The 53154-nt window shown below is 60.0% G+C and carries 69 protein-coding genes, 1 tRNA gene and 1 other RNA gene (2 of these 71 running past the window's edge); 14 read left to right on the top strand and 57 right to left on the bottom strand.

Features of this window, described 5'->3' with window-relative positions:
• The 4 genes in view from OK352_RS08130 to OK352_RS08115 are tightly spaced (at most 42 nt apart) and all read right to left on the bottom strand, a layout consistent with a single transcriptional unit that may run on beyond the window.
• A protein-coding gene (locus tag OK352_RS08130; protein WP_265140967.1) for an acetolactate synthase large subunit crosses the window boundary here: on the bottom strand, positions 1-753 show its start. Its footprint begins 1065 nt before the window's first position; the window shows 753 of its 1818 coding nt (coding positions 1-753); it begins with the start codon at positions 751-753; the stop codon falls past the left edge of the window.
• Between the two features lie 42 nt (positions 754-795).
• Entirely contained in the window at positions 796-2490 is a 1695-nt protein-coding gene (ilvD, locus tag OK352_RS08125; protein WP_265140966.1) for a dihydroxy-acid dehydratase, read from the bottom strand.
• Positions 2491-2524: 34 nt separating this feature from the next.
• Complete coding sequence (gene otsB, locus OK352_RS08120) at positions 2525-3334, bottom strand: trehalose-phosphatase (RefSeq protein WP_265140965.1); 810 nt, start codon at positions 3332-3334, stop codon at positions 2525-2527.
• Complete coding sequence (locus tag OK352_RS08115; RefSeq protein WP_372338088.1) at positions 3331-4872, bottom strand: alpha,alpha-trehalose-phosphate synthase (UDP-forming); 1542 nt, start codon at positions 4870-4872, stop codon at positions 3331-3333. Before OK352_RS08115 ends, otsB begins: the two co-directional genes overlap by 4 nt.
• Before the next feature lie 144 nt (positions 4873-5016).
• On the opposite strand from OK352_RS08115, the gene OK352_RS08110 reads away from it, so the two are divergent.
• Both OK352_RS08110 and OK352_RS08105 read left to right on the top strand, forming a co-directional pair.
• Positions 5017-5301 carry a hypothetical protein gene (locus tag OK352_RS08110; RefSeq protein WP_265140963.1) on the top strand — a complete coding sequence of 95 codons (285 nt, stop codon included), beginning with the start codon at positions 5017-5019 and terminating at the stop codon, positions 5299-5301.
• Between the two features lie 130 nt (positions 5302-5431).
• The gene (locus OK352_RS08105; RefSeq protein ID WP_265140962.1) at positions 5432-5971 is read left to right on the top strand and encodes a hypothetical protein; all 540 of its coding nucleotides are present in this window, start codon (positions 5432-5434) and stop codon (positions 5969-5971) included.
• A 4-nt stretch (positions 5972-5975) separates the two neighbouring features.
• Here OK352_RS08105 and OK352_RS08100 read toward each other — a convergent pair whose 3' ends face one another.
• The gene (locus OK352_RS08100) at positions 5976-7346 is read right to left on the bottom strand and encodes a glucose-6-phosphate dehydrogenase (protein ID WP_265140961.1); all 1371 of its coding nucleotides are present in this window, start codon (positions 7344-7346) and stop codon (positions 5976-5978) included.
• Between the two features lie 54 nt (positions 7347-7400).
• Positions 7401-8891 carry an XRE family transcriptional regulator gene (locus tag OK352_RS08095; RefSeq protein WP_265140960.1) on the bottom strand — a complete coding sequence of 497 codons (1491 nt, stop codon included), beginning with the start codon at positions 8889-8891 and terminating at the stop codon, positions 7401-7403.
• A gap of 136 nt (positions 8892-9027) precedes the next feature.
• Here OK352_RS08095 and aceA point away from each other — a divergent pair, with 136 nt between their 5' ends.
• The 4 genes from aceA to OK352_RS08075 all read left to right on the top strand — a co-directional run bounded on the left by aceA (position 9028) and on the right by OK352_RS08075 (position 14068).
• Positions 9028-10344, top strand: coding sequence for an isocitrate lyase (gene aceA, locus OK352_RS08090; protein WP_265140959.1), 1317 nt, complete (start codon positions 9028-9030; stop codon positions 10342-10344).
• A gap of 20 nt (positions 10345-10364) precedes the next feature.
• Positions 10365-11996, top strand: a complete 1632-nt coding sequence (aceB, locus tag OK352_RS08085) for a malate synthase A (RefSeq protein WP_265140958.1) — start codon at positions 10365-10367, stop codon at positions 11994-11996.
• A gap of 298 nt (positions 11997-12294) precedes the next feature.
• Entirely contained in the window at positions 12295-12822 is a 528-nt protein-coding gene (locus tag OK352_RS08080; protein ID WP_265140957.1) for a hypothetical protein, read from the top strand.
• A gap of 805 nt (positions 12823-13627) precedes the next feature.
• A complete protein-coding gene (locus OK352_RS08075) occupies positions 13628-14068 on the top strand; it encodes a hypothetical protein (protein WP_265140956.1) in 441 nt (146 codons plus the stop codon).
• Positions 14069-14306: 238 nt separating this feature from the next.
• Here OK352_RS08075 and OK352_RS08070 read toward each other — a convergent pair whose 3' ends face one another.
• Positions 14307-14816: a hypothetical protein gene (locus OK352_RS08070; protein ID WP_265140955.1), complete on the bottom strand. Its 510-nt coding sequence runs from the start codon at positions 14814-14816 to the stop codon at positions 14307-14309.
• A complete protein-coding gene (locus OK352_RS08065) occupies positions 14816-15253 on the bottom strand; it encodes a Panacea domain-containing protein (RefSeq protein WP_265140954.1) in 438 nt (145 codons plus the stop codon). Before OK352_RS08065 ends, OK352_RS08070 begins: the two co-directional genes overlap by 1 nt.
• A 216-nt stretch (positions 15254-15469) precedes the next feature.
• Here OK352_RS08065 and OK352_RS08060 point away from each other — a divergent pair, with 216 nt between their 5' ends.
• Together OK352_RS08060 and OK352_RS08055 are read left to right on the top strand one after the other, a co-directional pair.
• Positions 15470-15775 (top strand): hypothetical protein, encoded by a 306-nt coding sequence (locus OK352_RS08060; protein ID WP_265140953.1) that lies wholly within the window; start codon positions 15470-15472, stop codon positions 15773-15775.
• Between the two features lie 217 nt (positions 15776-15992).
• Positions 15993-16199, top strand: coding sequence for a hypothetical protein (locus tag OK352_RS08055; RefSeq protein ID WP_265140952.1), 207 nt, complete (start codon positions 15993-15995; stop codon positions 16197-16199).
• 81 nt (positions 16200-16280) lie between these two features.
• On the opposite strand, the gene OK352_RS08050 is transcribed toward OK352_RS08055, so the two are convergent.
• Positions 16281-16448 (bottom strand): hypothetical protein, encoded by a 168-nt coding sequence (locus OK352_RS08050; RefSeq protein WP_265140951.1) that lies wholly within the window; start codon positions 16446-16448, stop codon positions 16281-16283.
• A 130-nt stretch (positions 16449-16578) separates the two neighbouring features.
• Here OK352_RS08050 and OK352_RS08045 point away from each other — a divergent pair, with 130 nt between their 5' ends.
• Together OK352_RS08045 and OK352_RS08040 are read left to right on the top strand one after the other, a co-directional pair.
• Positions 16579-16719 (top strand): hypothetical protein, encoded by a 141-nt coding sequence (locus OK352_RS08045; RefSeq protein ID WP_265140950.1) that lies wholly within the window; start codon positions 16579-16581, stop codon positions 16717-16719.
• Between the two features lie 28 nt (positions 16720-16747).
• Positions 16748-18250, top strand: a complete 1503-nt coding sequence (locus OK352_RS08040) for a polysaccharide pyruvyl transferase family protein (RefSeq protein ID WP_265140949.1) — start codon at positions 16748-16750, stop codon at positions 18248-18250.
• Between the two features lie 61 nt (positions 18251-18311).
• Here the strand turns inward: OK352_RS08040 and OK352_RS08035 are convergent, their stop codons facing one another.
• The 10 genes from OK352_RS08035 to OK352_RS07990 all read right to left on the bottom strand — a co-directional run bounded on the left by OK352_RS08035 (position 18312) and on the right by OK352_RS07990 (position 26917).
• A complete protein-coding gene (locus tag OK352_RS08035) occupies positions 18312-18494 on the bottom strand; it encodes a DUF7439 family protein (protein ID WP_265140948.1) in 183 nt (60 codons plus the stop codon).
• Between the two features lie 3 nt (positions 18495-18497).
• A complete protein-coding gene (locus OK352_RS08030) occupies positions 18498-18767 on the bottom strand; it encodes a hypothetical protein (RefSeq protein ID WP_265140947.1) in 270 nt (89 codons plus the stop codon).
• Between the two features lie 3 nt (positions 18768-18770).
• Positions 18771-19193 carry a hypothetical protein gene (locus OK352_RS08025; RefSeq protein ID WP_265140946.1) on the bottom strand — a complete coding sequence of 141 codons (423 nt, stop codon included), beginning with the start codon at positions 19191-19193 and terminating at the stop codon, positions 18771-18773.
• A gap of 6 nt (positions 19194-19199) precedes the next feature.
• Positions 19200-19889, bottom strand: a complete 690-nt coding sequence (locus tag OK352_RS08020; RefSeq protein WP_265140945.1) for a D-alanyl-D-alanine carboxypeptidase family protein — start codon at positions 19887-19889, stop codon at positions 19200-19202.
• 66 nt (positions 19890-19955) lie between these two features.
• Positions 19956-20936: a hypothetical protein gene (locus OK352_RS08015; protein WP_265140944.1), complete on the bottom strand. Its 981-nt coding sequence runs from the start codon at positions 20934-20936 to the stop codon at positions 19956-19958.
• Positions 20937-20945: 9 nt separating this feature from the next.
• A complete protein-coding gene (locus OK352_RS08010) occupies positions 20946-21485 on the bottom strand; it encodes a hypothetical protein (RefSeq protein WP_265140943.1) in 540 nt (179 codons plus the stop codon).
• A gap of 27 nt (positions 21486-21512) precedes the next feature.
• Positions 21513-22100, bottom strand: a complete 588-nt coding sequence (locus OK352_RS08005) for a hypothetical protein (RefSeq protein ID WP_265140942.1) — start codon at positions 22098-22100, stop codon at positions 21513-21515.
• A 1-nt stretch (position 22101) separates the two neighbouring features.
• Complete coding sequence (locus OK352_RS08000; RefSeq protein ID WP_265140941.1) at positions 22102-23934, bottom strand: hypothetical protein; 1833 nt, start codon at positions 23932-23934, stop codon at positions 22102-22104.
• Positions 23931-24770 carry a hypothetical protein gene (locus tag OK352_RS07995; RefSeq protein WP_265140940.1) on the bottom strand — a complete coding sequence of 280 codons (840 nt, stop codon included), beginning with the start codon at positions 24768-24770 and terminating at the stop codon, positions 23931-23933. The genes OK352_RS08000 and OK352_RS07995 overlap by 4 nt, the downstream gene beginning before the upstream one ends.
• A complete protein-coding gene (locus tag OK352_RS07990; RefSeq protein WP_265140939.1) occupies positions 24767-26917 on the bottom strand; it encodes a phage tail protein in 2151 nt (716 codons plus the stop codon). The genes OK352_RS07995 and OK352_RS07990 overlap by 4 nt, the downstream gene beginning before the upstream one ends.
• Positions 26918-26983: 66 nt before the next feature.
• Between OK352_RS07990 and OK352_RS07985 the strand changes: the two genes are divergently transcribed.
• Positions 26984-27232: a hypothetical protein gene (locus OK352_RS07985; RefSeq protein ID WP_265140938.1), complete on the top strand. Its 249-nt coding sequence runs from the start codon at positions 26984-26986 to the stop codon at positions 27230-27232.
• A 337-nt stretch (positions 27233-27569) separates the two neighbouring features.
• On the opposite strand, the gene OK352_RS07980 is transcribed toward OK352_RS07985, so the two are convergent.
• The 34 genes from OK352_RS07980 to OK352_RS07815 all read right to left on the bottom strand — a co-directional run bounded on the left by OK352_RS07980 (position 27570) and on the right by OK352_RS07815 (position 49025).
• Entirely contained in the window at positions 27570-27887 is a 318-nt protein-coding gene (locus OK352_RS07980; protein WP_265140937.1) for a hypothetical protein, read from the bottom strand.
• 85 nt (positions 27888-27972) lie between these two features.
• Entirely contained in the window at positions 27973-28542 is a 570-nt protein-coding gene (locus OK352_RS07975) for a phage tail tube protein (protein ID WP_265140936.1), read from the bottom strand.
• 74 nt (positions 28543-28616) lie between these two features.
• Complete coding sequence (locus OK352_RS07970; RefSeq protein WP_265140935.1) at positions 28617-29015, bottom strand: hypothetical protein; 399 nt, start codon at positions 29013-29015, stop codon at positions 28617-28619.
• Positions 29016-29653: 638 nt separating this feature from the next.
• Positions 29654-30082 (bottom strand): phage Gp19/Gp15/Gp42 family protein, encoded by a 429-nt coding sequence (locus OK352_RS07965; protein ID WP_265140934.1) that lies wholly within the window; start codon positions 30080-30082, stop codon positions 29654-29656.
• A 9-nt stretch (positions 30083-30091) separates the two neighbouring features.
• Complete coding sequence (locus tag OK352_RS07960) at positions 30092-30259, bottom strand: DUF7302 family protein (RefSeq protein WP_265140933.1); 168 nt, start codon at positions 30257-30259, stop codon at positions 30092-30094.
• The gene (locus OK352_RS07955) at positions 30259-30543 is read right to left on the bottom strand and encodes a hypothetical protein (protein ID WP_265140932.1); all 285 of its coding nucleotides are present in this window, start codon (positions 30541-30543) and stop codon (positions 30259-30261) included. The genes OK352_RS07960 and OK352_RS07955 overlap by 1 nt, the downstream gene beginning before the upstream one ends.
• Positions 30543-31445, bottom strand: a complete 903-nt coding sequence (locus tag OK352_RS07950) for a hypothetical protein (protein ID WP_265140931.1) — start codon at positions 31443-31445, stop codon at positions 30543-30545. Before OK352_RS07950 ends, OK352_RS07955 begins: the two co-directional genes overlap by 1 nt.
• Before the next feature lie 18 nt (positions 31446-31463).
• Entirely contained in the window at positions 31464-31952 is a 489-nt protein-coding gene (locus OK352_RS07945; protein ID WP_265140930.1) for a hypothetical protein, read from the bottom strand.
• Positions 31953-32071: 119 nt separating this feature from the next.
• Positions 32072-32779: a VG15 protein gene (locus OK352_RS07940; protein WP_265140929.1), complete on the bottom strand. Its 708-nt coding sequence runs from the start codon at positions 32777-32779 to the stop codon at positions 32072-32074.
• Positions 32780-32798: 19 nt separating this feature from the next.
• Positions 32799-34064, bottom strand: coding sequence for a phage portal protein (locus tag OK352_RS07935; protein ID WP_265140977.1), 1266 nt, complete (start codon positions 34062-34064; stop codon positions 32799-32801).
• A 161-nt stretch (positions 34065-34225) separates the two neighbouring features.
• Complete coding sequence (locus OK352_RS07930; protein ID WP_265140928.1) at positions 34226-35725, bottom strand: terminase large subunit domain-containing protein; 1500 nt, start codon at positions 35723-35725, stop codon at positions 34226-34228.
• Entirely contained in the window at positions 35676-35975 is a 300-nt protein-coding gene (locus OK352_RS07925; protein WP_265140927.1) for a hypothetical protein, read from the bottom strand. The genes OK352_RS07930 and OK352_RS07925 overlap by 50 nt, the downstream gene beginning before the upstream one ends.
• A gap of 810 nt (positions 35976-36785) precedes the next feature.
• Entirely contained in the window at positions 36786-36986 is a 201-nt protein-coding gene (locus OK352_RS07920; RefSeq protein WP_265140926.1) for a hypothetical protein, read from the bottom strand.
• Positions 36987-37150: 164 nt separating this feature from the next.
• Positions 37151-37543, bottom strand: coding sequence for a DUF3307 domain-containing protein (locus OK352_RS07915; RefSeq protein WP_265140925.1), 393 nt, complete (start codon positions 37541-37543; stop codon positions 37151-37153).
• A 471-nt stretch (positions 37544-38014) separates the two neighbouring features.
• The gene (locus OK352_RS07910) at positions 38015-38665 is read right to left on the bottom strand and encodes a hypothetical protein (protein WP_265140924.1); all 651 of its coding nucleotides are present in this window, start codon (positions 38663-38665) and stop codon (positions 38015-38017) included.
• Positions 38666-39090: 425 nt separating this feature from the next.
• The gene (locus OK352_RS07905) at positions 39091-39240 is read right to left on the bottom strand and encodes a hypothetical protein (protein WP_265140922.1); all 150 of its coding nucleotides are present in this window, start codon (positions 39238-39240) and stop codon (positions 39091-39093) included.
• Positions 39237-39704, bottom strand: coding sequence for an XF1762 family protein (locus OK352_RS07900; protein ID WP_265140921.1), 468 nt, complete (start codon positions 39702-39704; stop codon positions 39237-39239). The genes OK352_RS07905 and OK352_RS07900 overlap by 4 nt, the downstream gene beginning before the upstream one ends.
• On the bottom strand, positions 39701-39952 hold the full coding sequence (locus tag OK352_RS07895; RefSeq protein ID WP_265140920.1) for a hypothetical protein: 252 nt from the start codon (positions 39950-39952) through the stop codon (positions 39701-39703). Before OK352_RS07895 ends, OK352_RS07900 begins: the two co-directional genes overlap by 4 nt.
• Positions 39942-40508, bottom strand: a complete 567-nt coding sequence (locus tag OK352_RS07890; protein ID WP_265140919.1) for a hypothetical protein — start codon at positions 40506-40508, stop codon at positions 39942-39944. The genes OK352_RS07895 and OK352_RS07890 overlap by 11 nt, the downstream gene beginning before the upstream one ends.
• Positions 40509-40646: 138 nt before the next feature.
• The gene (locus OK352_RS07885) at positions 40647-41177 is read right to left on the bottom strand and encodes a hypothetical protein (protein ID WP_265140918.1); all 531 of its coding nucleotides are present in this window, start codon (positions 41175-41177) and stop codon (positions 40647-40649) included.
• A 166-nt stretch (positions 41178-41343) separates the two neighbouring features.
• The gene (locus tag OK352_RS07880; RefSeq protein ID WP_265140917.1) at positions 41344-41778 is read right to left on the bottom strand and encodes a single-stranded DNA-binding protein; all 435 of its coding nucleotides are present in this window, start codon (positions 41776-41778) and stop codon (positions 41344-41346) included.
• Positions 41775-42050 (bottom strand): hypothetical protein, encoded by a 276-nt coding sequence (locus tag OK352_RS07875; RefSeq protein ID WP_265140916.1) that lies wholly within the window; start codon positions 42048-42050, stop codon positions 41775-41777. The genes OK352_RS07880 and OK352_RS07875 overlap by 4 nt, the downstream gene beginning before the upstream one ends.
• Complete coding sequence (locus OK352_RS07870; RefSeq protein WP_265140915.1) at positions 42047-42427, bottom strand: hypothetical protein; 381 nt, start codon at positions 42425-42427, stop codon at positions 42047-42049. Before OK352_RS07870 ends, OK352_RS07875 begins: the two co-directional genes overlap by 4 nt.
• Positions 42424-43212 carry a hypothetical protein gene (locus OK352_RS07865; RefSeq protein ID WP_265140914.1) on the bottom strand — a complete coding sequence of 263 codons (789 nt, stop codon included), beginning with the start codon at positions 43210-43212 and terminating at the stop codon, positions 42424-42426. The genes OK352_RS07870 and OK352_RS07865 overlap by 4 nt, the downstream gene beginning before the upstream one ends.
• A 17-nt stretch (positions 43213-43229) precedes the next feature.
• Positions 43230-43562, bottom strand: a complete 333-nt coding sequence (locus tag OK352_RS07860; protein WP_265140913.1) for an HNH endonuclease — start codon at positions 43560-43562, stop codon at positions 43230-43232.
• Between the two features lie 840 nt (positions 43563-44402).
• Positions 44403-44798, bottom strand: a complete 396-nt coding sequence (locus tag OK352_RS07855; protein WP_198248158.1) for a RusA family crossover junction endodeoxyribonuclease — start codon at positions 44796-44798, stop codon at positions 44403-44405.
• Between the two features lie 91 nt (positions 44799-44889).
• Positions 44890-45693, bottom strand: coding sequence for a recombinase RecT (locus tag OK352_RS07850; RefSeq protein ID WP_265140912.1), 804 nt, complete (start codon positions 45691-45693; stop codon positions 44890-44892).
• Complete coding sequence (locus tag OK352_RS07845) at positions 45690-46775, bottom strand: YqaJ viral recombinase family nuclease (RefSeq protein ID WP_265140911.1); 1086 nt, start codon at positions 46773-46775, stop codon at positions 45690-45692. Before OK352_RS07845 ends, OK352_RS07850 begins: the two co-directional genes overlap by 4 nt.
• Positions 46776-46923: 148 nt before the next feature.
• Positions 46924-47112, bottom strand: a complete 189-nt coding sequence (locus OK352_RS07840) for a hypothetical protein (protein WP_265140910.1) — start codon at positions 47110-47112, stop codon at positions 46924-46926.
• Positions 47109-47447: a hypothetical protein gene (locus OK352_RS07835; protein WP_265140909.1), complete on the bottom strand. Its 339-nt coding sequence runs from the start codon at positions 47445-47447 to the stop codon at positions 47109-47111. The genes OK352_RS07840 and OK352_RS07835 overlap by 4 nt, the downstream gene beginning before the upstream one ends.
• Positions 47444-47797, bottom strand: a complete 354-nt coding sequence (locus OK352_RS07830) for a hypothetical protein (protein ID WP_265140908.1) — start codon at positions 47795-47797, stop codon at positions 47444-47446. Before OK352_RS07830 ends, OK352_RS07835 begins: the two co-directional genes overlap by 4 nt.
• 600 nt (positions 47798-48397) lie before the next feature.
• The gene (locus tag OK352_RS07825; RefSeq protein WP_265140907.1) at positions 48398-48595 is read right to left on the bottom strand and encodes a hypothetical protein; all 198 of its coding nucleotides are present in this window, start codon (positions 48593-48595) and stop codon (positions 48398-48400) included.
• Positions 48592-48780 carry a helix-turn-helix domain-containing protein gene (locus OK352_RS07820; RefSeq protein WP_265140906.1) on the bottom strand — a complete coding sequence of 63 codons (189 nt, stop codon included), beginning with the start codon at positions 48778-48780 and terminating at the stop codon, positions 48592-48594. The genes OK352_RS07825 and OK352_RS07820 overlap by 4 nt, the downstream gene beginning before the upstream one ends.
• Entirely contained in the window at positions 48780-49025 is a 246-nt protein-coding gene (locus OK352_RS07815) for a helix-turn-helix domain-containing protein (RefSeq protein WP_265140905.1), read from the bottom strand. The genes OK352_RS07820 and OK352_RS07815 overlap by 1 nt, the downstream gene beginning before the upstream one ends.
• Positions 49026-49120: 95 nt before the next feature.
• On the opposite strand from OK352_RS07815, the gene OK352_RS07810 reads away from it, so the two are divergent.
• The gene (locus OK352_RS07810) at positions 49121-49378 is read left to right on the top strand and encodes a helix-turn-helix domain-containing protein (protein WP_265140904.1); all 258 of its coding nucleotides are present in this window, start codon (positions 49121-49123) and stop codon (positions 49376-49378) included.
• 142 nt (positions 49379-49520) lie between these two features.
• Complete coding sequence (locus OK352_RS07805; RefSeq protein ID WP_265140903.1) at positions 49521-50681, top strand: tyrosine-type recombinase/integrase; 1161 nt, start codon at positions 49521-49523, stop codon at positions 50679-50681.
• An 80-nt stretch (positions 50682-50761) separates the two neighbouring features.
• Here OK352_RS07805 and OK352_RS07800 read toward each other — a convergent pair.
• Positions 50762-50834, bottom strand: a tRNA-Lys gene (locus OK352_RS07800).
• 157 nt (positions 50835-50991) lie between these two features.
• Here OK352_RS07800 and OK352_RS07795 point away from each other — a divergent pair.
• Positions 50992-51801 carry an inositol monophosphatase family protein gene (locus OK352_RS07795; RefSeq protein WP_265140902.1) on the top strand — a complete coding sequence of 270 codons (810 nt, stop codon included), beginning with the start codon at positions 50992-50994 and terminating at the stop codon, positions 51799-51801.
• 57 nt (positions 51802-51858) lie between these two features.
• Here the strand turns inward: OK352_RS07795 and ssrA are convergent.
• The 3 genes from ssrA to ftsX form a co-directional block, all read right to left on the bottom strand.
• Positions 51859-52228: a transfer-messenger RNA gene (ssrA, locus tag OK352_RS07790) on the bottom strand.
• Positions 52229-52367: 139 nt separating this feature from the next.
• The gene (smpB, locus tag OK352_RS07785; RefSeq protein WP_265140901.1) at positions 52368-52844 is read right to left on the bottom strand and encodes an SsrA-binding protein SmpB; all 477 of its coding nucleotides are present in this window, start codon (positions 52842-52844) and stop codon (positions 52368-52370) included.
• An 89-nt stretch (positions 52845-52933) separates the two neighbouring features.
• Positions 52934-53154 carry the 3' portion of a permease-like cell division protein FtsX gene (ftsX, locus tag OK352_RS07780; protein WP_265140900.1) on the bottom strand. Its footprint extends 700 nt past the window's final position, so the window shows 221 of its 921 coding nt (coding positions 701-921); the start codon falls outside the window, past its right edge; the stop codon is at positions 52934-52936.

Below are 53154 nucleotides of genomic sequence, written 5' to 3'. Positions count from 1 at the left end.
GGCGAGCGCGCGAAGCTCCTCGGCGGCCCGGGCACGGACGACTCCGCCTCCGACGTAGAAGACAGGCTTCTTGGCATCGACAAGCATCTGCGCCGCCGCTTGGATCTGCTTGCCGTGCGCCTTAGTCACGGGCCGGTAGCCCGGCAAGTCGATCTTCGGCGGCCAGGAGAACGGCGCGAGCTCCTGCTGCGCATCTTTCGTGATGTCCACGAGCACGGGGCCGGGTCGTCCCGTAGATGCGATGTGGTAGGCCGACGCGATCGCCGAGGGAATATCGGCTGCACGCCGGACGAGGAACGAGTGCTTGGTGATCGGCATCGTGATTCCCACGATGTCGGCCTCCTGGAACGCGTCGGTCCCCATGAGTGTCGAGAACACCTGACCGGTGATCGCGAGCATCGGCACCGAGTCCATGTGCGCGTCGGCGATGGCCGTCACAAGGTTGGTCGCTCCCGGCCCGGACGTCGCGATGCAGACCCCGACACGCCCGCTGGCCGACGCATACCCCTGTGCGGCGTGCCCGGCCCCCTGCTCGTGGCGGACCAGAATGTGCCGCAGCTTCGTCGAGTCCATCAGCGGGTCGTAGACGGGAAGGATCGTCCCTCCCGGCAGGCCGAAGATGTCGTCGACGCCCAGAAGCTCGAGCGTGCGAACGACGGCTTCAGCCCCCGTGAGCTGTTCGGGCTGCGAGCCGAGCGACGGTGATGGGGTCGGGGTCGGAGTGGGCGGAGTCGGTTGTGGGTCTCGTGGCATAACGATGTGTGTCCTTGAAGATTCGACGGCAGAAAGAAGTGTCTACCCCGTGACGGCGCCCTCTGACGCAGAGCGTACGAGCTTGGAGTATTTTGCGAGAACGCCGCGGGTGTAGCGGGGAGGAAGCGGCGCCCAGCCTTCACGGCGGGCGGCGAGCTCTGCATCGTCGACCAGTAGATCGAGTGTGCGAGCTGCGATATCGACCCGTATCAGATCACCATCGCGCACGAAGGCGATGGGACCAGCGTCCACCGCTTCGGGAGCTATATGGCCGATGCACAGGCCGGTTGTGCCGCCTGAGAATCGTCCGTCTGTCAATAGTAATACATCTTTTCCCAGGCCCGCGCCCTTGATCGCGCCCGTAATGGCGAGCATCTCTCGCATTCCCGGGCCTCCCTTGGGGCCTTCGTACCGGATAATGATGACGTCGCCGGCTGAGATCTTTCCCTCGGTCAGGGCGTCCATAGCTGCGCGTTCTCTCTCGAACACACGTGCGGGGCCCTCGAACACCTCGAAGTCGAAGCCCGCGGTCTTGACGACAGCTCCCCCCGGAGCCATCGTCCCCTTGAGAACTGTCAGTCCGCCCGTCGGGTGGATCGGGTTGTCGAGCGTGTGGAGCACGGTGCCGTCAAGCGGTGGCGGACTGATCTCTGCGAGGTTCTCAGCGACAGTCTTTCCGGTGACAGTGAGGCAGTCGCCGTGGATGAGCCCGGCATCGAGAAGCGCTTTCATGACGACCGGGACTCCCCCATGCCTGTCGACATCGTTCATCACATACTGGCCGAAGGGCTTGAGGTCACCGATGTGCGGCACCGTGTCGCCGATGCGGTTGAAGTCGTCGATGGTGAGGTCAACCTCCGCCTCGTTCGCAATGGCGAGCAGGTGGAGAATCACATTCGTCGATCCGCCGAATGCCATGGCGACAGCGATGGCGTTCTCGAATGCCTTTTTTGTCAGGATGTCCCGTGCGGTGATGCCCTTCTGGAGCATGCCGACGACGGCTTCGCCCGAGCGGTGCGCAAAGTAATCGCGTCGGCGGTCGGCCGACGGCGGAGCGGCAGAGCCCGGAAGGCTCATACCGAGTGCTTCGGCGACCGAGGCCATCGTGTTCGCCGTGTACATGCCGCCGCAGGCTCCTTCGCCCGGCGCAATGGCGCACTCGATACGCTTGAGGTCCTCTTCGCTCATCGTTCCGGCCTTGCAGGCACCGACGCCCTCGAACGAGTCGATGATCGTAACATCTTTCTCCGTGCCGTCGGAGAGCTTGACCCACCCCGGAGCGATCGACCCGGCGTAGAGGAAGACCGAGGCAAGATCGAGGCGCGCGGCCGCCATCAGCATCCCGGGCAGCGATTTGTCGCAGCCGGCAAGCAGCACCGTTCCGTCGAGCCGTTCGGCCATGACGACGGTCTCGACCGAGTCGGCGATGACCTCGCGAGAAACGAGGGAGAAGTGCATGCCCTCGTGCCCCATGGAGATCCCGTCAGACACCGACACGGTTCCGAACTGCAGCGGGTAACCGCCGCCAGAGTGGACCCCCTCTTTTGCACCCTGCGCGAGTCGATCAAGCGACAGGTTGCACGGAGTGATTTCATTCCATGACGACGCAATGCCGATCTGGGGTTTGTCCCAGTCTTCGTCCCCCATGCCGACAGCGCGCAGCATACCGCGGCTGGTGGTGGCTTCGATGCCGTCTGTGACGACTCGGCTGCGTGGTTTCAGGTCGAACTCTGACATGTTCTGAGTCTATGCCGTGCGTCAAACTCGCGCGTTATGCACCGAGCAGGTGGTTGCGCCGATCTGCCGCGAGCACGCGCAGCATCTGCGAGACTTCCACCGTTCCATGCACGCGGTGGTCGGCGACGGTCGCCCCCTCCCCGACCTTGACGGACACATCTCCGATTTCGAGTGCGGCGAACGCGTCTTCGTCCGTCACATCGTCGCCCGCGTAGAGCATCGCCGTCGCGCTCGTGTGCAGGCGCAGCCGCTGCATGGCGTCGCCCTTCGTTGCGGAGACGACCGAGAACTCGAGGACGTCCTTTCCCGCGCGATGCGTCACTCCGGGAACGCGCTGCCCCACGGTACGTGATGCGTCGCGCTGCGCTGCGTGGGCAGCATCCGGGGCGAGCCCTCTGGTGTGCAGGGCACATCCGGCGGGCTTGTCTTCCAGACGGGCGTTCGGATGCCGCTCCAGCACATCGTGCATAGCACGTCTCAGCTCGGTCAGCGCGCGCTTCTCTTCGTTCGTGATCGAGATGCCCGCGTTTCCCTCACCCAGGTCGTACTCGGCGCCGTGGGACCCGACGAGCAGCACCTTGTCAGGCGACCCACTGACGGCGCGCAGGCTGTCTAGGGAACGGCCGGACACGAGGACGACCGTGGTTCCCGACAACGCCACGAGATCGCTGATCGCGCGCAGGCTCCGGTCGTCTCCGCGCGCCTCGCCTGGCCGGTCGACGAGCGGGGCGAGCACGCCGTCGAAATCGAGAGCAACGGTGAGCTGGGGCGTCGTTGCGAGGTGGCGGAGCGCCGCGATAAGGGATCCGGGTACTCCATCGAAACCACAAGTGTCGCCGGTCATGATGCACCTCCGTCTGCTGCCGTGCTTCGTGCTGTCGAGTTGTGTTTGAGCTCGTCGAGGAACGCCGCCGACCATTTGGCCACGTCGTTGTCGAGAACACGGCGGCGCAGCGCTCGCATGCGCCGCCTGCGTTCCGCCGTGGACATCTCGATCGCACGAATCATCGTGTCTTTCACACCGTCGATGTCGTGCGGGTTGATCTGCAGCGCCTGCTTGAGGTCGTCAGCGGCTCCCGTGAACTCGCTGAGGATCAGGATGCCGTCGTTGTCGGCTCGGACAGCCACGTACTCTTTCGCGACGAGGTTCATACCGTCTCGCAGCGATGTGACGAGCATGATGTCCGATGCGAGATAGAGCGCCACCATCTCTTCTCGCGGATACCCGTGGTGCATGTAGACCACGGCCGAGTGCCCGATCGTGCCGAAGTCTCCGTTGATGCGCCCGACCGTGCGCTCGATCTGGTCGCGAAGCGCAATATATGTGCCGACGCGTTCGCGGCTGGGGCTGGCCACCTGGATCAGCGTCGTGGACTCAACGTCGATGCGGTTCTCACGCAGCAACTCGCCGTAGGCCTTCAGACGGTGCCTGATCCCTTTCGTATAGTCGAGTCTGTCGACGCCGAGCATGATCGTCCGGGGGTTCCCGAGGTCCTCACGAATCTGCTTCGCCCGGGCGATGACCGAGGGCTTCTCGGCAAGCCGCGCATAGGCTGCCGAATCGATGGAGATGGGGAAATGACGGGCGACGACGCGTCGCACGGGCAATCCTTTACGCGAGGGGGGCGACCCGGCGACCTCGTCCTGAGACGAGTCCTCGGGAACCCAGATTCGGGTTCCCTTCGTCTCGAAGCCGAAAAGCCGCCGCACAGCGCGGGAAAAATTGCTCGCGTCTGCCGCACGCTGAAAGCCGATGACGTCGGCGCCGAGAAGCCCCCGCACGATCTGCTTGCGCCACGGCAGCTGCGCGAAGAGCCCGTAGGCCGGAAACGGAATGTGATTGAAGAAGCCGATCGTGAGGTCGGGGCGCGCCTGACGCAGCATCCCGGGAACCAGCTGGAGCTGATAATCCTGCACCCAGACCGTTGCCCCGTGTGCAGCGATCGAGATCGCGCGATCGGCGAAACGCTGGTTGACCGTGCGGTACGCATCCCACCATTCACGGTGATACGTCGGCTGCGCGATCACGTCGTGGTACAAGGGCCAGAGCGTGTCGTTCGAGAACCCCTCGTAGTAGTACTCGACGTCGAGGTCGCTGAGGGCGACGGGCTCCATCTTGATGCCGTCGTGCTCGAAGGGATCGATCTCGGTATTCGCCGCTCCGGGCCATCCGATCCATGCACCGTCGACACCGCGCATCACCGGTTCGAGGGCGGTCACGAGTCCGCCAGGCGAGAGGCGCCACATGTGAGAACCATCCGGGCCGGTGACGGAGTCCACTGGAAGGCGGTTTGCCACGACGACAAAATCGAACCCGGCAGACTTTCGAGAACTCGAACCCACGATGCGTCCCCTTTCCCGTTGCGCTCTCGGGCGCGTCATCAGACTACCAGCGGGCACTCCACACGGCCCCGGGAACCTGCGACAAACCCTGCCGCGTGTCAGCGGAATGTGCTCGATTGCAGCTCTGCAGAGCCGTAGGCTTAGGCTGATCAGCACGACAGACCGTGGCAGAAAGGGATGCGAATGCGCAAATACCTCCTCAACACCGGGGTGCTCGGGTCAATTTTCGGTGGCTGGAGTCTCTTCCAAGCCACTCGCAACAGCAAGCGCGACTGGCGACTCGCCCTGCTGTGGCTCGGCTGGCTGAGTTCGGTGGCACTGGCGTTCGGGGTCGTCGCGCAAGAGGCAGAGACCGAGAGGCAGATCGCGAACGGCGAGATCGATCCGGATGCTGACAAGCCGGACAAGACTCAGAAGAAGGCCGAGAAGAAGGCGGCCAAGGCGCGCAAGGTGACCTTGAGTTTTTGACGTCTCCGCCAGCATCCTGATCTGCCCCCCCCCCCCCGAAGGGGTGTCACGTCGGCGTGTCCCGCGTAATTCCGGGCGCACATGCGTGAGACTGAACTCACGTCTGGAGTCAATCCTGGAAGAAGTGATCATGTTCGGATTACGCCGTCGCCACCGCAAGGCACAGCCCGCACCTCCGGCGATCCCTGATCCTCAGAGTGATCTGCCGGCTCGGCTGTCCGAAGAGCAGGTTTTCGACGCCGTTCATGCCCGGCTTGAGGAGTTCATGGGGGCCGACGGAACCTGGTCGCTCGTACGCCGTGACCCCGACAGCGTTCCAGATGACGGCATCTTCTCTTCGATGTCGACAATCTTGCTGGCCAAGGACATCGTCTCAAGCGTCCTCGGTTCGCCGGGGTCAGCCTCAACGGCGCCAGACACCGTGGCGGAGGTTGCGTCTGCCCCCGAGGTCGCGACCCAGGCTGCAGAGGAAAAGGCACCCAGCATGCGCGAGAAAGACCTTCGGGACATGATGCGGCCCGTTCCCCGCGACGACGCGCAGAGCCAAGTTGCTCTCGAGCTCACGACGATCGCGACCTGGGCAGATCCCCAGCACCACGATCCTGATCACGTCGACCCCGACCTCGTCTCGCCTGCTCCAACGACGGCGAGTGAGGCCCGCGGGGCCTGAGCGTTTACAGCTCCGGCCAGTCCACTGGCCCGCCCGATCCCGTCTCGTACTCCTCAAGAGGCACCTCGTCCGCGCGCCAGGCGTCGAGAACCGGCTGGACGATGCGCCACATCTGTTCGGCTGCGTCGCCGCGAACGGACAGTGACGGGTCCCCCGTGAGCAGGCTCTCGAGAACCTCCCCGTACGCCTGAAGCTGCCCGTCACCGAACGTCGTCGTCAGTGCGACACGCTCGAGATCCCACGGGTCGCCCGGACCGTTCACATTGATCTCGAGTGACATTTCGTCGGGTCCGAGCGCAATGCGGAGCACATCGGGCTCACGCCCGCCAACCAGGCCGAGCGGAACGTGCGGCGCCGGTTTGAAGTGCACGATGATCTCGCGACGGCGCGCCCCGACTGCTTTTCCCGACCGCAGAGTGAACGGGACCCCCGACCATCGCCAGTTATCGATGTCGAACGTCACCTGGGCCAGCGTCTCGGTCTTCCGTGTCGGATCAACACCGTCCTCGTCCGCATACGAGGGAAACTCGCGCCCCGCCACGGTCCCCCGGGTGTACCGCGCACGGTGACTCGAACCGACCGGGTCGTCGTTGCGCACGTGGGTGGCGCGAAGCACTGTCGTCTTCGCGTCGCGGAGGTCGACAGCATCGGTTGAATGCGGTGGTTCCATCGCGAAGATCGAGAGAACCTGCAGCAGGTGGCTCTGGATCATATCGACGAGGGCGCCAGCGTTGTCGTAGTAGCCCGCACGCCCCTCGAGGCCGAGCTGCTCGTCGTAGATGATCGAGACGCTGTCGATGTGATCACGGTTCCAGAGCGGCTCGAACACGCGGTTCGCAAAGCGCAGCCCCAGGAGGTTGAGCACCGTCGATCGCCCCAGGAAGTGGTCAACGCGATGTATCTGATCCTCAGGCACGAGCCGCAGCAGTTGCTGTGTGAGGCGACGAGCCGACTCGGCATCCACCCCGAACGGCTTCTCCATCGCCAGCACCGTGCCTGCGGGGAGAGAAACGGATTCCAAGGCTGCGCACGCCTTCTCGGTGACGCGTGGTGGCAAGGCAAAGTAGAGAGCCGGTGCTCCTTCCACGCCGTCGAGCAGTTCCGCGAGAGCATCCGCGTCTGTGACATCGGCCGAGGTGTACGTCGTCTCGGACAGGAGCGCATCAACGCTCTCACCCGAGGCCTTCGCCGCGTCGAACGACTCCCTCACGCGTTCACGCCACTCTTCCGCCGACAGCGGCTCGGCACCGACCCCGATCAGGCGGACGCGAACCTCCGGACGCTCCGAGATGAGCTGGCCGAGGGCGGGCATGAGCAGTCGCGCGCTGAGATCGCCGCTGCCTCCAAGGAGAATGAGTGTGGTCGGGGTCGTCATAGAGGCGACGATACTCTCGGTTGCGGGGCGGGCAAAGCGCCCCGGCTCCTTCCCCTACGCTCCGTGGCTCGAGCTCCCCGTATGCGCACTCGCGTGGCGATCGAGGAACTCGTAGACCTCGACCTTGTCGATTCCGCTCGTCGACCCGTCTGGCATCGCAGCGAGCAGCGAGGAGTTGAGGCGCGCGCTGGGCAGGGCCTGTCCGCTCCAGTACCGAGAGACGCCGGCATCGGGCTCACGGCAGCACGACGGGTCGGGGCAACGCGACGTCAGGCGGCGCTTAGTGTCACGGCCCCGGAACCAGCGCACGTGGGCGAACTGCGTGCCGACACTGACCGAGAAATCACCATTCGGCGTCGACTGGATGCTGGACGTGCACCAGTAGGTCCCCACGGGTTTGTCGGTGAACTGCTGGTACGGGCTGAGCCGGTCTTCGACGTCGAACACCTGACGCGCACTCCACCAGCGGCACACACGTTGGCCCTCGACCGATCCGAGGGGGTCGGTCGGGAACTGGACGTCGTCGTTCTGGTACGCCTTCGAGATGACGCCACTGGAGTGCACCTTCAGGAAATGGACCGGAATGTCCAGGTGGCGCGTGACGAGGTTCGTGAATCGGTGCGCCGCCGTCTCGTAGCCGACGGCGAAATGGTCCCGCAGATCTTCGACCGAGAGCTCGCGCGCGGCCTTCGCACGCGAGAGGAAATCGACGGCGCTCGCCTCCGGGACGAGCAGCGCGCCCGCCAGGTAGTTCGTCTCCACGCGCTGACGCAGCAGGTCGCCGTAATCGTGGGGTTCGGGCTGGCCCAGAACGTAGGCAGCAATTGCCTGCAGAAGCGCGGATCGCGGATCGGTTCCGGTCTGCTTGAGCGGCAGATAAATGCGGTGATTGCGGTGGTCGGTGATGCTCCGTGTCGTGATGGGAAGATCGGCAACATAGTGCAGGGTGAAGCCAAGATGCGCAGACAGTTCGGCCGTCGCGCGCTGGGACAACGGCCCACCGTTGTGCCCGATCGCCGTGAGCAGCTCGGCCGCTGTGCGCTCGAGCTCTTCGTAGTAGTTGTTACGTTTGCGCTGTTCCGCCCGAAGCTCAGTGTTCGCCCGCCGTGCCTCTTCCGGCGTGGCCGCGCGCTGCGTGTGCAGCTGCTCGAGCTCGCCGTGAAGACGCAGAATCGTCTCAATCGCCGCATCGCTTAACCCCTTGCGAATGGGCAGGGCCGGCAGATCAAGTGACTGGTACAGCGGACCTCTCTGCGCACGCTCGAGGGCGATCTCCAGGGAATCCCGCCGTGACAGCGGCTCTGGCTGCAGCAGTCCGTCCAGTGAGGTTCCGAGTGCCCGAGCCAGGTTGCGCAGTTCCACGAGCTTCAGCTCGCGTTTGCCGTTCTCGATCACAGAGATCTGCGAGGCTGCCCGGCCGATGGCGCTGCCCAGCGCCTCGACGGTCATACCCCGGTCAAGACGCAACGCTCTGATGCGGCGTCCGATCGTGAGCGAATCGACGTCTCCCTCGGTGCCGTCAGCCGGGCGCAATTCTGTCGTCATCTGCCCAGCCTGACATTGCTAGTCATTCTATGCAACAGAAATATTCATATTCTTCTCTTCCTTTTGACCGGAAAAAGGCTATTCATGCACGCCACACTCGAGATATCGGCATTCACACGACGAGAAGGAGCGAACGATGAACGACATCAGCCAGCGACCCGGACAGCAGACGCAGACGACCGTGGAGTTGCAGACTGAGTGGGACATCAATCCCCGGTGGCAGAACGTACAACGCGATTACTCGGCCGAAGACGTCATCGCTCTCCGCGGTCCCGTACGCGAACAGGCGACGCTCGCGGATCGCGGCGCGCAGCGGCTCTGGGAGTTGATCGAGCGCAACAGTGAGGATCAAGCATCCTGGGTCTCTGCCCTCGGGGCTCTGACAGGCAATCAGGCTGTGCAGCAGGTGCGAGCCGGGCTCGAGGCCATCTACCTCTCCGGCTGGCAGGTTGCCGCCGACGCCAACCTTGCGGGGCAGACCTACCCCGATCAGAGCCTGTATCCCGCCAACTCGGTGCCCGCCGTCGTCCGACGCATCAACAATGCCCTGCTGAGGTCGGCTCAAATCGAATACGCGGAGACCGGCGGCACGACGCGCGACTGGATGGCTCCCGTTGTCGCCGATGCCGAAGCCGGCTTCGGCGGTCCGCTCAACGCCTACGAGCTCATGCACGCCATGATCGGCGCCGGAGCCGCGGGAGTGCACTGGGAAGACCAGCTTGCCAGCGAGAAGAAGTGCGGCCATATGGGCGGCAAGGTTCTCATCCCGACGGGGCAGCACATCCGGACCCTCAACGCGGCACGCCTCGCCGCGGACGTCGCTGGGGTCCCCTCGATCATCATCGCCCGGACGGATGCTCTCGCCGCCACGCTCCTCACGAGCGACGTCGATGAGCGAGACCGGAGATTTCTCACGGGAACCCGCACGGCGGACGGATTCTACGAGGTGCAGAACGGCATCGATCCGGTCATTGCGCGCGGGCACGCGTACGCTCCGTACGCTGACCTGCTGTGGGTCGAGTCCAGCGAACCGGATCTGGAGCTCGCGCGACGATTCGCCGAGAGCATCCATGCTGAATTCCCCGACCAGAAGCTTGCATACAACTGCTCCCCCAGCTTCAACTGGAGGCGGCACCTCGACGACGACACGATCGCCGCGTTTCAACGGGAGCTGGCGGCAATGGGCTACGCGTTCCAATTCATCACGCTTGCCGGCTTCCACTCGCTCAACCATGGAATGTTCGAGCTGGCTCTCGACTACCGCGACAGGCAGATGTCAGCGTACGTCGACCTGCAGGAGGCCGAATTCGCCGCCGAGTCCCGCGGCTACACGGCGACCAAGCATCAGGCGGAGGTCGGCACCGGCTATTTCGACCGCGTATCCACTGCGTTGAACCCGTCAAGCGCCACTTTGGCGCTGGCCGGATCAACGGAGTCCGAGCAATTCATCTGATCAGGGAACGAGGATGCATCATGACGATCGAATATGACAACCGGATCACGATCACCGGGCCGATGGAAGCGGGCTTCGATGAGGTACTCACGCCGGCGGCACTGAGCTTTCTCACGGCGCTGCATGACCGCTTTGCCGTCGGCAGGCACGAGCTGCTGCGCGCGAACGTCGAGCGGCTAGCGTGCATCGACGCGGGCAGCATGCCCGACTTTCTTCCCGAGACCGCTGGCATCAGGAATGACCCGACCTGGCGGGTTGCCGGGGCAGGACCGGGACTTCACGACCGTCGGGTTGAGATCACAGGGCCCACAGACAGGAAGATGACGGTGAATGCCCTCAATTCCGGAGCCCAGGTCTGGCTCGCCGACCACGAGGACGCTCTCAGCCCGACCTGGTCGAACATCGTCGGGGGCCAGATCACATTGGCTGACGCGATTCGGCACCGCATCGACTTCACCGACGAGCGGGGAAAGCAGTACAGCATCGGAGAGGTGACTCCCACGATCGTGTTCCGGCCCCGCGGCTGGCACCTCAGAGAGAAGCACCTGCGCTACACGACCCCGACCGGAGCCGTCTCCCCCGTGTCGGCCTCCCTCGTTGACGTCGGGCTTTATCTCTTTCACAACGCTCACGAACTCATCGCCCGCGGTCGTGGTCCGTACTTCTACCTCCCCAAGCTCGAGAGCCGCCACGGGGCGCGATTGTGGGACGAGATCTTCTGCTTCAGCGAAGAGACGCTCGCTATTCCACACGGAACGATCCGTGCAACGGTCCTCATCGAGACAATCACCGCGGCCTTCGAGATGGAGGAGATCCTGTTCGAGCTTCGCGACCACTGTGCCGGACTCAACGCAGGACGCTGGGATTACCTGTTCAGCATCATCAAGAACTTCCGCAATCGCGGGCGGTGCCACCTTCTCCCGGACCGCGCGGACGTGCGTATGACAGCTCCGTTCATGCGTGCGTACACCGACCTTCTCGTCGCCACGTGCCATCGACGGGGAGCCCACGCGATTGGCGGGATGAGCGCGTTCATCCCGAACGGGCGCAAGCCGGACGTGACGGCGACGGCGCTCGACCAGACGGCCGATGACAAACGCCGCGAGGCGGCTGCCGGATTCGATGGAACCTGGGTCGCGCATCCCACGCTTGTGGAAGTTGCCCGGCAGGAGTTCGATGCGGTCCTCAATGGCCGGCCCCACCAGCTGCACAGGCTGCGCGACGATGTCCGGGTCTCGGCGGAGGACCTCCTCACCTTCGATGTTCCGGGAGGTGCGCTGACGGCGTCCGGAATCACGCAGAACGTGTCAGCAGCCCTCCGCTATATCGAGAGCTGGCTCTCCGGTGTCGGAGCCGCGGCGATCGACGACATGATGGAGGATGCTGCGACCGCCGAGATCTCGCGCTCGCAGCTCTGGCACTGGATCCACCAGGGTGCTCTCACGGATGACGGCATCCCGATTGTGCGTGAGCGCGTGGAGTGGTGCATCGACCATGTGCTGGCCACGCTCCCGCGCCGCGCAGGTGATCATTACACCGAGGCCGCGGACCTCCTGCGCGATCTCGTGCTTGGCGAGGAATTCCTGCCGTTTTTCACGGTTCCCGCCTATGCACGGCACCTCGTGCAAGCTGCCGTGCCCGCTGCCGCATAGAGCGGCACGGTCTCACGTACCGAGACGAAACGACGCGAGTTCCTAATGCGGAGAGCGCCAGGGACTCGCGTCGTTCGTGTTGTGGTGCACCCCCCGGGACTTGAACCCGGAACCCACTGTATAGATGCTGGCTATAATCTGGCATACTTTAGTGGTCTGACCTGGGATAGATATTTCAGGGGTACAGCAAAGTACGCGATGAAATGTCGGCAAAAAGGCGAGTAAATGGAGACCAAAAGCGACCCCTCACCCTAACTGGGGGATTCTCTAAGTGGTGCTGAACGCTAGCGTCATAACCATGCGTCGCACCCTGATCCCAATTTTTTTGCTCGCGCTCGGACTCTACGGGTGCTCAGGAGGAACCGAGGCAGCGTCAGGCGTTGCGACGCAGTCGTCCACACCCGCGCCCACAAATAGTGAAGCTACCGAAAGCCAGGTAGCTTCAGTATTGGCTGAATACGAGTCTAATTGGCGCGAGACGATAGATAGCGCCGCAGACTGCCGGTACATCTGGAGCTTTGGTGGCGACGACGTTACCGGCGACTTAGAAGCCATGACCTGCTATCTAAACGAGCAGACCCTCGTCATGAACGCCCAGACTGTCGTTCGCGATTGGGAAGACATGGATGTCCCCAGCAGCATGGACACCATTGTCAGAGAGACATCTCAAGTACTCACTGAAATTGGCGCAGTTGACCTCGCCAGTGTATGCGGCGACCAGGAAGCACCAATCGAGTCTGACGAATGCGATGCTGAGCTCGGAAGTCTAAACATGCTCTACTCAACACTCGAGTCGAAGCTGGACGCATGGGGACCTTACCTGTAGCTGCAAGCTGAAATCCGTTATGAATTGGTTCTCTCGCAAGCCCAGGCCCCGCGTCATAGTCGCTAATTACCGCGACCTCACAGTTGACTCCCCGCCTAACCCTGATCATGGCTATGCGTTCACCTGGGATCTCGACTGGCCACCGCGGGTCGGACTGTGGGTCATGGTCCCAGGCGGTGACGGCCGTTTAACGTCCGCGATAGTCGCTCAAGTTGACGCACCTCCCCCGCCAGGAATTGCTCTGGTGGCAGTCTCGCGACTTGTCTACGCTGAGGAAATACAACGGGCCAGGGACAACGCACTAGCGGCTAAACATTCATGGCTGAACATGGCCCGTCGTCAAGCTGGTCTCCCGGCTCCAGGACGGAGGCGGGCTAAGACGCCAGAAGGGTTCCCGCAAATTGCGCCCGCCGATGGCCCCGCAACTCCAGCACAGGCTGGCCAATTTGGGCGCATGTGGTGGCGAGCATACAAGCTCGCGGAAGAGCTGGGTCGAGACCACGATGAGGTCACGAGGTATAGCTCGATCGCGCATCGGTGGTACGCGATACGAGACAGGGGCTGATCTCCTCCACGAGGCGGCGTAAACTCTCGCCCCATGGACAACGACGTTGACGAGCACGGACTACCATCAGCCCCAGAGTGCCCTGAATGCGGCAACCCGATGGAGCCCGAGAGCTTCAAAGGAGATGACCGACTCCAGGTAGCTTACGTGTGCCCAGTGCACGGTGTTGGGTGGACGTTCGACCCGTTTTTTTGGGGGGAGGATAGCGCCTCGATGTAGACGCCGGGGTAAGGTCATCGCATGACGGACTTTCCTGACACCTACACGGACGATACCGGCAATACATGGTTTTGGGACGGTCGGACGTGGGTCGAAACTCCCCGCGTCAATTCTCTGCCCGAAGTCCCGGCGGGAGCAGAATGGAGAGTTTACGACAGCGAGTATTGGCGATGGTGGACCGGTGTGAAGTGGTCGGACGTGTACTCGGCCAAGGACCGGCATGTCGATCTATTGCGACGCATCGGCCAGGATATCGTTTCGGTCTATGCACTGGGTGGCGTGGACGCAGGAGCGATCGCTCTGCTACGAAACACACTCACCGAGTATCCGCCCGTGCGCATCGTCACGATGACGCCGTACACGAGCTCAGTCCTTCCTGGAACGAACCTCGTCGCTGTGGTCGAGTGGGACGGGCCCAAAGAAACTGTTGAGGATACATCCAAGTCGACCGACACAAATTGAAGCGGTAGGACCCCCAAGCCCTACCGCCGGCCACACATTCTGGAGATGTGTGTTTGAGACGCCCCGAGAGACGGGTACTGTCTCGGTTGAGCAAACCCTACACGGCTAGATAGCCGCGGCATGGTGCACGAACCGTTATGTTCCTGACACTACGCGTTAGAACCGGCACTGGCTAGGGGCCGACTAAACGCGCAACTGCATATATTCGAGTGAACGGTTGACCCGTTCGAAATTTGAGTCATGTGTGCTTCTTTTTTGAGGGATACACCTTATGCTCGGCGTCCCACCAAAGAATGTGAAATATGTGCTCCCTGAGAAATCCATAGAGTCGCGGCTTAGATCCGCACCTCAGGCGTACGAGCTCCGTCTCGTCGTCCCGTTCAATATCTACTAGACGCTTCTTTACTTTTGGAGGCATTTCGTCAACGACATACTTCTTTCCATGCTGCGAGCCTGACGCAAAAATCTCTCGCAATTTCATCGACTCGTAGTTCGCCATCTTCGCAAGTAGATCAGCCATCTGCTTCGGGCTGACGGCAGCCGGGTCCCACTCTCCGTCACGATCGACATCACTGAAGCGCCAGACAAGCCGACGTGAAAGTACTTCTTCTTGGTCGATGTCGAGAGTGACAGGATTCTTGCCGTGGCTTACAGGGGTAATTACTGGCGTGCCTTTTCCTGGCCATCCACCGTCGGGCGCAACCTTGTCCTTCGAAAGCGTCTTCCTTTTATTCTTGCGTCGCCCCACTAGCGTTGGTTCAGACCGTGATAATACTCGTGCATCGCCCCAACCGAGATCTCTGCATCGCTACGTTCGCCGTCACGAATCCCTTTGCGCGCATTCTGCCACGGGTCTTCACGGTGAGTCATGGTGCTGAGCTGTTGCGCCGTCAGCCCGCCGTAGGTACTGAGCACAGCATCGATTGATCCTGCTTCACTCTTGGTGAGGTTCTTACGCCTGCCCTTTGGCCATTCCTTTACGACGAACATCCCACGATGCTCGCGATACAGCGAGTACACGACCGGACCATTCGCCCAAGCTTCGATCTCATCGTCAAAGAGCGGCTCCTCGTCCCAAACGAGATGCCATGCCTGTGAGTAATAGACGAGTTTCTGGAGCTTCATGGCCGACATCGGCCCCAACTCGTGAAGGATGTAGTTAGCAACATCGTGCGCGGTAGCCATGATCACCCTTCCAATTCCACAAGCAGTCCACAAGTTATCCACTGAACTATCCACAGTCTACTCATGGTAGACGCAGATGGGCTGAGCAATATTCCGTGTCGGAAGTCTTGCCAATTTGCACTTGACGCATAATTGCAACATTCACGCGGTTCAACCAGTCGTTATCTGCCCCTAGTTTTGGGGGACGCTGTCGGCGGCGCGTCGTATCATTTTCCTGTGCAACACCCTGCAGCTGCCCCTGTCGAGTGGGTGATCAAGTCCGTACGCAAGGACTACCCGGCTGCCGTCGTCAAGATGTTGCACCTTGGTCCCAAGCATGACGTGTACTTCCGTGCCGTCACCTACTCACCACACCCCGACCAGCGGCGTCTGATCGGGTATTGGGGTTCGCTTGATGAAGCGGTCAGGAACGTGCAGCACTGGGAGATGTCAAAGCTTCCCCCGGCGTGGCTCGCAACCGGTGGATCGACAATACGAGAGATGCCACCTGCAACACCGCAGAAGCCGCCACCGAGCGTTTGAATGCACCCGATTCCCTTCCCGTGTCGACCCCGAAACGGGAAGGGAACCTTGCTAGGGGCATGGGCTCGTCCGCACCATACCGGAGAATCGTAGACGCGCTCACGGATCGTTGCACTTCTGTCATCTGTCCCCCTGAATTGGGTACATGTGAATGTTCATGGCCGGAGTTATTATCAGCTTCCCGGATTCCCTAATTCCGGGAGCATAGAGGTAGAGAATGACCCATGACACCCGAAAATGGGAACTCGAAATGAAGGCCGACCGTGTGCTCTACAGGCTCACGGTGGAGCAGATGGCGTACCTCGGTAATGGCTTCCCCTGGGCTATCACCGAGGATGACCTTTCACTGATCGACCTTGTTGATGCTGTGCGGCAAGCAGCGCTCGGGCTCGGCCACCGGGCGACAAAACTTGGTGCCCCGTGACGGGCCGAGATGCGCCAACAACGAGAGCGCCCCTGCCTCTGACGTGAGCCAGTTGCAGGGGCGCAGTTGAAGTAACGAAGACTATGAGGCGTTTTTCTTCGCCATCGATCGGCGGATGAATTCCCAGATGACTGTGGCGACGAAGAGTACGATTCCGATAATTGCGAGCCAGAACAGGCCTTTGATCACGAACCCGAGTATCGCCAGTACAACCCAGATGATCAGCAGTGTGATGATGAGGCCGAACATTGGTTCCCCCTTTTGTCGAATACGTTCAGTGTCTCTCTTTAGCGCCGCTATGTGAACCCCTTGCAGTTTTGGCCCATGACCCCCGAAGTTGGGATTGTGGGCACCCTTGTTTTCGCAAAGACTATTTCGAATGAGCAACTCAGGAAACGGTGGCACTCCGGCGCGCGAAACGCCCAAGGACGATCCCGACCTGTTGCGTTCAACCATCCGCACCCTTGCAGAACGACTATTCCCCAATAGTCGCTACCCGGACGGATATGACGAAGAATAAGCCCCACATAAGAAAGCACCCCGTATAAATGAATTGCGTCGTCCTCGGCGATATCGGTTGGCAGTACCTTTACCACCTCGGCGACGAGGCAATGACAGAAGCAGCGATTGACCTGTTGCAGGAGCGTGGGGCTGAACAGGTCACACTTGTTGCAGCCCAACCCCACGTGGCAGAGAAGTTCTACAATCGCCCTGCCGTTGCACGATTCGGGTTCTCCTCGAAGTGGTCAAGAGAGAAGCTCGAGAGAGAACTAGACCGAGTCACTGGGGAAATGGCTTCTGGCGACAGCGATCTTCACAAAGCAGTCCGAAAGGCTGATGCGGTGATCATCGCCGGCGGTGGCAACATGAACTCCGAGCACGCCTACCACCTGTACGAGCGGCTGGCATTCAAACGGCTCGCGGAAGCGCACAGCAAGCCCTTGTTCGTGTCAAGCCAGACAATCGGCCCGATGCTGCGGCCCCGCGACAAGGAGTTGGTAGCTGAGATCATCGACTACGCGGAATGTTTCGGCGCACGTGAGCCTGTCTCGTATCAGCTGGCCATTGACCTAGGCGGGACGCCGGGACGAGTCGTCCAGACGATGGACGACGCCATGATGCTCCGGGCCCTCCCCGCCGATGAGAAATACGTCAGCGATCTCGGCCTCAGCCCGAAGTTCATTGTCGGAAGTTTCACATCGCATCAAGGCGACACGGGACTCACCGAGGAAGAATACATTGCCAGTGTCACCCGCACGCTGGACGAGCTCGCGGCAAAGCTTGACGCCGACGTCGCTCTTGCCCCGCACAATGGCTCGCTCGATACAAGCGCGCGCAAAGGCGACCAGCTGTTGAATGATGCGATTGCCGAAGCATCGACCACTGGACGCCTCAAGTCTCTTGAGATGCCAACAGCGCGTCAAGTCGTTGCCCTCACGGAACGTGCGATCCTGTCCATCTCAACGCGCTACCACCCCACTGTGTTCGCACCAGCCGCGGCCGTCCCTACCGGCTCAATTTCGCTGTCATATTATTCCTCGGTGCGTATGCGCGGTTCGATGGGCAATGTTGGTCTGAAACGGTACGTTGTGCCGGCGACGTCGTGGCATGTCGCTTCTGAAGCTTTTGTCGAGATGGCGGAACGTCGCGAGGCATACGAGACCCATATCGGTCCCATCGCCGAAAGTCGACATGCGTACCAGTCAGGATGGTGGGATGCGATCGCGGATGCGATCAAAACCAGAACTTGGCCGATGGTTGAGAACATGCAAGCTGTGCCAGAGCTCGAACCGGCCGGAGACTGGTCGGTCGAGGTGGAGCACGTCACCCCTGTGTTCGATCGATTCGGTCAAGAGAAGGTGTGGTCCAAGTGGTTCTTCCAAGACCGGCGCGCGGCCTGGGAAGAACGGGATCGGCTGGCGAAGCAGTCCTCAACATTGACGACGACAGTCAAAGATCTCGAGAAGAAGCTAGAGGCAGCTGTGAGCCGCAAGGCAGTTCGTGCTGCTGACAAGCTCGGAACTGTCGCGCGAAGGATTACTCGTCGCTAAAAGACGAAAGGCCCCGTGGCCGACTCGATAAGTCAGCCACGGGGCAAAGTGTTTAAATAGGTCAGGCGTGTTCGCCAGCTTCAGGCGTCTTGTTCGGCACCGCGTACACACCGACAGCGGTCAGGATCGCCGCGACGAACGCGATCCAGTTGAGAGTGTCGTCAGGGATCAGTCCAGCACCGGCTGTGACAGCGGCACCGAGGATTGCGACGATGAACTTCGCGTACTTCTGAATTGTCTTCATGCGTTACTCCTTTGGTAATTCTGGGTAGTCGGGGATATCTGTGCGAGGTACGCACGGTGCTTCAAACAGCAGTCGTCGGTGGTAGCTGAGCGCCTCTCGAAGAATGCGCACTCGAGTGCGCTCCACGTCGCGCTCTTTCGCCATCCGATCAACCTCTGACCTGCGACGCTTCGACGCGCCCGTCAGCCATTTGCCGAACCGGGGTATACCGTCGCGTGCGCCGAGAACAATGAGGATCGTGGAGATGATCGTTGCCCAGTCTTGAGCCTCCATGCGCTACCCCCAGCTCGGTCGCGGCTCGAAGCTGTACCTCGATATTGGGATCAGTCGGACAATGAACAGGCCGGTCGCTAGCAACAGCACCCCGAACTGGGTGAGTCGATTCCCGGTTTCTGTGAACTGTAGGAACATGACGGTGCCTTCGTAGATGAGGATGCCGCCGAGGATCGCGTAGATGCCAGCGCGTTCGAGCCACCATCTTCCGGGGAAAACGGCCACGCAGGATGCGATGCCTCCGCCGAGGATGAATGCGGCCCAGAGCGTCGTCAGGAATGCGCCCAGTGCTCCTTCGATGGAGCGGGGTGGCCACAATAGCGTGGCCAACCCCGTCCCTGCAGCGATCGCGTAGTAGACGAAGTAGATCGCCTTGATCTTCCGCGGCTCCCGGATCGACAGCCAGAGCCGTTTGATACGGGACATGGCGGACTACTTCAGCTTTTTCTCGACAGCGGCGAGGCGTTTGCTGATGTTCTTGACCTCGGCCAGGATTTCGCGTGCGAACGTGTTCGTGTCGGCGTTGTCCTGACGGACACTGACTTTCTTCCCGCCACGTGTGACTGGGGTTGCGAGTCGCAACTGTAGGTCAAGTGCGATGGTCTTGATGTCCGCGAGTTCTTGGATCGCCCGAACCTCTTTACCGTCACGGTGTACGGGGAAGTACCAGATGTCTTTTGCATCGGCCATGATTTGTCCTCCTGAGAACGATGGTGTTGCGTATGGGTTCGAAGCGAGCTCGATATGCCAGGGCTCACCGAATTGGTAGCCGCGTGCTGTGAACCCGTATTTGGATGCGTTGGCGCGGAGCCAGTTGGATCGGGCGTTCCCTGCGACGGTGACTCCGTTGTCGGAGCCGCTGTCGTACACGTCGAGCGATTTGCCGCCGTGTGGGTTGCCCTCGTAGTGGTATGCCTGCGCTGCTGATGGGTGCAGGGCGTACGTGCCGCCGTGGTACTTGTATTTGACCCACAGGTCGTACTGTTCCTGCCAGGTGCGCAGTCCCGAGCGGACGTGGAGTGTCAGCCCGAACCGTTTCTTGAATGCGGCAGCGAGCTTGTCGAACGCTGCTGCTGTGCCGACCGCGACGCGTTTACCGTCGCGGGTCGTTGTGGCTCCCATAAGGGCCTCCTTCAATTAAAAAAGCCCCGCACTAGACGGGGTCAAACGTTGCAGACAGGCTCAGGGCTAGCCGCCCAGCGCGAGACGGACGTTATCGAATACGACCCAAGTAGCCGACCCGGAAATATCACCGCGCGCCTTCACCCAGTTGTTGGCCGCGTCATACTCGCAGAAAAGGGACGCGTTACCCTGCCCGCCGACAATGAACGTCTGCCGATTTGTCATCTGATTAGCCACAGATGATGGGAGTTGAAACAGTTGCTCACCTGCGGAGACCGGTGAGCCGGAGGTTCGCTGATACGAGCCGCGCAGGTTCAGGAAGCCAGGTTCGAGCATGTATCCAAGTGCAAAGCTAAGCGGCCCTTGTTGCGCATAGCTGGGGTATTGGATGTTCGTCCATGGCTGGGCCTTGCGAACCGGGTCCCACGCTCCGGCTCTCCGCACGTAATCTCCACTATCGGCAAGGTTGTACGCGTGCGCCCCATCGGCCGGTGTCCATGTGTCGAGCTCAGCCTGCGACCGCACAACAACAGTGCCACCAGCTGCAGCCGTCCACGGGTGCACTTGAGTGATCACCACACCTGACGATGTTGTAGACGACACACCAGAAGGCACATACGCTTCCGCGATCGCGACAGCGCCGGCGGGGATTCCGGGGCGTGTCGGGTTCAACGCCGCAGTGCCCTGCACCACGTCGATTTCGGGGGTCGAGTCACCGTCACCGTTCAGGGCGAACCGTGCACGCTCGTAAATGATGTCGTAGCGTGCGTTCGCTGACGGTGCCGGCGTCGTGTTCACAACTGTTGCACCATCGTTCGCCAGGTACTCGACACCCGTTCCGGTGCGGGACGTGACAGCACGATGGTCACGCACCGAATACGACATGGTTGACCGGCCCGACACAATCGGGTCAAGACTGTCAGGCACCACACCCACACGCGGCACACCATCAGTGTCCCGTGCGATCAATGTCGCCAAGGCCAGACGGGTATCCAGAACCGGCAAACCAGCCGGAAGATCGGTGGGGAAACTATTACGAAGAGTCATTCTCTGCTCCTAAGTGAAAACTGCTTTGACGTTCAACACAGACGCGTTCCGGGAATCGGTAGGCATCGGCAAACTCGAATCGTTGCGGCGCATTTGGAACTCAACTGGGATCACCTGCCCGGGTTCGACCGTGAAAGTGCGCGTCGCAAAACCAGAGGTTTTGTAATTGATCGGTGAGTTCGATGCGGCACCCAGCATGTACGAGCAATCGAACGATCTGCCTGCTTGCCCATCAATAAGGATGCGGCCCTGCAACACCGTGTACCGGTACATGTTCTCTGAGTTCACGGAAGCATTCGCCCGCGCAAACACGGCACACTCGGTTTTGCCTTCCGGCACCGTCACCGCCGCGTACCCGTACCGGTTCCAAGACGTATTCGCCGCCACGGTGAAACCTGACCGATTCTCACCAACAGCAACACCAACAGGTATTGCGTCGATCAGCTCACCCAGACGCTTCACCGCCTGCGCATACTGTGTCCCGGAAGGTGCCGCCTGCGAGTCGATCCGATATTTGATGTCCCGCAACGCGTCAACCAGTGTGCCCATGCCGGCACGTGGTGGCATGGGGTCCACTCAGATCACCCCCGAGAATGTGACGTTCGAGGCGATCTGTGCGTAGTTGTCCGCATATCCGGGGAAAGCGTCCATGTTCACTTCGCGTTTCATCTGGTAGAGAACTTGTACCGTGTCGCCGGGGTTCACTGGCCCGTCGAAGAATCCACCTGTCACCGCTTGGAACAGCAAGTACGTTTGCGATGAAAAGTAATATGCGTCGGTGGATAGGACCTGCGCTTGCACTTGCCCCTGCACGATCACGCGTGCGAACAACTGCGGCGGCGTCCACGCGCCGCCTGGGGAGTTCATGCGGAACGCGGACATGCCCATGCAGTCGATTGACACACGTGACTTTCCTTCGGGAACGGTTGCCGTGGCTGATGTGATTGTCTGCCACGATGACGAACGGGGCATTGCCCCGCCCGTCGCCGCGTTACCGATCACCTGTGTTACGGGGATCGCTTCAACTGCTGCTTTCAAACCAGCAACAACCTGTGTGCGCTGTGTGCCTGTCGGTGCTTCAAGAGTGGTCAGGCGTGCATCCAACGCTGCGATCTGTTCCGCGAACGCCCGGTTATCCGATACCGGGGGTAGAGGGTCAGCCATGTTAGATCCTCCCGAACGTTTCCCCGCACGTGATGTCAGCCCACAGTCCGTCTTGGTCACCGATAATCTCGACAATGCGCCTGATGTAGTCGCCGTCCGGGATGTACGGGTCACCACTGATCTGCACCATGCAGTAGTCGCCCACCCGGTAGTCCCGCAGGTACGGCGCGTCACCGAGTGACACACTGAATTTCCAGAACTCGGACGGTTGCTTCCCCGTCCTCAACGCCTCTTTCGCGTAATCGTCCAGTGTTTCCTGCACAACCACGTTCGTGTGTGACGTGTCCACAATTTCCATCAACGGCATGCCACGCTCCACCAACAGTGGGTCGTACTGCCTAGCGATGATCACCGAATCGTCACCACGCCCAGCAGACGACCATGCCAGGGAACCCATCTCGGACGGGTTCACCTGAATCGACGGACCACGCCCCACCGACTCGGACGCGGACAGATCCCACACAATATGTGGGTCGTCCGGTGCCGTCGACGACAGGTGCGGTTTCTCTTCGGTGCCGGACACCATCACCCACTCAACGCGGGAGTCATCAACCCAACGCAACCGAAAATCGAAGTCGGGCCCGTTCAACACTTCCGACAGCTGCCCAAGGGCTTCGTCAACGTCCTTGAGCTCGACCGCCTTGTACTCGCGCACCCTGACACCTGTGCGAGGTTCCTCGAACACGATAGGCAACCCTGCACCATCCCACTGGCATGCCTGCTCAACAAGAAAGCGGCCGATCGATCCAAGATCAAGGCCGCTCAAGTTCGTGTCCAACGTTTCGTTCGGTGACCCGTCAGACAGCACGAGGGGAACCGATATAGCGGACGGTGGGAGAATGTTCCGCTTCTTGAAATAGGCTCTGATCCCCCGAGCCGTCACCTTCACCGGCGCACCCGGTTCGTAGTCGTGGGGTTGAATCGGGCCACCATAAAGACGGCCTGATTCCTCGACCATGAGTGAGTGTTTCCACGGCGTCAAATAGTTGCGCCAACCCTCAAGAACACGCTTGGGAGACTCCGGGGCGGGGACTGCTTCTACCCATCCGTTGCCGTCCCACGTGTGCGGGATACCACCAGGTGTCACCCACACTTTCCCGTCCAAGACTGGGCTGATCGCTTCCGATGTGGACGCCCCAGGTTCCCCTGTCCACCGGTACACGGCATCACCCGTGGTTGTGTTCCCGTCGAAGTAGTCGCCGTCGTACTCGCCTTCAACGATCAGCAGATCATCCCACCAGCCGTCACTGACGATCTGTGTCTGGTCCTCGTTCATGACGCCGTAAAGGTAGACGAGGCGTGCAGCAGTTGCGGTGGCGCGAACAACCGCACCATCGTGTATTGCGACCACTGGGGTCGTGCCGTCCGCCGAAAGCACCTGTCCCGCGAAACGCGCACGAGCAAGAACCGTGATCGTAGATCCGACCTCAATGCCGGGTGGCAAGAAAGCGTAAGCTGCGGGAGCCACAAGGCCCAACGAATAGTCACCCGTTGACGACCACTCCGACGACTGCACACCACCAGTAACCCCGGCCACACCATCGCCGTTAGCCGTCTCGAACGACGGGTTCGGAAACAGATTCGTCACAACCGACTGTGCCGGCGCAACGTCAGAGAAAATCGCGTCACCAGAAGCGACCGCCCCAGCGATCAACTCCGCACGCTCACGAGCAACACGCTCACGCTCAACATCAGAACCATCAGGACCGTTCAAAGGCAAATCAACATTCACCGTTTCCGGTTCGTTCAGCCGAGACGACCACGACGCAGACGACGGTTCAATCTCCCGCAGAACCTCACCAGTCAACGTCTCGAAAATGAAGTAACGAGTCACCACGCACTCCTAACCATTCCCGCAAACCACGGGTCAAGATAGGCACCGTCGACCTCAAGCTGAGCCGTCACCGACCGACCAGGGGAAACATCCCACCATTCACGATTCGTCAAATAGCGAGTAACGTCCGCCTGCCCATCCAACGTGGCCGTGCGAGTCGCAAAATCAAGCTCCACAAACGAGCCAGACGGCACGGTCCAATGGAACCCCACACGCTGCTGAGTACCAACATTCGTCAACGTGAAACCGTCATACCCGCCATACACCCGATACCGAGGCGACGACAATTTCGTCCCCTCATTCGTCAACGTGATCCGACCATCAGAACCCTGCTCGCCAGCCCACACCGCCGGCCAAACCACAGGCCACACAAGACCGCCAGACGGTTTCAACGGTGACCCAGAAACCCACTGATCATTCACCGAATATCGGCGGGGGTCCCGTGCCAAACAATCAAAGTCCATCTCACCAACAAGGTGCCCATGATGATCCTTCACCGGAGTTGCACGCACCGTCACAAGACGTTGAGTGGACCTCACAGCATCAGACACCACCATCGGCACAGGACCATCCACACCGATAGATGCGAGACGTTCCAACTGCACAAGCATGTCCCGCTCCGACTCATACGCCACAGCAACATGAAAAGACACGGCAAGTGACGAACGCCACGAAGCCGACACAGGAAAACTCCCGTGCCCCTGCGGGCGTTCATCCACCGACACCTTGTCCTCAGACAGGTCGTACCAGCCGACCAACTCGTTGAACCACGGGCCACCTTCGCGGGCTTCTGGGAAAGGCGGCAGCACAACACCACCAAGCACGATCGTTGTCATACTGTCGCCAACCCCCTCGAAGCCTCACGAGCCCACACACGAGCCTGAACAGCCGGATCATCCTGCTGAGTAGTGATGTACTGCGTCACCTGAGACCCAGCACCACGCGAAACAAGAGCATCCGCGAGACGTTCGAACTGTGGCCCACCCAACGGCACCACAGCCTCGTCATACCGGCCCTCACCCACGTTCACCAGCGAGCCACCGTTAGACGCACCAATGATCGCGCCAGACGCCAACTGCGGAATCTTCGGCAGGCTGAGCCCCCACGTCTGACCGCCCACAATGGGCACCCAATCAGGGATCGTCACCGACAGATTATTCAGCGCACCAATCGCACCATTGATCAGACCGATAATGCCGTTGATCGGAGCCTTCACCACACCAACAACACCGGAGAACGCAGACTTCACGAACCCTTTTATGCCACCGAACACAGACTTGAAGATGCCCCCGAACTTCTGAACCGTCGACACAATGCCGTTCCAGATCCCCGAGAAGAACGACGAAATGCCGCCCCACACGGACGACCAAATACTCTTCACCGTGTTGATCACCGTCGTGATAATCGTCTTCACCGTGTTGATGTACAGCTTCACCCCGGCGACAATGCCCGACCAGATCGTCGTGAAGAACGACTTGATACCACCCCACACGGCAGACCAAACATTCTTGATCACATTCACAACCGTGGTAATGATCGTCATCACAATATTGATGTACGTCGTCACGAACGCGACAATGAAGTTCCAAATGCCCACGAAGAAGCTCTTGATGCCACCCCAGACCGCATTCCACACCGCCTCGATAACACCAAGCACTGTCTCCCAGATCAACTGGAACGCCAGCACACCCGCCTGGAAGATCACCTGCAGGCCGACCCAGAAGTTCTGGAAGAACTCGCCAATGCCGTTCCAGATGTTCGCGAAGACCTCAACGATGCCGTCCCAGATTCCAGACCACCAGTCGGCGAATCCTTCGAGTAGGCCGGTTATCCAGTCGATGAAGCCGCCCCAAACGTCGGAGACGAACGAAACAACCTCGTCCCAGTTCATGATCAGAAGCACGATCGCCGCGATCAGAACCCCGATAGCGAGAACTATCCAAGTAATAGGCGACGCGAGCATAACCGCGTTCAAGATGCCCTGAACGATCGCCCACGTCTTGATGACACCAACGATGATGCCGACCGCGATCGCAAGCTTCGAAATCACACCAATGTTGTCCCGGATGAACCCGAACACGTTAGAAACGACATCCCAGATCGTCTTCAGAACATCAACGAACTTGCCACCCGAACCCTCGCCAGACTGCATGCCAGAGATGAAGTCAGAGACAGCAGCACCCGCCGTGTCAAGGACGGGTGCCAACTTCTCCATCAACGGAACCATGAACGACCCCAGCGCCGTAATGATGTTGTCCTTCACCTTCAGCCACACGTTGCCGAACGACTCCGCCGCACCATCACCCGCCGCGATGGCCTTTTGCATCGCATCAAGATTCGGGTTAGACAACGCACCAACCACATCGTCAAGGCCGACCTGACCCTTAGTAATCATGTCGCCCAGCTCAGAGTTAGAAACACCCAAAGACTCAGCCAGCGAATCGAAGATCGGCACACCTGTGTTCGACAGTTGCGAGAGCGTGTCACGGGTGACCTTGCCCTCTGACGACATACGCGTCAGAGCATCATTCGCGCGGTTCATTTCCTCAGCACCGCCGCCGAAACCAACAATGGCCTTACCCATCGTCTGCAACACACCGGTCGCGTCCTCAGACTTCAACCCAAGATAAGCAAGAGCCTCACCACCCTTGAGGTACGCCTGATAATCAATGGGAGAATCCTTGGCAACATCACGCAGGCCAGCCATCGCCTTCTTGGCCTCGCCAGCGTCGCCATACAGCCCAGTGAGCGTCTTCTGCGCCGTCTCGATACCGGCAGCTGCCCTGAACGATGCTGTACCTATGACAGCCACAGCAGCCGCCGCCGCAACCGCCCCAATCTTCGCCGCCTTCTTGACGCCAGCCATAACCCTGCTGCCGACAGTCTTGCCAGCCTTCTCGCCGTCAATCTGCCTTTCGATCTGCTTCGTCGCACCCTTAGACGTAGGGACAATCTCCACATACGCCTGACCAACAGAAGCCATCTCTACCGCCCCTCACCCCCAACTAGGGGTTTCTGAAATCGCTCACCAGCGGCCATGATTGGATGCATGAGCCTGAAACAGAACATGCAGAACAAGACCATCTACACCAACGCCAAAAAGGCATGGGACAACGGTGACGGCGCATACACGCCAACGTTGCTGGCATCACCCATGGCCCTCGACCCGACCAACAAAACAGGTGGTTGGGGACTCGCCATCGCAGACATCACATCCGTCGGCTGGGTACTCCGCCACTGGGCCATCAGCACCGACAAAAAGGACAACCCTGTAGCAGTGCCCGTGTTCACCCGCTAACGACCCGCGTTAGCCGCCAGAAGCGCCACAGCCTCATCCCTCGGCAACGCAGTCACACCAAACCGCTGCCCTCGAGACTTAGGCCACGGCCTCGGCAACGACTTCCACTTCTTCCCCGCATTAGCACGACCCGTGATATCAATCAGGTCAAGCAAGAACATGCCCTCACGCGACAACGGGTAATCCCATCCGTGAATAGCCGCATGCAACGGTGACGCAGGATCACCCGCAACAACCTGCACATACGCGTATGCTTCCTCAGGGTTCAAACACGCATCATCAACCGTGAAACCGCCCGAGCGCAACGCATACACGAACTCGGATTCGTGCCCCTGCGCTAACTCGCGGAGGCCCCAGATTTTCCCAGGCCCACATGCTCCTGCCACGCTTGGAACACCTGCCCGATGTCCTCCATATCAAGAACCTCTTTGAAGTTCTCAGGGATCACACGCTCATAGAACGCAGCAATCACGGCCACGCCTACCTCTTCTTCGTACGAGGCCTTCTGAGAACCCGCCATCACCTTAGGGCGCGGTACGGAATCCTTCGAAGTGATGATCTCAGTCGGAATGCGACCGGGAAGCGTGTACAGCTTGCCGAGATACTTGATCTTCAGCGGTCCCCGCTTATTCTTCGGGGTGATCTCAATGGTCATTTCAAAGTCTCCTAGCGCGAGTTGTCAGCGTGAGTAAACAAGAAGGGCCGGGCGCGCTCACGCAAGTCACACCCGGCCCGGTCAATCACTCGCCGCCACCACCAGCGGTCGCGAGAGCCGGACGGAAAACACGCTCAGTGTTCCCATCGATCACCGCCGACGCGTAAGCCTTGATCGTGATGTCGTAACCGACAGCGTCACCACCAGCGAACGTCTGGTCACCAACCTCGGTGACTTCGCCGTCCGGAATGTAGATACGAACCACATGGTCGCCGTCGATCACATCGAAGATGAACGACTGACGCCCACCCGTCTTGGACGGGTCAACGTCGTACGTGCCGTCTTCATCAACTGTCGCGCCCGTGTAGAGCTCAACCGTTGCCTTCGTTGTCTCGATGAGGGTGAACTGGTACGAAACCGAAGCGTCAGTCACAACCGTGCGAACCAGCGCACCGTTCTGCCACGCCTTGATGTCCTCATTGGACCGATCCGTGGTGCGAGTTGTCCCGTCCTCAGACAGGTAACCAAGATTCACCCAGTCAGCGGGCAGGGATTCATCCGCCGCCTCAGGTGCTTCCGTGTCAGACGGTGCCTTATACCAGGCTCCCGTCACAGCAACGCGGACGTTGCTCGAATCGAGCGTCCCTGTAGCCATAATTGCCTTCTCTCCGCCCGAAACCGGGCAACAAAAAAGGCATCCCCGCAGGGATGCCTCAACTTCCTTTTCAGTTACACGAGCTCGCGCCCGCGCCGGCCAACGTCAACGACGAAGTACCACTGGAACAAATCTGTGTCATTCGGAACCGGGACCGGCCCCGCGTTCACCGTCGAATAGGTGATCGGATCACCATCAACAAGAGGCCCCTCAAACAAAGCCCTGACAAGCAACGTGAGATCCTCAGCGTCATACTCGTCATCAGCGCGCACATTCACGCGAAGCATTGAATCATCGAGAGTGTTGTAGCTTCCAGAACCGGGCCCCTGCACAACAGTGACAATGCGTTTCTTCTTCGCAACCACAGCATCAGCCACCGTCACACCAGACGCATACGATTCCGGGCGCGCCTTGAGCATCGCATCCAATTTCGGAATTACTGCTCCGGTCAGCGAGCTAAAGATGACAGTCATTTCTTCCTGCCCTTCGCCCGCTTGTTCCGTGCACGCTTCACTTTGTTATTAGACGCCGTCGCCTGCGGAAGGGAAGACTTCAAAGCAGACAATAGAGCGCCCGTTTCAGCCTCGTCCGCTAACGACTTAGACGACGACACGATTGCACGAGAGCGCCGCCCAGGGAACGCAACTGTCCGCGAAGACGACACCGAGACGCTGCCACCCTCAACACGTGCTGCAACAGCCCCGCCAAGAGAAGACAGATACGACTGCATCTCAGCCGACGCCATAACCTCCTGACCCCAGGCCAAAGTATTCAGCTTCACCTTCGACTTAGCCATCGACGTACTCCCCCCGTGTGAGCTTCACAACACACCCGCGAGTCACCTCGTCAGGATGCACCCACAAAGCATCGGGACCATCCGCGAGATACTCAACCCCACGAACAACGAATCGATCCTCAGGGAGAACATCAACCACGTTAGGTGGACGGAAGTACAAGGTGCAGCCCGTCTCAGAAACGACATTTTCTGCACCCTGCACATCCCCAGTCACAACAGGGGCAACACCATACGCATAATGCGTCGACTCCACCCTCGTCTTGACCGGCTTCCCACCACGATCAACCTCACCAGTGTCAACCATGCGGACACGCGTCACAGCCTCCACGGGAACCCCCACGATGGAACCCTGGCGGGCATCAGATCAATCTCAAACGCCCCACCACGAGCACCCTGCAACTTCGCCAGCTCGTCATCAGTGACACCAAGACCACCCGGAACATCACCGCCATAAGTGCGCGACTCAGTAAACGGGCCCGTCGTCGTGTTCGTCTGCCGGATCCCCTCAGGGTTCCGGAACACTCGCGTGACCATCGCCACCACGACATCCTTAGCTGTTTCCAGCAAATCCGTCACAGGCGGCTCTAACTCGGCTTCCGCATCGATCCTGGCCTGTAAATCGGGAACGCGAAAACGAATCTCACGTTCCGCACGATCTATCCACTTCTGAATCAGATCGTCATCGTCCGGAACGTTCGCACCTATCCACGAGTCAACAACGTCATCGGGTTCAGTCCATGACATGGCAACCCCCTACTCTGGCTTGCTGGTGTCCTTCTTGGGACGGCCACGCTTCGGCTTCTCCGGAGTCGCCTCCGGGGTGGAAGAACTCGCGTCCTCCCACCCCTCACCGAGACGGGCAGCCGTGACATCATCGACGTTCACGACCACACCGTTCGTCCGGTTCCTGAGACGAAGCATCAGCCCTCAGCCGCAGCTTCGAGAGCTTCCAGTCGAGAGATGATGTCGTTGTACTGGGCCTCCGTACCGAAGCCGTCAGCGCCGTCCGCACCATCCGTGCCAGGGTCGCCCTTGTCACCTTTCGGACCCTGATCACCCTTGTCGCCCTTCGGGCCCTGCGCGCCACCGCCGCCGATCTCGACCGGGTCACCGTTCTCGTCAAAGAAGGCGACCGGCTCGAAGGCCTGATTCTTTACAGGTTCCCCGAGTGAGACAAGCCGAACCTGCTTAGTCGCCTGTCCCATTACTCGCCCGCGTTCTCGATAACCGCGAACTGGTCCGCGAACACGTACCAGCCGTAAACGATCTCCGCACGAAGCAGAACCTCGTTGTGGCCAGCAAGATCACGACCAGTGTTGTCCGGGTCACCGTACTCGAGGACACGGAACGGGAACTGCCGCTGGACACCCCAACGGATACCCGACTGGAAGTTCCCGAGGATGCCACGCACGTCGTTATCGGCGGAACTGCCATCCGTGGGCTTGCCCGACACGGTTGTCGAAACAGCCGCGTTGATGCCCTCGAAGTTCGAGATGCCCGAGCCAAGGCCGAGCTCCGGGTACTTCTTACGCCCGTCACTGTAGCGTGCAGTCGAGAGCGTCCACGCATACTGCGGGTCGAACGCGACACCGTTCACGCCGTAACCGGCACCGATGACAAGCCCAGCGGCCGTCTCGAAGTCGATGTCAGCGTTATCGCCAATCTCGACTCGCTTCGTAGTCGTGTTCAGGTAGTTCGTCCACGACGTTACCTCGTTGCCTGTACGCGGGTTGATCCGGTAGTAAAGGCCGAGGTCCAGCGCACGAGCAAGCGCAAGCGAGCACTTGTCCGCATAACGGTTGAGAATACCGAGTCGGTAATCCTCATCCGCCCACTTGAACTCGTCAGAGGTGCGCATCTGCACGACAGCCTTGTGAGGCACAGCCGTCACAAACGCCGGCTTGGCGTCGTCCGAACTCTTCGCGCCAGACTCCTCGACGAACTCAGCAGTCAGGTCATCATCGAACGTGATGATGTCGACATTGCCGAAACGCTGAGGTTCCTGCCCAGAAAGGGCAGCGATCGTAGACCCGGTCTTCGCCTTCTCGACGATGCCGTCAGCTACATCAGTAGGGAAATGAAGATCCCCGCTAACCAGTGTTGCCATTATTTACTCCTTGGTCTGTTATCCCCGTTGCGCGTCCATGCTCTGAAGAACCTCAGACCACGACGAGTTACCGGGACGCCCGTTCTTGGGCGTTTTGCCTTCGTTGGGAACATGCAGCCGACTGCCGCTGTCCCCTTTGAACTTGATGAGTTCGTCCGCGTACTTCTCGAGCTCTTCCTTCGTGCTGCCCTTCAGCAGATCGGTAGGAACGCCCTTCGCCGCGGCAACTTCAGCGCGAGTAGCCTTCGCTTCAAGCTCAGCCGCACGCTTCTCAGCGGCAGCAAGTCGTTCAGCAGCTCTCTCTGCCTCGGTCTTCTGCGACTCTTCAATCTCTGCAAGACGCTTTGCGGCGTCCTCGTTCGCCTTTGCGGCGCTCAAGTTCTCTTTCGCCCGGGTCTCCCACTTTCTGGCCTCGGCCTTCCAGTCGGTCTCCTTCTGCTCAGGAACCTGCGCCTGCCCCTCGGCAGGCTTCTCGTTACTCTCCCCGTGCGGGGTGTCGTCAGCCATGCGGCCCTCCAGTAGAAATCAAGCCCCATGCGGGGCACATGAAACCCACCGGAAGGTGGGCTGTAACACCACGGCGAACCGCGGATACCGAAAAGGCCACCCCGCAGGATGGCCAAGAATTAGTGCGAAAGCCCGAGCTCTCGACGCATGATGCGAAGAATGTTCTTCCGGTTCAGCGCCAACTCCGGATGCTGAGCGAAATACTGTTTCCGCTTCATTCCGTTACGCGGAGTCTCAGCACGCAACCGCATAAGTTCCTTCTCCGCCTTCTGCGCTGCGTCAGACCATTCGTCCATCTTCGGATTAGTTGGCAGCGGGTTGTCCTCCCACCACGGCACTGACACGCAATGGCAATGGTTGTGCCAGTCAGTGTCAGCATGAACAGTCGCGTCAATCGACGTTAGGTAGGCGCAGAACGTGCAAGCATCAGCTCGCGCGTACCTGCGCACCCCCAACGACAGAGAATCCAATGACGAGTTCAACGACAGGGTGTCTCGGTCGTACTGGGCCACGAACTTCTGCGTCACGCCCATCACCCGGCCCAACATTTCAGACGCCGGGTCGAGAAACACATCAGGCTTGAACAACGGCACCAACGCCCACCCAAGCTCACCCGTCAACGCCTCACCGATAGACGGTGTGGCTAGCCTCGCGTTATACCCAGGCTTCGGACGATTGTTCTCATAGAACAAAGCACCCGACGTCGCCGCAACATCCCCGTAAGTGGCAACAACCGCAGGAGTCGCCTCCCGCAGTTGCCCCGCCACCTTCGCCGGATCTTCATCCGCAATCGACTGCGCATACGAACCGATATCGTTCTGCGCCAACGCAGCTACAGCGTTAGTCTCAGCCCTGTGCTGATCGATCGTCGCTAACCTCACCAGCAACCCCCGATCCCATCGCCGGATCATTCAACGCGGAACCAGCCGCGACACCAAGACCCTGCACCAGTTGCAATGCCTGAACGCGGCGCTGCTCCGCCTGGAACCGAATAATCTGCTCACGCGTCAGACCGGCATACTCCATGCCAACCTCAGACGCCCCGAAACCGTCAATGTTCGCCGACAGCTTCGAGAACGCATCCGCACGCGCAGACGGCGACACAATCGCCGGATCAGTGAACTGTGCAGACAAAGATTTCATCTCGTCAGGCACTGCGTCGAGCTTGCCTCGCAGACGAACAGCCATCTGCATCGCCTCAACCGCGCCATGCCCCCAGAGCTCATTCGCGTCACGAGTCGTCGTGATCAGCGTTTCCTTCGCCGCAAAAATCGCATCCGCCGAAGACGGGTTAGACGAATCAGCGAACTTGACTTCAAGATCCTGATCATCCGCGAACTGCGACGCCCACATACGCAACTGGTCCGTATGTGGCTGAGGGGAAGCCCCCGTGAACCGGTGAAGATCCGGCTTATCGTCACCGTCCTCAACGTCCAAAGCCTTGATGCGACCCATCAACGCCGTCCACTTATCGTCACCGATGAACGACGACACGTCCGCACCGAACAAGTAGTACTCCGGTGCTGAGTAGAACTCCGCCGACACCTCAGCACGAACCACAGTCCGCAAAGCCGCATCAGCGTAATACATCGCCGCACGAGTAATCCGCGAATGACCCAACGGACGACGCAACTCGAACTTATGCACCAACGGTGCAACACTCACCACACCGAGACGGTTAACTCGTTCATCGACAACCCATTTATTGCCCGTCTTCACCATGCTGTACACCGACCCAGGCGTATACATGACCATCTCTGACGGCTTACCCGAATCGTCAACCTCAACGACCGAGAGGAAAGCCTTCAGCGCACGCTTGCGCTTATCCCAGATCGCCGCCGAGTCCTCAGCCGCACGAGCGAGCATCAACACGTCAGGTTCCCCCGACGCCGTGTCACCCTCAGTCACTGTGATAAATGAGCAACCATGCACCGCAGACGAAACAGTCGCAGCAGGAAACTCAATCTTGAACCGGTTATCCCACATCAAAGACTGCAGATCGAACGGATCATCAGAATCGCCAGAACTCACGAATCCCTCGAACCGTGACCGATCCGTGACCGCATGGACCCCTTTGCCAACCCACCCAAGAGCCGCACCGATCCCCCTCATCTGAGGAGGCAACGAAATACCAAAATCCTTGAGCGTTGCTTCGCCGTCGTAATAAACAGACCGGCGAATATTCCGAGGACGCTTCTGCTCCCACACCTCGATCAGATCACCAAGAAGATCCGAGTCTGCACCAAGATCCACGGGAGGCGTGCCAAATACACTCATAGAATCTTCGCCTTCCGCTCCTCACGGTCACCCTTCGGTTTCCGCCTCGTCGTCTTCGCACCCCACAGGGCCAAACTCACAGCCTCAATGGGCGTCTCATCCCCACCAGGGACAGTTGCCCTCCAGCCGCCACGCTTATCCCGGTCACACACAGCGACAGAATCATCAAGCGCAACCTGCCCATCCGGCTTATGCGTCAGCGATCTCTCCTCAGCCGCATTACGAGTCATCTCGCACGCCTGCAAATACTGAGATGTATTCGCCACAATGACCCGCTTCTCATTCACGCCAGCCTGCACAAGCATCTGCTTCAACACCCCCGCGCCAGCCGAACCAGAAAGCACAATCGCGCCAGCACGACGCCAACGCGGAGTGGCAGCCTCGTTGCGTTCCGTGAACCACTTCACCAACGGCGACAGGCCACCCTCCACAGCACCCACATACGGGTCATCGATCAACTCGATATGCACAACACCCGAGCTCGGAGACTTGAATCCGCCACCGACCGACATACGCATGCCGTCCTTCGAGAACGCCACCGCATACGACGGGAACCCATCAGCCGCTGGCTCACCCTCGAGTGCCCGCCACGTCTCAGCAGATATCGCGCGGGAACCTTCTTGGTCGTCGTCCCAGATGCCAAGGCCCTCACGCCGCCAGTCGCTAGGTGTAAGTTTCCGCTTCAACCGCTGCATCGACTGAACCGGCGTACGCTTCGGAAACGACGGATTCGCCTTGCGCCACTGCTGGCGGCTCTCACTATCAGCATCCGGGTCAGCACCGAACTCAATCCAGGCCCCATCAACCAGCGTGCCGGCGAGCGCCTCACGCCGCATTCGCTTGAACGTCTCGCTGTTATCCTCGGGCTTCGGCGGCGTACCAATGTAAAGCTGCAACCCGAACTGCGAAGTGTTCATCGTGGCGAGCATGTTCGACATCGCCTTATCGGACAGGATCTGAGCCTCATCGAAAATCAGAACATCGACACCAGGGATGCCTCGACCGAACCCACGTTCGCGAGCACCAAACAAGATGCGTGACCCGTTGACGAAACGAACCTCTTCGTCGCCCGAACCTTTGAACACCTGTGCGATATGGGGGGCAACCTTCGCACGCTGCGCCATCCCCTGCATCGCGAGAAACGTCTCACTCGAAGTAGCCGAATGATGCGCAGTCCAAATCACCAACAGGCCAGGATTATTCACGCACAGCGCGAACACCATGTAACCGATCAAATGCGTCTTACCGACCTGACGCGGCAAAGACATGCCAACGCCATCGATCATCACCGCAAGGTTGCCGTCGAGACGCTTGGACAGAATCACACGACCAGCGCCGTCCTGCCACGGGTCGAACTCAGCACCGAGCTTGTCAATGCAAGTCTTCCGAACGGCGGGCCAACCCGTCGAAGTGATGTCGGCAGGAACCGAAAGATGCTTAGCCTGCTCAGAGAGCCGAGGCGTCCCATTCTTCGTCTGCTGCAACGTCGGCGGCATCAGCACCGTCCTCCTTCGCACGCAGATCGATCTGCTCGATCTCCTTCGCAATGTCCTGCAACCGGCGCGTCAACGCCGCCAAGTCACGAGGCGGACAATCCGGATTCGAAACCGTCGCCGCAATACGCTCACGCATCGCCACCAACAAAGAACGATGATCACCGGTGGCCGCAGCCTGAGATACCGACAACTTCGCAACCGGCTTATCGTTCGGACCCACAGCACGCAGATTCTTACGAGCAGAAGCCATCAGAACCCCCTTGGGTGGTGTGGAAAAACGTTACGGATAAATAGGCACTGACCGCGGGGTGGGCCTGTGCGCCTGGGGGCGGGGGTGGGTGCCCTGGTCGTGGTTGTCCGGCTCGGTGAGCGCGTTTGACGCGTTTCTTTGACCGCATCTAGGGGCGTACGTCGTATCGCTTCTTTGTGCCTTAGATCGTCTTACAGCGCGTTTCAGCGTGTAGTTCGCGTGTTCGCGTGTTTGTTCACCAGATTGGTGATGCTTGCGTTGGTGTGTGTAGCGCTGTTGGGTCGCCGTGTAGCTTCTCGCGTGCTTCGGCGAGTGTCATCGTTGACTTCCATTGGTTGCACCGTCTGCACATTGCGTGGCAGTTGGATCGGTCGTATGGTGAGCCGCCTCGTGACCGGGGGATGTCTTCATCGACTTCTACCCGGAGGGGGTCGGGTATGCATCCGGCGCATGGGGGTCCGGGGCATTTCTTGCCGTGGGCCCCGGGGGTGAATGTGAGTGTCTTGTCGAGGGGGCGGTCGCATAGGGCGCAGGTGTGTTCTTCTGCGAGTACTCGCTTGACGAGGGCGCGTCTGCGGCTTCCGTTTGCGTTATGCAGTTGAGTCGCCATCGCTTCCCTCCGGGGTTAGTCTCGTGGCCTCATGTCTAAGCAGTCGTCTTCACATGCCCATGCTGCGGTGGCACTGGAGTAGTTCGATCCGCAGTACTCGCACTGGTACTCGAGTGCTGGGATGCTCTGTAGTGCGACCCTGACGTCTTCTAACGTCCTGGTGTCCCAGGTGGCGACGATGGGGTCGAGGTGTGGGTCGTTCATTGTTCGCCTCTTGCGGCGTATCGTGCGACTTTCACCCATGTGTCGTCGTGTTTGATGTAGGCGTGGGATTGGAATGAGGGTTCGGAGACGATGGTGCAGCCTTGGTTGTCGGCTTCGGCCTGGATCGCTTCGATTGCTCGTGCTTCTGCGTCTGGGCCGTCTGGGACGTTGACGAGGATGTCGATGGGGTCGTTCATCGTTGACTCAGCTTCCTAGCGGTGCCGGCGTTGTATTTGATGCATCGGGGGCAGCGGTCTGGGCAGTTGCCTTCGTCACAATGGGAGCAGATGACGTATGCGCCGCGTTTCTCCATGAGTGCCCCACATGCGCACTGCTTTGTGCTCAAAATTGCCTCCCGCTTCTACAACCAGATGACCGCGCCCGTGTTGATCAGCAGGTGCAGAGTGTTGTCAGCGATGATCATTAGCCATGTCGCCATCCACGGCGGTGTGCTTGCGCTGTACCCAGCGTTGGTCTTCGCTTCTGCCCATGTCGGGCGCGAGGGCGTCGGGTCAAGTTGGTTCTTTAGCCACATAAGATGCTTCGCGAGCCGATACCGGTCAATGACGATGTGAGTGACCGCAATGACCGCGAGTGCTGCAGGCGATTGCGTGACCAGCATGTACGGGATTGTGTACGTAACCCCGTGTGCAATAGCTGGCCCCCATGCCTCGGTTTTGCGTGTTGCCATCCAGTGCGACTGGATCAGGTAGTCACCGACGAGATGTGCGAGGACGATACCGAGCGCGGTCATGCTACCTCCGTGCTTGTGTGGGCGGGCAAGTAGTGACCGTGCACGTCTGCACCTGTGGTTCTATGTCGCCCGCCCGTGGCCGCACGAGCACCATGAGGCTCTGCGACCGGCCTGTTTCCTGCTCTCGACCACAGGCAGGGTCTCAGCGCGGCACAACCCGCTGGCAGGTCTTTCATGTGCAAAGGCGGCGGGACTCGAACCCACAACCTCCGGTTTTGGAGACCGGCGCTCTTCCAGTTGAGCTACGCCAATAGGTGCCGCCGCCTGTAGGTCTGCGTCCGTGCTTGCCGGGGTGGACACCAGCGTGACGGGATCGACCTGTTCTAGGTATTGGGCGGCGGCAGGTTTTGGGCACAAAAAAAGCGGCCACCCGTGAGGATGACCGCCATTCTTGTTTAAAGTCGAATGCCTACCCTGAAATTTAGACAATTGTAGGTAGGCAATACCAATGTTACCCCAGATCGGTGGGGGTTAACAACTTCCACCTTCCGCGTGTCGTTCCACCATTTCCTCTCCCAGTTCGGCCACCGCATCCGCACCATCCCAAACGATCTGGCAACGCCGGCACAGTGCACGGTCGTCGTACCGTGACCCTTCCTCTGTGAGCCTGTAGGTCACTTTCACCGGCCACAACCCGCCCCCGTTGATCATGTCGCCCCATTCGCTGTGACCGCAGACGGGGCAAGGATATTTGGGGGTGTATTCCTTCGGCGGGTCTAGGTGGTCTTTGATCTGTCGCACCCATTCCCGCATCTTTGAGTGCCGTTCGCTGGTCTCGTTGTCGTCGGGGTTGAGACTCGACCAGTACATGTACCAGCGCCGCAGGTCAGACACGGGGTCGTTGTGCGTTTCCAACTCGATGAGCACGCACCATGCTCTGATCCACGATGTGATGTTCGCGTAGATCGTGAGGGCGTCGAAGTCGAGCACCGATCTTGTTGACGGTTGCGCTGCACTCCCCGACTTCGCGTTTGACGATGAATACGTCGCTTCCCGGATTTGCACGATCAGCGGTTTCACTGTGATCTTTTGCGCTTTGCCCAACGTGCCGTCATCGTTCTTGGGCACGATGTGGTCTTTGCGCTCTTTCGTGAGCTCGTCCAACGTGTCGAGAATGCTCACTGCCTGTCCCCTCTCGTGAATATCCAGTACGAGACCTTTGGGGCGTACATGTGAAAAAGAATGAGGGCCGTAGCAACAGCTACGACCCCCACAATGAATGCGCGCACTCTCATGGTGTTTCTCCTTTGTGGCAGTTGCACCCGCACGAATGCCCGGTGATGGTGTGCACACAGTCGGTGTGCTGGTTGGTTAGACACCAGCCGTGCAGAGTGGTTGTAATCACGGGGCGCATTATTTGCCCCCGGAATCATTCGATTCTGTGCCGGGGTGATTCTCGCCGGTGGAGTAGCAGAACTTCGGAAGCGGCCCAGCCAGCGAGCGCTCACAGTCGAGGCAGGCGACGCGACGGAAGTTGCGAGCAATGATCTCGTCGCCATGTACACACCGCGTGTGCGCGTGCTTGCAGAAGAACGGGAGCCAACGCGTCATGCCTCAGCTCTCCCAATATCTCCTGTTTTGTGGTCTTGGTCGTCTGCCGCGTCGATACAGTACGAGATATCGCATCCGGTGTTTGCGCCGTCGATTATGCATCCGTCGCAGTACAGGTTGCCCGCGGTCGTGCGCATGAAGCTCATGGTGTCTCCTTGTCTGCGGCGGACTCCCAAAGAGTGCGCGCCACGTTATCCGTGTTCCGGCTCACGCGAGGACGCGAGGGAACCGACCACCCCTTTCTGGCAGGACGTTGAGCCAACACGCGAAACCCAGCTGCCTTGAGGCTCGCACCGCCCTCGCCGTCCTGCGTGTAAGTGATGAGCCGGTCGTAGCCCATCGCGAACGCGGCCTTGCGTGCAGCCGCGTAGAGCATGCTGTTCGCGTTTCGTGTTCCGTCCGTCGCTGAACGTGTCACTTCGAGTGTGTTTCCCTCAGCGGCAAGGACACGAGACACTGGGCGGCTCACGATCGCAACACCGACCAGCTTGTCGCCGTCAGCCACACCGAGACTGAACTTGTGGCCGACCGGCGCGTCATGATGCCGATGGTGCGCGCGCACGAACTCTGCCGCATCAGCGAACGAGACAGGCACGATGCGGAGAGTCACGGCTGCTCCTTGTCTGCGAGAGCGCGCAGCCAACGGCTTACAACGTCGGCGTCACCTGCGTACCGGTCGCGCTCGTCCGCAGCCTCCCGTAGTGCGTCCCGGCGTGCCTCAGCGCTAACCTGGGCAAGCCATCGGTCGAATAGCTCGTTGGCTTCATCTCGTCCCGTGAGGCCGTAGCTGGACAGGTAACGCATCTCTGCGTGCGCGTCACGCACCTGCTCCGTCGTCGGCACATACTCACTGGTCATTGCCCTCGCCTTTCTCGATGCGGTCAGCGCGCTCGTTCAGAAAGTTCTCTGTAGCGAGCATGACGACAGCCCGGTAACCGTAGTCCTTGTAGAACCGGAACCTGCGAGCCGCCTCCCTCAGTGCTTCGGCCTTGACGCGGTCAAGCGCGACAGACGGGGCGGGGAGCATGTCGAGAATGTCAATAGGTGCAACATCCGCCTTCTGCCTGTCGTAATGCTCCAGAGTGTCGCGCACCTGCTCCACGACAGCGGCCAATGCGTCGCGCTCAGCCTCGGCCTCCCGGAGCTTCCCCTCGACGTACCGGAGCCGAAAGCTCATCTGCTCTCGAAGGCGGCTCAGGGAGTTCCGCTCCTTCTTGCTCGCTCGAAGATCCTCGATCAGCTTGCCTCGGTCTTCAGCGGCCATCTCTTCCGCCGAGAGAAGCTCGTCACGCTCAGCGGTTACCTGTTCGAGCGCTGTCACAAGCTGGTCGGCAAGAACGAAAATCTCGTCATCCCACACGTTGTGCGCCAGGTGCTCCTTGACGGCCGCGATCAGCTCATCGTTCGTGCTCATCGCTTGTCTCCTTCGTTCAGTGCATCTAGAACCTTCTCGCCCATATTTGTGTCCAGGTCGATGCTCTCGGATGCGTCAGTCACAGACCTACCGCCTTCCGAATCTCGTACTCAATCTCCAGTGATTCCGGACTGTTGCTCATTCGCCTACCTCGCTTTCGACCGGTGCAAGACGCACAAGCTGACCGGCGTCGTGCCATTCTTGGGCTATGTCCGTCGCATCCGAACCCAGGTCATCCTCGAACCCCCAACCGCCGTCCTCGAAGTGAACGAGAATGCTCGCGGTTGCCACCTGCTGGACGAACAGCGACCGGTTCACATAGAAACCCTCGGCTGTCGGCAGCGGCTTGCGGATGGAGTGCGCCTGGAAGTAGCGCTCAGCGGCACATTCGGCGGTCGATGCAGCGACAACCTTGCCCCGCTTGAACTCCCAGTACTCACCCGACCTCTCGGAGGTCACGCGCACGTAGTCCCGTCCTCGCGAGTAGCAAACAATGTGCGGCTCCACAGTGTCGCGCCACCGGCCAAGCTCGGCGTCGCGGCGCTCAGTGAAGGCCAGTTCCAGCTTTGCCACCGACTCCGGAAATGCATCGAGGTCACCGTTTGCGTCGTACAAGGTGCCGTCTTCATCGAAATGCCAACCGTTGCTGGCTACGAATCCTTTTGTCATTGCTTCACCCTTTTCAGGTCGTTTGGGCATGGCACACTGCTACGCCCGTAAGGTGTGCGGCATTGCGCACACGAATGAGAAAGGGCCACGGTTTCCCGTGACCCCTGACTGTTGATGTACCGCTCCAACTCTTCGTCGGTTCGCGGTTTACCTTCATACGCCATGGCTAAAACGGCGCTTCGTCCGACCAGCCGCCCGTAGACGCCTCAGCATTGGTGGCGGCAGGTGCTGACCCATACCCAGCACCGTTCACCTGCCCTGCACGCTCAGCCCTCGGCACAACCCCGAGCGTGGCGAACTTCAGCTTCACCTTCGCCCCCGGATTCCCATCATTGCGAGTGAACACCTCCAACTCAGGCTGACCCGTCACCGTCACCAGCGTGCCCTTCGACACAACACCTGCGACCGCGTGCGCATCCTGCTCCCAGAACGCCGCCTCGAACCATGTCGTCGGCCCAGCATCCTCGAACTCACCCGACTGCTGGTTCTTCCGACGAGGTGTGTGCCCCACAGAAACCGTCAACACATCCTTGCCGGACTGCGTCTGCCCCATACGCGGTTCCGCCGCGAAACCCTCAACCGTTGTCGTTGCCTTACTCATGCTGCATCTCTCTTTCGAATCGTTGATCTTTTCTTGTTGGGCGGCAGCCCAAGCTTCCGACGTCGCGCCGCGATCGTGCCCAGAAGCAAACCCGTCTCGGACGCGATCTGCGCATCCGTCATCCCGACAGCATGCAAACGCCGCACAGGGTCCGGATGGGCAAGACCCAACGCGATCTGCGCAACCATCTCGTCCACCTTCTGACCCCGAAGGTCAGCAACCGAGGCGATGCGCCACCACTCCCTGTCCGGAATATCGACCGTCACCCTCATGACTCCAACTCCTGCACCTGCTCCATGTCGCGCCGGCGAGCCTCAGCAAGCCTCCGCGCCACATCCACCGGCAACGGTTCACGTGCCGGGTACGACCGGTCGATCAAACCTCGAGCCTTCGCAGACCTCACGTCAGCCTCCACAGCCCGTTTACTCATTCGCCCCTGAGCTTCCACACGATCGAGCACATGCCCGACCGTCAAATACTCATGACGTGTCGCAGCGTCCGTGAAATGCGCAATTACCGCCTGCTCGCACTCGTCATAAGAATGCTTCCCGAGTGCCGTATGCCATGCCGTCGCGTTGAGCTCCGACACTTCCCTACGATCGAACCCGGACGCGACCAGCAACAGCTTCCCTGCTTCCTGCAGGTTCATGATCCGATTCCCTTCTGTACGCCCAACTGTGCGACGAACGCCATGTTCGCCTGATCCCGTGACGGACGGTTCTTCTGCTCTGGCGGTTCAGGTAGCGGGTCGTTCCACCGTTCACCGTTCAGCCATGACGCCGGGTACGGGATGAACTGTCTTTCCGGCAGGTACGGTGACGACCACAACGCGTGTGCCGCATCGACGATGACTTGCGGGTCTGACTTCTTGATCGCTTTCGTCCACGCCTTCTCAGCGTCGGCCTTTGCGACTCGCTTCTGCCAGACAGACCAGAAGTCCTCGAATGACACGCTCGCCGTCAGGTGAGCAAGTTCTTTACTCCCCTGTTCCTCTGTTCCCCTGCTCCCCTGTTCCCCTGCTCCGGGAAGTGAGGACTCATGAGCGCTCAGTGAGGACTCAGTGATCGACTCATTTTGAATCGCCGTTCCCTTGTCCGGCAAGGGGTATCGCCCCGGTGAAGGCCGGTTGATCCTCTGGTGCTTCGACCAGTTCGCAATGTGAAGGAATCGCTTCGCCCCGACCTCGTAACGGCTGATAACGCCTTGCGTGTGAAGCCTGTTCAACCCTGCTTTAACCCTCATGAGCGTGTCGTGAGGGCTCACTGAAAGGTCATGAGCGAACAGGTCTGCGCAAACATCGGACACTCGGTCGATGCCGACGCCGTTGTCGTCGACGTATGACCAGAGACCGATGAACAGAAGCCGATCCTCGATCGACATTTCGTTCACATCATCCGACCGCCAGAACTCCGGTTTGATCGATCTGATTCTCATTTGGTACCTCCTCTCTTTCAGAACGGTGGTTCTGTGATTTCGTGTTTTCGCCCGTCTTTGCCGAGCATCCACAGCACGCCTCGGTCATCACGCACGGGAATGTAGAGCTCGTTGTCCCACGAGTGCACCGACCACCCACCGTCGCCGTTTGCGTGCGCTTTGCCATGACAACCGGTGTGGTTCCCCCATCCGCATAACGCGACGAGGTTCTCGACGGTGTGTTTCCCACCACGGCTCCGGAACTTCCGGTGATGCAACTCGAGAGGGCCAGCCGAGAAACATCTCTCGCACTGGCCCTCTGAACGCTCGAGCACGATTGCTCGGACTCGTTTTGGAATCACGGTGCCCATGACGACCTCCCTGCTGAGTGGATACCCACCCCTGTTTTGGGGGCGGCCATCATGCCACCTGCCCGGATAGCGTTGTTAAGTGCACAACCACGGCCAGCAGTCCTTGTACGACATTGAGCAGCCCCCTGAAACCGGGAGGGAATCTTTTTGGGACGCGGGAACGCAGTACACGCTTGCGACCGACGGACGAAACAAGTGGATGCTCTGGGGACATTTCCGGCCTGGCAAAGCGACCCCACTTGTGACATTGCATAGTGGGTCTTCCGAATGGAGGACATCCGAGGTGAACGGCCCCGGTAAAAAAAGCGGCAGCGATTGGCGAGAGCTCATAGCGAATGCGCTTTGAATACTTCACGCTGCCCATAGTTCCCTTTCGGCAGGGTTGAGCACTGCTTTGCAATCCCGGCACACCTTCCCCTTCTTCTCCGGCATCACCTCACGGACAATCCCGCAACGCGGACACGGAGCCTCAAACCAACTACCCATCAGGCAGCCCTCGCTTTCTCACGCGCAGCATCAAGGCATCGCTGGCACAGAATGAAATGGCCTCGCCGGTCACACCCACCGGCCACAGGTGCCTTGCACGGCTTGTGACAGTCGCGGCACTTATCGGGCACGCCCTGGAACCACAGCTCCACCGGCTCAATGTCGAATAATGCTGTGTCGGTCATGACGACACCTCAAAGTTTCTGCATCCGCACAGCCCGCAGCCGCCCATTCCAAGGCCGACAAACGTTTGCTTGACCGTTGACCCGTGAGACACGTTCCGGTGTCCACACGAGCACGGCATAGCGTCACGGGCACACTGACAATCACCAACCCACGGGCAGTCATGCGCGGTCATGCGAGCTCCTTCAGCGTGAACTCGAAATGCGGAACGCAGCCCTTCTCGTACCGGATCTCCGGCATGTGCTTGACCATGAACTCGCGGGTGTCGTCAGGGACAACCTCGGCATCGACCAAGCCATCGCAGAGGGCTTTGAGTGTGGCGACTGGGTTCTCGTCGTCGCGACGTCGCCGGTCTTTCACGAACCACACAAGGCGCACCTCGATGCGTTCCAACTCCGGCACGTGTCTCGCCTTCGCGTGCATCAGCGACCGAAGATCCTTGACGATCTTCGCCTCCGCCATACGGTGCAGCCGATAGTTGAGAGACAACGGCGGTTTCACCCAGTCGAACGTGAACGTCGTCTCGAAAAGACCCGCGTCGGTCTGTACCTGTTCGTTGAGTGTCATGCCGGTTCCTCTTTCACGAGGTACTCGGAAACGAAACGCTCCCAATCGATACCGATGGGAGCGCCGTCTTGATCGAACTTCACATGCAGCATCACGGTTTGTCCTTTACCTCGGGGGCGACGATCGTTTCCGGTTCATCATCGTCGTGCTCGACCTGCAACTCGGGAACATTGTCGAGCTTCTTCACCACCGCCTGATCTGCCGCAGCAGCCTGAGCGAGCGGTGCCGCCTCTGCCGACTTCGGAAGATACTTCTGCAGAACCCTGATGCCCGTCTTCTTGAACATTTCGCCCTCTGAGTCGTTCCATGGCGTTTTCTCCCAGTACTTCGGGCGGTGCTTCGTGCGCATCGTTTCCGCATCCACGTACACCCACTGCGATTCGTCCAGCCCTTTGACCTTCGCGTACGCAATAACGCCGGACGTTTCCCCACGGTCACCGGTTGCACGTTTGAAGTCGTAGAACTCGCCACGCTCCGAGTTCGCCCCGGTGGTGAAGTAGTCGTTCTCGTGCACAAGGAACGCGGAGACCTTCGAGTACAGGCCCGTGTTCATCGCCAGTTGGATATAGCCAGAAAATCCCACGATAGGGACAACAACCTGCTGGCCACCCACCTTGCGAGGCGTCAAATGGAATTGTGCCAACGGGCCCCCGACCGGAAGCTTCAGCTGCGCCGCGAGGAACAATGCGCCGAACAGCGATCGTGCATCAGCCTGCCCAAGCGCCGGCGTCGCCTTGATCGCAGTCAACGCGTCCTGCGCGAACTTTGCCGCATCCATCGACTCACCGAGCGCCCGCTGAAACTCCGGCTCGTACGCCTTCAGATGATCTGCGATCGTCGGGTTCTTCTTCTGCTCGACCGCTTTGGTAGCGATCTTCTGACTGAGATCCGTCACTTGCCATTCCTCCAAATCGTGAGGTCGTCGTACTCAGCAAGCACGTCGACAACTTTCTTGCCCGGTTCCCATTCGGCGGGCGGTGTCTCTTCGAACTCGGCAACGCTCTTACGCAGAAACCTCAGCGAGCCGGGAACGGTGCGCGTGTACTGCTGCACCAGGTCCGGGTGATCCTGCTCGAACGCCTTCATGTCGAACGACAGGCGATCCTTCGTCCGCTTAAACGTGTACAACGGGGTGCCCTGATAGGTGAGCCCGTCCGCCCCGGTCTTCGCCATCAACTCCTTGTAGGCACGTTTCACAGCGTCGATCTGCTCGTCAGCTTCCTTATACGCTGACCGTTCCAGACCATCGAGATACCAGGCCGTCAGCAACCGTTCGTCGCCGTCGATCATGTTGCCCGTGTTCTGCTTGGACTCCTCAAGCTCGACCATTGTTGACGGTTCCGGTTGCACACCACCAACAACATATGTTTGCCACCACTCGTCGGTGAGTCTGACGATCTGCTCCCATACGTCGGCGTCCCATTCGACGTCGTACAGTTCCGGGGAGTTGCCGCCGTGCAGCACCGCGAGGTGAGCTTTCCGAGCCCCGGTGACACCCATCTGAACGATGACCTGCACCCTGTAGTAGTCGGGTACACCATCCGCCCATTTGTCCTTGCTGTAGGCACTGGAAGTCTTCAACTCGATGCAACGGAAATTCGGTTGTGCCGTGTAGATCATCGCCCCGTCGTCGGTGCGGCCCACCGTGTCGAGTGATCCAACCGACCTGTCAGGCGTCGCCGTCAACCATGGATGCTCAACCGACCGGGCACCGAACCCGACATCGATCTGCCCAACCTCGGGATGCTTCCACGAGATCCAGTTAGCGATCGGCTCCTCAAGCTGATGCCCGAAGAACGCCAGATCTTCCGGTATCTCGTTCGGGATGCCTTGCTTCGTCCGCCACACTGAAAGCGGTGTCTGCCACGGGCTGAGCCCCAGTACCGCCGCAACTTCGGATGCACCAAGCGAATGGGTGCGCTGCTCATGCCATTCGGGACTGTCCTGCTCGAGTGGTTCCAACAGTGTGAACGTCATCGTTTCTCATTGCCTTTCTCAACGGAGGCGACGATCAACGCACCGCCCATAAAAATGAGGGCGAGAAGAGACACACCGTCCCACTCGCCCCGAACCCCTGCGATCGCCGTGCAAACAAGTGCGCACACGATCAGCAACGCTGTTGCTCTCATGACCCGACCGCCCAAATGACGGTGATGATGATCACGCCGATAAGCAACAGACCGACCACAGCTAACTGTGTGGCCTTGTTCTTGTCTGCCCCACGCGTCGGCAGGGTGATGGGTTCCGTCTTCGGATCATCACCCGGCATCGACACGAGATTGTCAGCCCAGTCAGGATTGCTCTGGTCGTTCATACTTCCCTCAACTCCGGAAGCGCATACACGCTCTCCCCCTCAGACCGGCCCACGATCACGAGGAACCCGTCAGCGGCCAATTCCCCTGCTCTCTTGCGTGGGGAATCCCAATGACAACGAGGCCACCCCCGCTCCTCATGCGCCGGTTGATGCTTCGCGTAGGCCCAGTTGATGTCCGAACCCTTCATCGCGTTGCCCTGCACGAACATCAGCGCAAGAACCGCCTTCCGCAACGGCGTCAACGTCACCGCCGAGCGATCAGCCGCGACCTGCGACGTGATCGGGTCCGTGACACGAGCTCGAGGGGAATCCTCGCCCCAGATCATCGGGTTCATGACACACACTCAAATGCGTTCGCGTCCTCGACATGGCGGGTTGCCTCAGTGAGGTCGAGCTCGCCGAAAGGAAAAGCGCTGAGGTAGTCGGAGACTGACTCGGTGAACGCGATGTTCGCGTCTTTGTACGCCGTCGCTTGCTCGTTGCACTGCTCTAGCTGGTAGTTGAGGTCATTGATGACGCCACCGAGGTTCTCGATGCGCTGGTCACGTTCCTGCACCATCGAGAACTGCACCATCCCGGCAGCCGTGCCGCCGACAGCGAGGATGCTGACGAGCACCCATGCGAGCGGTGCAGACGATCGTTTCGGTTCAGGTGTTGTTGGGTACGGCCACGTAGTATCAGTCATGCTGGTATCTCCAATCAGCTAAAGACCCCCGCCGTCGGCCAGGACAGCGGGGGTCAGTTATTTACAAGGTGACGGCTCGTGGACTTGTCCGCCGAATAAGATCGGTGGCACCAACCGCCTAGTGAGGTGGGAGAGCTTCGAACTCTCCACGACGCCTTTACGCTCACCTCGCCAGCCCGTTTCCCTGCGACTCGTCCGCCACACATGACGGTGACGGCCCCCGCGCAAGACTGCGATAGATGGGCTTCTACGACTTGGCGCTCACCGGCTAACCCGGCGCTACCTCTATACGGCGCTTCAGAATTGGACTCACACGCACAAAGCGCAGCCTTTGAACTCTCCATCACGCCCATGCAGGACCAAGAACTGGCTACCCTGCACCACAGCAACTCCCAGCCGTCTCCAATGGGCGGCTTCGCTCTCCCGTTCCCCGGTCTTGGTCATACGCTCCGGGACTGGACGTTGCTCTCTATGTAGTTGGTCCAAGCTGTGCTGATAGCGGCAGGATGACCGCGTCACACTTGAAACGGGCGTTTTCAGGTACGCCAAACCAGCGACCAAGTGACGCTTGACCGTCACAAGGCCTAAGAAAAATGGGTGTTAGTCGTCTAGCGGGTTCGGTTCATCCCAGTCGTCCAAACGAATGTCACGGATGCGATCAGGGTCAAAGTCCGGGTCGTACCAGGGCGCATCATCCGCCGGCTCAACCGACCGCGCCCAAAACGGAGCAGTAAGCAGACCACCGAACAAGACCACTGCGCCGAGAACCATTGCCCAGCCAATGACTGTGGCGATCATGCTGCACGCTCCAAGGGAGCGATGCGGCCCTCGAGCCACTTGTCGAGATCGGATGCGAAGAACGCGTTCTTGCGTCCCTGCTTGTACCTGACCGGCCCGTGTCCGTCATGAAGAAGATTCCGGAGAGTCTGCTCGGCAAGGCCGCAATACTCGGCGGCACGCTTTGTTGTGAACACCTCAGCCATCAGGCCGCGCTCCGTGCAGTTGAGAGCAGCACCTGAGGCATCAGCGCTGCAGGTGCAGTGTTGAGCGCAATCGCGATGTCGTAGATTTCTACAGCGGTGAAGCTGGTGTGCCCGTTGATCTTGCGTCCGAGCGTCGTGTAGGGAATTCCGGTGAGGTCAGCGAGCTTTGTACGGCTCATGCCTGCCCGCTCTACTGCTGCGGCAACCTTGTCTGCCTGCTCTGCGGTGATGTGATCTGTAGCCATACCTAAACAGTATGTAGCCGCTTGGCTACTGTCAAGCCGACACGCGTGCCTATTTGGCTACACTTTGTAGCCGCTCGTGTGCTATCTTTAGCCATATGACTACAAAAGAGGCCGAACGGTTCAACACGCTCGTAGGGGGGCTCCTTCGTGCCGCGGCTGCGTTCAACCGCAAGTCAATCGCGCAAGTCGCGAAAGAGACGCCCATCGACAGATCGACGCTGATCCGCTACCTCGACGGCGTCCGTCCGATCCCCATGCCGGTTCTCTACCGCGTGTGCGAGGTCATCGGCACAACCCCACAGGAAATCATCACCGACGCCACTGCACGTATGGCAACAGGTCAGCGGGACTAACACCGTATCGCCTCGCCTCGTCCCATAGTTCTGCAACCGTCTGGATCACCATCGATCAAATCACCCTTTCGAATCTATGTTCGAATGTACGCCCGCCCACTGACTTCGTCCACCCCACAGCACACCCAGAAGGGGGCACACCATGGCACGGCCACCGTTGGTCCTTGAGACATGGGGCAAGATCCGCCGCGTCGAACTCGCACCTGGAAAACATGCAGCGATTGCGAACTACCGCGACAGCGACGGAGTCACCCGGAAGATGCAACGTATCGGCAAGTCCGGCGCGGAGGCCGAACGCAACCTCGTGACCGCGATGAAGGACCGGCTCGCCCCATCCCTGGAAGCCCTCACACGCGACTCAACGATCAGCCAAGTCGGCAAGCTATGGCTGGAAGAATACGAAACCACCGATCCCGCAATGGGGACATTGCGCAGCTACCGAGACGTGCTCCACAAGGTCATCGACAAAGGCGTCGGTGAGATCCGGCTACGCGAGGCAACAACACCGAGGATCGACCGGTTTATCAAGGCCGTCGCCAAGAGCCGCGGTGACGGACGTGCGAAGAATTGCCGTGTCGTACTCTCGCATATTTTCAAGCTCGCGATTCGACACGGAGTAATGGACTCGAACCCCGCCAGGGACTCCGCACCGATCCGCACTAAGAAAACGCATGTTGTTGCACCTGACCGTGACGTGATTGTCGCCGTGCGTGAGCTCATGCACGCCTACGACACAGGCAAGGACGGACGCGGCGCAGTGCGCAACACCGACATGACCGATCTGCTCGACATGTACGTTGCGACAGGTGCACGCACAGCCGAAGTGCTCGCACTCGAGTGGCAACATATTGACTTCGACAAGACTCCCCCGACCGTGGACATTCGAGGCACAGTGATCACGGGCGATGACGGCAAACTGATGGTGCAGGATCACCCGAAGTCGGACACCTCGAAGCGTGGCCTCAAGCTCGCCCCATTCGCCGTAGAGATGCTTTTGCGACGTCGCGTGGACTCGTACACGTCATGGGTGTTTCCGTCGTCAACGGGGACGCTGCGGTGGCAGAACAACATGCGCCGGCAATGGCGTGCTGCCCTGAAGGATTCGGAGTACGAGGGATTGACGCCGCGTGCGTTCCGCAAGGCCGTCGCGACGGTGCTCGATAGGGAGATGGGAACCGAGGCGGCAATGAGTCAGCTGGGGCACTCGTCGGATGCGATCACGAAGAAGCATTACATCGAGCGTTTGTCAGAGGGGCCGGACGTGACGGCGGTGCTTCAGAGTCTTTTTGAAAAGGGAGAGTAAATGGAGAGTTTGGGCATTTCAAGCACCGTTTAACGAAAAGAAGCCCGATCAGATTGTGTACCTGATCGGGCTTTTACGCGTGCACCCCCCGGGACTTGAACCCGGAACCCACTGATTAAGAGTCAGTTGCTCTGCCGATTGAGCTAGAGGTGCCTAGTGTCTGGTTCAGAATAAACCCCGAACCGAGGGTCAACATTAGCATCACTTCTGGGGCTTGCGCCAATCGAGCATGTGCCCCGTGCCCGGCCACGTAAATCAGCCGAATCCGGTCCTCCGCTGGACCAGTGTCGCGCCCAGTAGGCTTGACAGCGTGACTGCTTCGTACTCAGACGACCTCGCTCTTGCCCTCTCACTCGCGGACACCGCTGACGCGATCTCCGCCTCGCGATTCCGCACGGCCGATCTCACGATTTCGACAAAGCCGGACCACACGCACGTCACCGATGCCGACCTCGCCGTCGAGCACGCCCTCCGCGACGTTCTTGCCCGCGAACGCCCCGATGACGGCATCCTGGGCGAAGAATACGGCACCGAGGGCGACAGCCGGCGGCAATGGATCATCGACCCCATCGATGGCACAGCCAACTTTCTACGCGGGGTGCCCAATTGGGCGACGCTTCTCGCCCTCGCCATCGACGGCGTGCCTGTCGTCGGAGTCGCCAGCGCACCCGCCTTCGGAAAGCGCTGGTGGGCGGCGCGCGGTACAGGCGCGTGGCTGAGCGAGAACGGCGGCGAACCGCGACGCCTCACCGTGTCATCCGTCGATGCGATTGAAAACGCCTCGCTGAGCTTCCAGAGCATCGCCCAGTGGGACGAAGCCGGGTACCTTGACTCCCTCATCGACCTGTCGCGCGACGTGTGGCGCGACCGCGCGTTCGGAGACATGTGGTCCTATGGCCTGCTCGCCGAGGGGCTGATCGACGTGGTCGCCGAGTTCGACGTCAAGGAGTACGACATCGCGCCCTTCGCGGTCATCGTCGAAGAGGCCGGCGGTCGCTTCACCGCTATCGACGGGGCGAACAGTATCGCCGAGCGCAGCTCGCTGGCGACGAACGGCGTGTTGCATGACGCAATCGTGACGCATATCGCGCGCACGCATTCATCGCCATCAACGACATGAGGGCCGCCCCGCGGACGACCCTCATCTCTGACAGTGACAGCGTGTGACGATGGTCGATGGTGGAGATGGGGGGAATTGAACCCCCGTCCACTGCTGAGATTCCACGCCTTCTACGGGCGTAGCCTGTGTCGCGTTCTACTCGGCCCCAACCTCTGCCACAGGCATCGCGGTTGACGGGCCCAGCCTGAGTAAAAGTCCCGCGCATCGCTCAGACATCAATACGCAGCAAGTCCCCTTAATGACGCCAGGATCCGTGTCGGGAACACCCACGGTCTGACGGACTATCGGGCTCGCTTAGGCAGCGAGGGCGAAGTCAGTGCGCTTTGAGTTGGCACTTATTGGTTTCCAGGGAGCGTTAACGAGATAACCCCGGATCCTCGGCCCGCTTCTCGTGGGCTCACAGGCAGTGTCGAAACCGATCATCCCCATGCGCGCTCGTTCGAGCGGACCATCATCACACGCTGTTCACTTGTCAATCCCGGCTCTCACCGGACAGGCATCCACTGGATGCAGTACTAGAGAATAACACGCCGATACCCCGGTTCATTCCCCGCGGCCGAAGGAGTTCACTCCCCCAGCCGGTTGCGCGTCGCCATGGCTCTTTCGGCCTCACGCTTGTCCTGCCGCTCTCGGAGCGCCTGACGTTTGTCGAACTCGCGTTTACCCTTGGCGACAGCGATCTCGACCTTGGCGCGACCGTCAGAGAAGTAGATCTTCAGGGGAACAAGCGTGTATCCACCAGGAGCGATCTTGTGGCTGATGCGTGTGATCTGCTGACGGTGCAGCAGAAGCTTGCGCTTGCGCCGCGGCGAGTGGTTCGTCCACGTGCCCTGAATGTACTCCGGAATGTGCACGGCATCGAGCCAGGCCTCTCCCTTGTCGATGTACGCATAGCCGTCGACGAGCGAGGCACGCCCCTCGCGCAGGGCCTTCACCTCGGTTCCCCACAGCACGAGGCCGGCCTCATAGGTGTCCTCGATGAGGTAGTCGTGCCGCGCCTTGCGGTTGGTGGCCACAACCCTCTCGCCTTGTTCCTTCGGCACGGTCTACTCCATCGATGCGTCACAAATGATCATGGGATGCTGCGCGCGAAGCTCGCGCAGGCAGCCCACAAGTCTATCAGCCGTGGCGCCTAAATCTTGAGATAGCGCTTGATTGCGAAATTGGCGCTCAGCGCGGCCAGCAGGATTCCGATCACGATCAACAGCGGCACGACCAGGAAGGAATCACCGACGTCGACGAAACTGATGAACAGCAATCGCGGGGCGAGATATCCCTGAACGAAGAAGTGCACGAGCGCGACGACGGCTCCACCGGCAAGGATCGACCCGATCACCGCTGAGAAGACGCCCT

It is taken from the genome of Microbacterium sp. MPKO10 (genome assembly GCF_026107415.2).
GTDB lineage: Bacteria > Actinomycetota > Actinomycetes > Actinomycetales > Microbacteriaceae > Paramicrobacterium.
Note: the sequence above shows the minus strand (reverse complement) of the source record. Positions and strands in the feature narration are given on the sequence as shown.

What these genes read in the sequence shown, in the direction of transcription:
- ilvD (WP_265140966.1), bottom strand. Translation starts at nt 2,490, where the DNA reads ATGTCAGAGTTCGACCTGAAACCACGCAGCCGAGTCGTCACAGACGGC.
- otsB (WP_265140965.1), bottom strand. Translation starts at nt 3,334, where the DNA reads ATGACCGGCGACACTTGTGGTTTCGATGGAGTACCCGGATCCCTTATC.
- OK352_RS08115 (WP_372338088.1), bottom strand. Translation starts at nt 4,872, where the DNA reads ATGACGCGCCCGAGAGCGCAACGGGAAAGGGGACGCATCGTGGGTTCG.
- OK352_RS08110 (WP_265140963.1), top strand. Translation starts at nt 5,017, where the DNA reads ATGCGCAAATACCTCCTCAACACCGGGGTGCTCGGGTCAATTTTCGGT.
- OK352_RS08105 (WP_265140962.1), top strand. Translation starts at nt 5,432, where the DNA reads ATGTTCGGATTACGCCGTCGCCACCGCAAGGCACAGCCCGCACCTCCG.
- OK352_RS08100 (WP_265140961.1), bottom strand. Translation starts at nt 7,346, where the DNA reads ATGACGACCCCGACCACACTCATTCTCCTTGGAGGCAGCGGCGATCTC.
- OK352_RS08095 (WP_265140960.1), bottom strand. Translation starts at nt 8,891, where the DNA reads ATGACGACAGAATTGCGCCCGGCTGACGGCACCGAGGGAGACGTCGAT.
- aceA (WP_265140959.1), top strand. Translation starts at nt 9,028, where the DNA reads ATGAACGACATCAGCCAGCGACCCGGACAGCAGACGCAGACGACCGTG.
- aceB (WP_265140958.1), top strand. Translation starts at nt 10,365, where the DNA reads ATGACGATCGAATATGACAACCGGATCACGATCACCGGGCCGATGGAA.
- OK352_RS08080 (WP_265140957.1), top strand. Translation starts at nt 12,295, where the DNA reads ATGCGTCGCACCCTGATCCCAATTTTTTTGCTCGCGCTCGGACTCTAC.
- OK352_RS08075 (WP_265140956.1), top strand. Translation starts at nt 13,628, where the DNA reads ATGACGGACTTTCCTGACACCTACACGGACGATACCGGCAATACATGG.
- OK352_RS08065 (WP_265140954.1), bottom strand. Translation starts at nt 15,253, where the DNA reads ATGGCTACCGCGCACGATGTTGCTAACTACATCCTTCACGAGTTGGGG.
- OK352_RS08055 (WP_265140952.1), top strand. Translation starts at nt 15,993, where the DNA reads ATGACCCATGACACCCGAAAATGGGAACTCGAAATGAAGGCCGACCGT.
- OK352_RS08050 (WP_265140951.1), bottom strand. Translation starts at nt 16,448, where the DNA reads ATGTTCGGCCTCATCATCACACTGCTGATCATCTGGGTTGTACTGGCG.
- OK352_RS08045 (WP_265140950.1), top strand. Translation starts at nt 16,579, where the DNA reads ATGAGCAACTCAGGAAACGGTGGCACTCCGGCGCGCGAAACGCCCAAG.
- OK352_RS08040 (WP_265140949.1), top strand. Translation starts at nt 16,748, where the DNA reads ATGAATTGCGTCGTCCTCGGCGATATCGGTTGGCAGTACCTTTACCAC.
- OK352_RS08035 (WP_265140948.1), bottom strand. Translation starts at nt 18,494, where the DNA reads ATGAAGACAATTCAGAAGTACGCGAAGTTCATCGTCGCAATCCTCGGT.
- OK352_RS08030 (WP_265140947.1), bottom strand. Translation starts at nt 18,767, where the DNA reads ATGGAGGCTCAAGACTGGGCAACGATCATCTCCACGATCCTCATTGTT.
- OK352_RS08025 (WP_265140946.1), bottom strand. Translation starts at nt 19,193, where the DNA reads ATGTCCCGTATCAAACGGCTCTGGCTGTCGATCCGGGAGCCGCGGAAG.
- OK352_RS08020 (WP_265140945.1), bottom strand. Translation starts at nt 19,889, where the DNA reads ATGGGAGCCACAACGACCCGCGACGGTAAACGCGTCGCGGTCGGCACA.
- OK352_RS08015 (WP_265140944.1), bottom strand. Translation starts at nt 20,936, where the DNA reads ATGACTCTTCGTAATAGTTTCCCCACCGATCTTCCGGCTGGTTTGCCG.
- OK352_RS08010 (WP_265140943.1), bottom strand. Translation starts at nt 21,485, where the DNA reads ATGGGCACACTGGTTGACGCGTTGCGGGACATCAAATATCGGATCGAC.
- OK352_RS08005 (WP_265140942.1), bottom strand. Translation starts at nt 22,100, where the DNA reads ATGGCTGACCCTCTACCCCCGGTATCGGATAACCGGGCGTTCGCGGAA.
- OK352_RS07995 (WP_265140940.1), bottom strand. Translation starts at nt 24,770, where the DNA reads ATGACAACGATCGTGCTTGGTGGTGTTGTGCTGCCGCCTTTCCCAGAA.
- OK352_RS07990 (WP_265140939.1), bottom strand. Translation starts at nt 26,917, where the DNA reads ATGGCTTCTGTTGGTCAGGCGTATGTGGAGATTGTCCCTACGTCTAAG.
- OK352_RS07985 (WP_265140938.1), top strand. Translation starts at nt 26,984, where the DNA reads ATGAGCCTGAAACAGAACATGCAGAACAAGACCATCTACACCAACGCC.
- OK352_RS07980 (WP_265140937.1), bottom strand. Translation starts at nt 27,887, where the DNA reads ATGACCATTGAGATCACCCCGAAGAATAAGCGGGGACCGCTGAAGATC.
- OK352_RS07975 (WP_265140936.1), bottom strand. Translation starts at nt 28,542, where the DNA reads ATGGCTACAGGGACGCTCGATTCGAGCAACGTCCGCGTTGCTGTGACG.
- OK352_RS07970 (WP_265140935.1), bottom strand. Translation starts at nt 29,015, where the DNA reads ATGACTGTCATCTTTAGCTCGCTGACCGGAGCAGTAATTCCGAAATTG.
- OK352_RS07965 (WP_265140934.1), bottom strand. Translation starts at nt 30,082, where the DNA reads ATGTCATGGACTGAACCCGATGACGTTGTTGACTCGTGGATAGGTGCG.
- OK352_RS07960 (WP_265140933.1), bottom strand. Translation starts at nt 30,259, where the DNA reads ATGCTTCGTCTCAGGAACCGGACGAACGGTGTGGTCGTGAACGTCGAT.
- OK352_RS07955 (WP_265140932.1), bottom strand. Translation starts at nt 30,543, where the DNA reads ATGGGACAGGCGACTAAGCAGGTTCGGCTTGTCTCACTCGGGGAACCT.
- OK352_RS07950 (WP_265140931.1), bottom strand. Translation starts at nt 31,445, where the DNA reads ATGGCAACACTGGTTAGCGGGGATCTTCATTTCCCTACTGATGTAGCT.
- OK352_RS07945 (WP_265140930.1), bottom strand. Translation starts at nt 31,952, where the DNA reads ATGGCTGACGACACCCCGCACGGGGAGAGTAACGAGAAGCCTGCCGAG.
- OK352_RS07935 (WP_265140977.1), bottom strand. Translation starts at nt 34,064, where the DNA reads ATGAGGGGGATCGGTGCGGCTCTTGGGTGGGTTGGCAAAGGGGTCCAT.
- OK352_RS07930 (WP_265140928.1), bottom strand. Translation starts at nt 35,725, where the DNA reads ATGCCGCCGACGTTGCAGCAGACGAAGAATGGGACGCCTCGGCTCTCT.
- OK352_RS07925 (WP_265140927.1), bottom strand. Translation starts at nt 35,975, where the DNA reads ATGGCTTCTGCTCGTAAGAATCTGCGTGCTGTGGGTCCGAACGATAAG.
- OK352_RS07920 (WP_265140926.1), bottom strand. Translation starts at nt 36,986, where the DNA reads ATGAACGACCCCATCGACATCCTCGTCAACGTCCCAGACGGCCCAGAC.
- OK352_RS07915 (WP_265140925.1), bottom strand. Translation starts at nt 37,543, where the DNA reads ATGACCGCGCTCGGTATCGTCCTCGCACATCTCGTCGGTGACTACCTG.
- OK352_RS07905 (WP_265140922.1), bottom strand. Translation starts at nt 39,240, where the DNA reads ATGAGCTTCATGCGCACGACCGCGGGCAACCTGTACTGCGACGGATGC.
- OK352_RS07895 (WP_265140920.1), bottom strand. Translation starts at nt 39,952, where the DNA reads ATGACCAGTGAGTATGTGCCGACGACGGAGCAGGTGCGTGACGCGCAC.
- OK352_RS07890 (WP_265140919.1), bottom strand. Translation starts at nt 40,508, where the DNA reads ATGAGCACGAACGATGAGCTGATCGCGGCCGTCAAGGAGCACCTGGCG.
- OK352_RS07885 (WP_265140918.1), bottom strand. Translation starts at nt 41,177, where the DNA reads ATGACAAAAGGATTCGTAGCCAGCAACGGTTGGCATTTCGATGAAGAC.
- OK352_RS07880 (WP_265140917.1), bottom strand. Translation starts at nt 41,778, where the DNA reads ATGAGTAAGGCAACGACAACGGTTGAGGGTTTCGCGGCGGAACCGCGT.
- OK352_RS07875 (WP_265140916.1), bottom strand. Translation starts at nt 42,050, where the DNA reads ATGAGGGTGACGGTCGATATTCCGGACAGGGAGTGGTGGCGCATCGCC.
- OK352_RS07870 (WP_265140915.1), bottom strand. Translation starts at nt 42,427, where the DNA reads ATGAACCTGCAGGAAGCAGGGAAGCTGTTGCTGGTCGCGTCCGGGTTC.
- OK352_RS07865 (WP_265140914.1), bottom strand. Translation starts at nt 43,212, where the DNA reads ATGAGAATCAGATCGATCAAACCGGAGTTCTGGCGGTCGGATGATGTG.
- OK352_RS07860 (WP_265140913.1), bottom strand. Translation starts at nt 43,562, where the DNA reads ATGGGCACCGTGATTCCAAAACGAGTCCGAGCAATCGTGCTCGAGCGT.
- OK352_RS07855 (WP_198248158.1), bottom strand. Translation starts at nt 44,798, where the DNA reads ATGACACTCAACGAACAGGTACAGACCGACGCGGGTCTTTTCGAGACG.
- OK352_RS07845 (WP_265140911.1), bottom strand. Translation starts at nt 46,775, where the DNA reads ATGACGTTCACACTGTTGGAACCACTCGAGCAGGACAGTCCCGAATGG.
- OK352_RS07840 (WP_265140910.1), bottom strand. Translation starts at nt 47,112, where the DNA reads ATGAACGACCAGAGCAATCCTGACTGGGCTGACAATCTCGTGTCGATG.
- OK352_RS07835 (WP_265140909.1), bottom strand. Translation starts at nt 47,447, where the DNA reads ATGAACCCGATGATCTGGGGCGAGGATTCCCCTCGAGCTCGTGTCACG.
- OK352_RS07830 (WP_265140908.1), bottom strand. Translation starts at nt 47,797, where the DNA reads ATGACTGATACTACGTGGCCGTACCCAACAACACCTGAACCGAAACGA.
- OK352_RS07825 (WP_265140907.1), bottom strand. Translation starts at nt 48,595, where the DNA reads ATGATCGCCACAGTCATTGGCTGGGCAATGGTTCTCGGCGCAGTGGTC.
- OK352_RS07820 (WP_265140906.1), bottom strand. Translation starts at nt 48,780, where the DNA reads ATGGCTGAGGTGTTCACAACAAAGCGTGCCGCCGAGTATTGCGGCCTT.
- OK352_RS07815 (WP_265140905.1), bottom strand. Translation starts at nt 49,025, where the DNA reads ATGGCTACAGATCACATCACCGCAGAGCAGGCAGACAAGGTTGCCGCA.
- OK352_RS07810 (WP_265140904.1), top strand. Translation starts at nt 49,121, where the DNA reads ATGACTACAAAAGAGGCCGAACGGTTCAACACGCTCGTAGGGGGGCTC.
- OK352_RS07805 (WP_265140903.1), top strand. Translation starts at nt 49,521, where the DNA reads ATGGCACGGCCACCGTTGGTCCTTGAGACATGGGGCAAGATCCGCCGC.